The sequence below is a fragment of the Streptomyces sp. NPDC096136 genome (assembly GCF_044763325.1).
Lineage (GTDB): Bacteria > Actinomycetota > Actinomycetes > Streptomycetales > Streptomycetaceae > Streptomyces.
On the sequence record NZ_JBIWFZ010000020.1, the window covers coordinates 108,924 to 156,531 of the forward strand.

The 47,608-nt window shown below is 74.7% G+C and carries 39 protein-coding genes (1 of these 39 running past the window's edge); 28 read left to right on the forward strand and 11 right to left on the reverse strand.

Features of this window, described 5'->3' with window-relative positions:
* Positions 1–1,385, forward strand: the 3' portion of a protein-coding gene (locus ACIRBY_RS30925; protein WP_403906761.1) for a hypothetical protein. 187 nt of this gene lie to the left of the window's left edge; the window shows 1,385 of its 1,572 coding nt (coding positions 188–1,572); its start codon lies beyond the left edge, outside the window; the stop codon is at positions 1,383–1,385.
* Between the two features lie 59 nt (positions 1,386–1,444).
* On the opposite strand, the gene ACIRBY_RS30930 is transcribed toward ACIRBY_RS30925, so the two are convergent.
* A complete protein-coding gene (locus tag ACIRBY_RS30930; RefSeq protein ID WP_403906763.1) occupies positions 1,445–2,380 on the reverse strand; it encodes an ion transporter in 936 nt (311 codons plus the stop codon).
* A gap of 204 nt (positions 2,381–2,584) precedes the next feature.
* Between ACIRBY_RS30930 and ACIRBY_RS30935 the strand changes: the two genes are divergently transcribed.
* Positions 2,585–3,781: a sensor histidine kinase gene (locus ACIRBY_RS30935; RefSeq protein ID WP_403906766.1), complete on the forward strand. Its 1,197-nt coding sequence runs from the start codon at positions 2,585–2,587 to the stop codon at positions 3,779–3,781.
* Positions 3,778–4,461, forward strand: coding sequence for a response regulator (locus ACIRBY_RS30940; RefSeq protein ID WP_403906769.1), 684 nt, complete (start codon positions 3,778–3,780; stop codon positions 4,459–4,461). Before ACIRBY_RS30935 ends, ACIRBY_RS30940 begins: the two co-directional genes overlap by 4 nt.
* A 57-nt stretch (positions 4,462–4,518) precedes the next feature.
* Here the strand turns inward: ACIRBY_RS30940 and ACIRBY_RS30945 are convergent, their stop codons facing one another.
* Entirely contained in the window at positions 4,519–5,118 is a 600-nt protein-coding gene (locus ACIRBY_RS30945) for a DinB family protein (protein ID WP_403906772.1), read from the reverse strand.
* Between the two features lie 192 nt (positions 5,119–5,310).
* Positions 5,311–5,715 carry a DUF5997 family protein gene (locus tag ACIRBY_RS30950; protein ID WP_403906775.1) on the reverse strand — a complete coding sequence of 135 codons (405 nt, stop codon included), beginning with the start codon at positions 5,713–5,715 and terminating at the stop codon, positions 5,311–5,313.
* A 57-nt stretch (positions 5,716–5,772) separates the two neighbouring features.
* Here ACIRBY_RS30950 and ACIRBY_RS30955 point away from each other — a divergent pair, with 57 nt between their 5' ends.
* Complete coding sequence (locus tag ACIRBY_RS30955; RefSeq protein ID WP_403906777.1) at positions 5,773–6,543, forward strand: LysR substrate-binding domain-containing protein; 771 nt, start codon at positions 5,773–5,775, stop codon at positions 6,541–6,543.
* A 38-nt stretch (positions 6,544–6,581) separates the two neighbouring features.
* Here ACIRBY_RS30955 and ACIRBY_RS30960 read toward each other — a convergent pair whose 3' ends face one another.
* Positions 6,582–7,235 carry a hypothetical protein gene (locus tag ACIRBY_RS30960; protein ID WP_403906779.1) on the reverse strand — a complete coding sequence of 218 codons (654 nt, stop codon included), beginning with the start codon at positions 7,233–7,235 and terminating at the stop codon, positions 6,582–6,584.
* A gap of 165 nt (positions 7,236–7,400) precedes the next feature.
* Between ACIRBY_RS30960 and ACIRBY_RS30965 the strand changes: the two genes are divergently transcribed.
* On the forward strand, positions 7,401–8,801 hold the full coding sequence (locus ACIRBY_RS30965; protein WP_403906782.1) for an NADP-dependent succinic semialdehyde dehydrogenase: 1,401 nt from the start codon (positions 7,401–7,403) through the stop codon (positions 8,799–8,801).
* 3 nt (positions 8,802–8,804) lie between these two features.
* On the opposite strand, the gene ACIRBY_RS30970 is transcribed toward ACIRBY_RS30965, so the two are convergent.
* The 3 genes from ACIRBY_RS30970 to ACIRBY_RS30980 form a co-directional block, all read right to left on the reverse strand.
* Positions 8,805–9,398, reverse strand: a complete 594-nt coding sequence (locus ACIRBY_RS30970) for a TetR/AcrR family transcriptional regulator (RefSeq protein WP_403906785.1) — start codon at positions 9,396–9,398, stop codon at positions 8,805–8,807.
* 70 nt (positions 9,399–9,468) lie between these two features.
* Positions 9,469–11,472 carry a discoidin domain-containing protein gene (locus ACIRBY_RS30975; RefSeq protein ID WP_403906872.1) on the reverse strand — a complete coding sequence of 668 codons (2,004 nt, stop codon included), beginning with the start codon at positions 11,470–11,472 and terminating at the stop codon, positions 9,469–9,471.
* 275 nt (positions 11,473–11,747) lie between these two features.
* Positions 11,748–13,187, reverse strand: coding sequence for a hypothetical protein (locus tag ACIRBY_RS30980; protein WP_403906788.1), 1,440 nt, complete (start codon positions 13,185–13,187; stop codon positions 11,748–11,750).
* Positions 13,188–13,305: 118 nt separating this feature from the next.
* Here ACIRBY_RS30980 and ACIRBY_RS30985 point away from each other — a divergent pair, with 118 nt between their 5' ends.
* A complete protein-coding gene (locus ACIRBY_RS30985; protein WP_403906791.1) occupies positions 13,306–13,494 on the forward strand; it encodes a hypothetical protein in 189 nt (62 codons plus the stop codon).
* Between the two features lie 53 nt (positions 13,495–13,547).
* Positions 13,548–13,793 carry a hypothetical protein gene (locus tag ACIRBY_RS30990; RefSeq protein ID WP_403906793.1) on the forward strand — a complete coding sequence of 82 codons (246 nt, stop codon included), beginning with the start codon at positions 13,548–13,550 and terminating at the stop codon, positions 13,791–13,793.
* A gap of 15 nt (positions 13,794–13,808) precedes the next feature.
* Here ACIRBY_RS30990 and ACIRBY_RS30995 read toward each other — a convergent pair whose 3' ends face one another.
* Together ACIRBY_RS30995 and ACIRBY_RS31000 are read right to left on the reverse strand one after the other, a co-directional pair.
* The gene (locus ACIRBY_RS30995) at positions 13,809–14,264 is read right to left on the reverse strand and encodes a GNAT family N-acetyltransferase (protein WP_403906796.1); all 456 of its coding nucleotides are present in this window, start codon (positions 14,262–14,264) and stop codon (positions 13,809–13,811) included.
* Between the two features lie 182 nt (positions 14,265–14,446).
* A complete protein-coding gene (locus ACIRBY_RS31000; RefSeq protein ID WP_403906874.1) occupies positions 14,447–17,929 on the reverse strand; it encodes a M28 family peptidase in 3,483 nt (1,160 codons plus the stop codon).
* A 171-nt stretch (positions 17,930–18,100) separates the two neighbouring features.
* Between ACIRBY_RS31000 and ACIRBY_RS31005 the strand changes: the two genes are divergently transcribed.
* The 12 genes from ACIRBY_RS31005 (at position 18,101) to ACIRBY_RS31060 (ending at position 35,083) form a co-directional block, all read left to right on the forward strand.
* Positions 18,101–19,060, forward strand: a complete 960-nt coding sequence (locus ACIRBY_RS31005; protein WP_403906798.1) for a LysR family transcriptional regulator — start codon at positions 18,101–18,103, stop codon at positions 19,058–19,060.
* Between the two features lie 149 nt (positions 19,061–19,209).
* Positions 19,210–20,655 (forward strand): glyceraldehyde-3-phosphate dehydrogenase, encoded by a 1,446-nt coding sequence (locus tag ACIRBY_RS31010; RefSeq protein WP_403906800.1) that lies wholly within the window; start codon positions 19,210–19,212, stop codon positions 20,653–20,655.
* A 100-nt stretch (positions 20,656–20,755) separates the two neighbouring features.
* Positions 20,756–21,115: a zinc ribbon domain-containing protein YjdM gene (locus ACIRBY_RS31015; protein WP_403906801.1), complete on the forward strand. Its 360-nt coding sequence runs from the start codon at positions 20,756–20,758 to the stop codon at positions 21,113–21,115.
* Positions 21,116–21,511: 396 nt separating this feature from the next.
* On the forward strand, positions 21,512–21,694 hold the full coding sequence (locus ACIRBY_RS31020) for a thiazolylpeptide-type bacteriocin (protein WP_403906804.1): 183 nt from the start codon (positions 21,512–21,514) through the stop codon (positions 21,692–21,694).
* Positions 21,695–21,747: 53 nt separating this feature from the next.
* A complete protein-coding gene (locus ACIRBY_RS31025; RefSeq protein WP_403906807.1) occupies positions 21,748–21,930 on the forward strand; it encodes a thiazolylpeptide-type bacteriocin in 183 nt (60 codons plus the stop codon).
* Positions 21,931–22,020: 90 nt separating this feature from the next.
* Entirely contained in the window at positions 22,021–24,726 is a 2,706-nt protein-coding gene (locus ACIRBY_RS31030; protein WP_403906810.1) for a lantibiotic dehydratase, read from the forward strand.
* Between the two features lie 38 nt (positions 24,727–24,764).
* The gene (locus tag ACIRBY_RS31035; protein ID WP_403906812.1) at positions 24,765–25,901 is read left to right on the forward strand and encodes a lantibiotic dehydratase C-terminal domain-containing protein; all 1,137 of its coding nucleotides are present in this window, start codon (positions 24,765–24,767) and stop codon (positions 25,899–25,901) included.
* Complete coding sequence (locus tag ACIRBY_RS31040; RefSeq protein ID WP_403906814.1) at positions 25,898–27,727, forward strand: hypothetical protein; 1,830 nt, start codon at positions 25,898–25,900, stop codon at positions 27,725–27,727. The genes ACIRBY_RS31035 and ACIRBY_RS31040 overlap by 4 nt, the downstream gene beginning before the upstream one ends.
* The gene (locus ACIRBY_RS31045; RefSeq protein ID WP_403906817.1) at positions 27,724–29,634 is read left to right on the forward strand and encodes a TOMM precursor leader peptide-binding protein; all 1,911 of its coding nucleotides are present in this window, start codon (positions 27,724–27,726) and stop codon (positions 29,632–29,634) included. The genes ACIRBY_RS31040 and ACIRBY_RS31045 overlap by 4 nt, the downstream gene beginning before the upstream one ends.
* A gap of 29 nt (positions 29,635–29,663) precedes the next feature.
* Positions 29,664–31,343, forward strand: a complete 1,680-nt coding sequence (locus tag ACIRBY_RS31050) for a thiopeptide-type bacteriocin biosynthesis protein (RefSeq protein WP_403906819.1) — start codon at positions 29,664–29,666, stop codon at positions 31,341–31,343.
* A gap of 208 nt (positions 31,344–31,551) precedes the next feature.
* Positions 31,552–32,859 carry a DUF1152 domain-containing protein gene (locus tag ACIRBY_RS31055; protein WP_403906822.1) on the forward strand — a complete coding sequence of 436 codons (1,308 nt, stop codon included), beginning with the start codon at positions 31,552–31,554 and terminating at the stop codon, positions 32,857–32,859.
* Between the two features lie 19 nt (positions 32,860–32,878).
* On the forward strand, positions 32,879–35,083 hold the full coding sequence (locus ACIRBY_RS31060) for an FUSC family protein (RefSeq protein ID WP_403906824.1): 2,205 nt from the start codon (positions 32,879–32,881) through the stop codon (positions 35,081–35,083).
* Here the strand turns inward: ACIRBY_RS31060 and ACIRBY_RS31065 are convergent.
* The gene (locus ACIRBY_RS31065; protein ID WP_403906827.1) at positions 35,055–36,053 is read right to left on the reverse strand and encodes an FAD binding domain-containing protein; all 999 of its coding nucleotides are present in this window, start codon (positions 36,051–36,053) and stop codon (positions 35,055–35,057) included. The genes ACIRBY_RS31060 and ACIRBY_RS31065 overlap by 29 nt on opposite strands.
* Positions 36,050–38,611 (reverse strand): molybdopterin-dependent oxidoreductase, encoded by a 2,562-nt coding sequence (locus ACIRBY_RS31070; RefSeq protein ID WP_403906830.1) that lies wholly within the window; start codon positions 38,609–38,611, stop codon positions 36,050–36,052. Before ACIRBY_RS31070 ends, ACIRBY_RS31065 begins: the two co-directional genes overlap by 4 nt.
* Before the next feature lie 255 nt (positions 38,612–38,866).
* Between ACIRBY_RS31070 and ACIRBY_RS31075 the strand changes: the two genes are divergently transcribed.
* The 9 genes from ACIRBY_RS31075 to metK form a co-directional block, all read left to right on the forward strand.
* Positions 38,867–40,309: an MFS transporter gene (locus ACIRBY_RS31075; protein WP_403906833.1), complete on the forward strand. Its 1,443-nt coding sequence runs from the start codon at positions 38,867–38,869 to the stop codon at positions 40,307–40,309.
* A gap of 101 nt (positions 40,310–40,410) precedes the next feature.
* Positions 40,411–41,601: a trans-sulfuration enzyme family protein gene (locus ACIRBY_RS31080; RefSeq protein ID WP_403906836.1), complete on the forward strand. Its 1,191-nt coding sequence runs from the start codon at positions 40,411–40,413 to the stop codon at positions 41,599–41,601.
* Between the two features lie 65 nt (positions 41,602–41,666).
* Positions 41,667–42,173, forward strand: coding sequence for a MaoC family dehydratase (locus ACIRBY_RS31085; RefSeq protein WP_403906838.1), 507 nt, complete (start codon positions 41,667–41,669; stop codon positions 42,171–42,173).
* 71 nt (positions 42,174–42,244) lie between these two features.
* Positions 42,245–43,084, forward strand: coding sequence for a class I SAM-dependent methyltransferase (locus ACIRBY_RS31090; RefSeq protein ID WP_403906841.1), 840 nt, complete (start codon positions 42,245–42,247; stop codon positions 43,082–43,084).
* Positions 43,081–44,127: a class I SAM-dependent methyltransferase gene (locus ACIRBY_RS31095; protein ID WP_403906844.1), complete on the forward strand. Its 1,047-nt coding sequence runs from the start codon at positions 43,081–43,083 to the stop codon at positions 44,125–44,127. The genes ACIRBY_RS31090 and ACIRBY_RS31095 overlap by 4 nt, the downstream gene beginning before the upstream one ends.
* Positions 44,128–44,191: 64 nt before the next feature.
* A complete protein-coding gene (locus ACIRBY_RS31100; protein ID WP_042816542.1) occupies positions 44,192–45,085 on the forward strand; it encodes a diiron oxygenase in 894 nt (297 codons plus the stop codon).
* A 34-nt stretch (positions 45,086–45,119) separates the two neighbouring features.
* A complete protein-coding gene (locus ACIRBY_RS31105; RefSeq protein ID WP_403906846.1) occupies positions 45,120–45,986 on the forward strand; it encodes a hypothetical protein in 867 nt (288 codons plus the stop codon).
* Between the two features lies 1 nt (position 45,987).
* Positions 45,988–46,752, forward strand: a complete 765-nt coding sequence (gene acpS / locus ACIRBY_RS31110; RefSeq protein WP_403906849.1) for a holo-ACP synthase — start codon at positions 45,988–45,990, stop codon at positions 46,750–46,752.
* Positions 46,749–47,608, forward strand: an 860-nt coding sequence (metK, locus tag ACIRBY_RS31115; protein ID WP_403906852.1) for a methionine adenosyltransferase, incomplete at its 3' end; no start/stop codon positions are given. The genes acpS and metK, both read left to right, overlap by 4 nt.

Consider the following 47,608-nt stretch of genomic DNA (forward strand, 5'->3'; position numbering starts at 1 on the left):
CCTTCCTCGCGCCCAACGGCCGCAGCGGCATGCACGCGGACGCCGGCGGCAGCGCCGCCTCCCCCTGGTCCGGACCGCTGGGCCGCGACCCGCAGGTCACCAGCGAGAAGATCGCCGCACTCGGCGGGGAGTGCGCCACCGCCACCTTCGACTCGGGCGGCCGCCTCGTCACCGTCTGCGGCACCTTCTCCGGCTTCAAGGTCAAGCTCCTGGAGCCCCGCACCCTCGCCACGCTCGCGGAACACCAGCTCCCGCAGCGTTCCTCGACGGTCGAGGCGATCACCTCGCTCGACTTCTCGAAGATCTTCAAGGACACCTCGGGCGGCGCCTACTTCTACCTCGACAACGAGGACCGCGCGGTGCTGGCCGACTCCCGCCAGCACGTCCTGCGCCTGGCCCACTCCCAGAACCCCGACGGCAGCTGGAAGTTCACCGTCGAGAACGACTGGGACCTCACCGGCCAGGTCCCGCACGACTGCGTCGGCTGGACCAACCTGTGGCCCAGCGGCGCCTGTGACCCCGTCACCTCGGTCATGCCCGACTGGAACGGCCTCATCTGGTGGGTCACCCGCCAGGGCCGCGTCGGCACGGTGGACCCGCAGACCTCGCGGATCCGCTCCGTCCGGCTGAACGGCGAGGAGATCCAGAACTCCTTCTCGGTCGCCGAGGACGGCGTCTCCATCGTCTCCGACCACGCCCTCTACAGCTTCCGCGCCACCGCCGACGGCACCCCCGAGGTCCAGTGGCGCCAGACGTACGACCGCGGGACCGGGACCAAGCCCGGCTCCGTGAACCAGGGTTCGGGCACCACCCCGGACCTCTTCGGCGACGGCTACGTCGCCATCACCGACAACGCCGACGACCGGATGAACGTCCTGGTCTACCGCAGGGGCGCCGACGTCCCCGCCGACCGGCGGCCGGTCTGCAAGGTGCCCGTCTTCGGCTCCGGCGCCTCGACCACCGACAACTCCCTGATCACCTGGGGCAACAGCATCGTCGTCGAGAACAACTACGGCTACGAGAACGTCACCTCGCTGCTGCTGGGCAAGTCGGTCGTCGGCGGGGTCAGCCGCATCGACGTCCGCGCGGACGGCAGCGGCTGCGACACGGTGTGGGAGAGCGCGATCCGCTCGCCCTCCGTCGTCCCCAAGCTCTCCACCGGCAACGGGCTGCTCTACTTCTACGAGAAGGAGCCCAACGCCTGGGGCATCGACGCCTGGTACCTCACCGCCGTGGACTTCCGCACCGGTGAGCGCCGCTGGCGGCAGCTGACGGGCACCGGCCCGCTGTACGACAACAACTGGGCGCCGATCACCCTCGGACCCGACGGAACGGCGTACGTCGGCGTGTTCAACGGCATCGTCGCGGTCCGCGACGGCGGCTGACGCGGACACCGGCCGGGCCCCCGCCCGAGGAGGGGCGGGGGCCCGGGGCGCCTCGCCCGCTATACGGCGGACTCCAGCCGACGCCCGGGCCCGCGCTCCCGCGGGTCCCGCGGCCCGGGCGCGGCCGGGGGAGCGGACCGGACGAGGTCGAGGCTGGCCTCCAGGTCGTCCAGGGCCAGGCGGGCCGCCGCGATCCGGTCCCGGACCTCGTCGGCGGCGTCCGTGTCCCGCTGCGCCCGCTCGCGCGCCCTGGCGTCGGCCTCCTCCATCTCCCGGGCCTCGTCGAGGGAGTTGAGGACCACCCCGATCAGGACGTTGACCAGCACGAACGAGGCGAGCAGCGCGTACGAGGCGTAGTAGACGATGCTGAACCGGGAGATCTCCAGCCCGGCCCGCACGGCGTCCGTCAGCCCGTCCAGGGTGGTCAGCAGGAACAGGGTGAGCCCGGCCCGGCCGATCGAGCCGTAGTGCTGCGGGTCTGAGCGGGCGAAGCAGACCCAGCCGACCATCGCGTACACGTACACCACCAGAGCGCCGACGAACAGGAAGCTCGCCGTGCCCGGCAGGCTGCGCCCCACCGCGAGCAGCAGGATGCGCAGGTGGGGGAGGAAGCGGGCGGTGCGCAGCACGCGGGCCAGGCGCAGCAGCCGCAGCACGGTGGTGTTCGAGCGCAGGAACGGCAGGAAGGCCGAGGCCACGATCAGCAGGTCGAAGATGTTCCAGGGGTCCCGGAAGAATGCTTTCGGCCGATCGGCGTAGGAGCCCAGGCGCAGCACCATCTCCAGGGTGAACAGGACGAGGCAGCCGTCCTCCGCCAGTTGCAGCAGCCGGCCCTGCGACGCGGCCAGGCCGCTGTACGTCTCCGCCCCCATCAGTCCCGCGTTGATCAGGATCACGATGAACACGCCCATGCCGAACGAGGGGGCCTCGGTGATCCCCCGGCAGTGGGCTGCAAGTCTCCTGCGGCCGGAGCCGGCCTGCGTGGTGTCCGTCATCTCGCTCCTCGTACTCGTGCTCGCGCGTACCGCCCGGACCGGCGTCCGGCGGACCGGCGCGCGGCGCGGGCGCACGCGCCGGTCCGTCCTTCTAACGCCCCACGGCCGAACGGGTTTCAGCTGCTCCGGCCCGCTGCGGACCCGCCCCGGGGCGTAAGCCCGCGGGCCGATGCCCGTACGGAGCGCGGTGGTTACGGTCGGGGCATGAACACGACAGCGCTGCGAGCGCCCCACGGAACGGACACGGGAGGGTGGGCGCGTACCGCCCTCCTCGACGGGGGCGGAGCCGTCCTCCACCTCCTCACCGCAGGACTGCTCCTCGGTTCCGGCCCCCAGAGCACCGGGCCGGTGGCGGCGGCCGTGCTCCTGCTCGCGCTGAGCCTGCTGGCCGGGCTGCTCCGGCGCCGGCCCCTGGCGGCGCTGGCCCTGACCGTCCTCGCCGGCACGCTCGTCGCCTTCGGGTCCGTGGGGCCGCACGGACCGGACCGGCTGCTCGGCTACCTCCCGGTGGACCTCGTCCTCGGCCTCGTCGTGGCCGCCCGCCCCCGCCGGCAGGCGATCGCCGCCGGCCTCGCCGTCGCGGTGGTGCAGGTCCTGGCCGTCGGGCTGCTCGCGCCCGGTTCCACCCTCGTCGGCGCGCTGCTCGTCTCGGTCCTGGCCCTGGTCACCTGCTGCATGGCCGGCCTGCTGGTGCGCCAGCGGCGCGTCCACGCCGGGGAGCTGCGGGCCAAGGCGGTGTCCGAGGCGGTGACCGCCGAACGCCTGCGCATCGCCCGCGAGCTGCACGACATGGTCGCCCACAGCATCGGGGTCATCGCCATCCAGGCGGGGGTGGGCAGCCGGGTCATCGGGACCCGGCCCGAGGAGGCGCGCAGCGCGCTCGGCGCCATCGAGAGCACCAGCCGGGAGACCCTCGCGGGCCTGCGCCGGACCCTGGTCGCCCTGCGCCGGGCCGAGCCGCAGGAGGGCGTGGGCCCCGCCCCGACGGGGCCCGCGCCCGGAGTCGCCGACCTCGACGCGCTGGCGGCCTCCCTCACCGGCTCGGGCGTCGCCGTGGACGTGTGCCGGACCGGCGAGCCGCGCCGGCTGCCCCCGGACATCGACCTGGCCGTCCACCGCATCGTGCAGGAGGCCCTCACCAACGTCGTCCGCCACGCGGGCGGCCGCGCCCGGGCCCGCGTGACCGTGGACTTCGGGGAGGAGGAGCTGCGCGTGGAGGTCGTCGACGACGGCGCGGGAGCGGCGGTGCGCCCCGGACGGCCCGGCTTCGGGATCACCGGCATGTACGAGCGGGTCAGCCTGCTCCACGGCCGCTTCAGCGCCGGACCCCGCCCCGGGGGCGGTTTCCGGGTCGCGGCGGAACTCCCGCTGCCCGTCGCCGACCCGCAGGAGGCGTCATGACCCCGGCGGCGGTGCGCGTCCTGCTCGTCGACGACCAGCCGCTGGTCCGCTCCGGGCTGCGGGTGCTCATCGGCGAGACCGCCGACCTGGAGGTGGTGGCCGAGGCCGGAACGGGCGAGGAGGCCGTCGAACGGGCCGCCGCGCACGGACCCGACGTGGTGGTGATGGACATCCGGATGCCCGGCATGGACGGCATCGAGGCCACCCGCCGGATCACCGGCGGACCGGCCGCGCCCCGGGTGCTGGTGCTGACCACCTTCGACGAGGACGAACACGTCTACGGGGCGCTGCGCGCGGGCGCGAGCGGCTTCGCGGTCAAGGACATGGCCCTGGAGGACATCCTCGCGGCGATCCGCGTGGTCGCCGCCGGGGACGCGCTGATCGCCCCGGGCGTCACCCGCCGCCTGATCGCGGACTTCGTCCGCGGCCCCGGCCCCGGTGCGGAGCGCGCGCCGGGGCGGGCCCCGCGGGCGGGGGCCGGCATCACCGAGCGGGAGCGCGAGGTGCTCACGCTGGTCGGCAGGGGCCGGTCGAACCAGGAGATCGCCGAGGAGCTGTTCATCTCCGTCGCCACCGCCAAGGCCCATGTGGCGAGGCTGTTCGGCAAGCTGGGCGCCCGCGACCGCGTCCAGCTGGTGATCACGGCGTACGAGATGGGCCTGGTCTCCCCGTCCGGCTGAACGGGCCGACCGGGCCCCGGCCGGCGGGGCCCGGGCTCAGGGCGGAGGGGTCCGGGCTCAGGGCGCGGAGCCGTCGGCGCGGCCGGCCTCCCGGGCCGCCCGCTCCACCCGGTCGCGGTGCTCCCGCCACCAGGCCGTGTCCCCGGGGGGTGTGCACGCGCCGTCGACGCGCAGCCCCGTGGCGGCGTCGACGAGTTCGCGGACGATGTCGGCGTGCCCGGCGTGCCGGCCGGTCTCGGCGATCATGTGCACCAGGCTCCGGTGCAGGGTGGTCTCGCTCCGGGCCCCCCACGCGACCCGGCCGACGGAGTCGAGGTCCAGCGACTCGATCGTCCGGTCCGAGTGGGCCCACACGGTGCGGTACAGCTCCGTGATCCGCTCACGCGGCTCCTCCGGGGTGGCCCACAGGTCCGCGTTGGGCTCGGCGGCTCCCGTGATCCACAGGCCCGGCGCCTCGAAGGGCCTGCCGAAGGTCGCGCCGAAGTAGAGGGCCTCGGCGCTGGTCAGGTGCTTGACCAGGCCCAGCAGGTTGGTGCCGCTGGGGGTCAGGGGGCGGCGCACGTCGTACTCGCCGAGCCCTTCGAGCTTCCACAGGAGGGCGTCGCGGGCGTCCTGGAGGTACACCCGCAGGTCTTCTTTGGGATCAGGTCCGGTCATGGGGCGAGTCTGCCGCGCGGAGGCCCGCCGGCCATCCGGTTTTCCGGCCGCCCCGGCCCGGAGGGCGGCGCAGGGCCCGACCGGCCGCTCCCGCCGCCCCGCGTCCAGGCCGGTCGGCGGGCCCGGGGAAGCGGAGACGGCCGGGCCGGGTCCCTCAGGACCCGGCCCGGCCGTCGTACGTGCGGGAGGAGCTCAGGAACGCTTCTGCGCGTCCTTGTCCGCCTTCTCCGCCCGCTTCTCCTTGATGCGCACGGCCTCCTTGCGGACCTCGGCCTGGGTGGCGCGCTCCTTCTGCAGCCACTCCGGGTTGTCCTGCTTCAGGGCCTCGATCTGCTCGGTGGTGAGCGCCTCGGTGATCCCGCCGCGCGCGAGGCCGGCGATGGAGACGCCCAGCTTCGAGGCGACCACCGGGCGCGGGTGCGGCCCGTTGCGCCGCAGCTCCACCAGCCAGGCGGGCGGCTCGGCCTGGAGTGCGTTCAGCTCGGTGCGCGAGACCACGCCCTCCTGGAACTCTGCGGGGGTGGCCTCGAGGTACACACCCAGCTTCTTCGCCGCGGTCGCGGGCTTCATCGTCTGGGTGCTCTGGTGCGACGTCATGCTCCAAGGGTATCGAGCATGTGCGCGGGCTCCGACCACGCCCGGTAACCTTGCGGGGTGACAGGCTCGGATGCATCCCCTTCGTTCCGGCTCGCCTACGTCCCGGGGGTCACACCCACCAAGTGGGTGCGGATCTGGAACGAGCGGCTGCCCGACATCCCGCTGACCCTGGTCGGCGTGACCGCCGGCGAGGCGTTCGCCGCGCTGCGCGGCGGTGACGCCGACGCCGGTTTCGTCCGGCTGCCCGTGGACGGCGCGGACCTCAGCGCGATCCCGCTCTACACCGAGACCACCGTGGTCGTGGTCCCCAAGGACCACGTCGTGGCCGCCGTGGACGAGGTGTCGACCGAGGACCTGGCCGACGAGATCGTGCTGCACCCCCTGGACGACGTCCTGGGCTGGGAGACCCCGCCCGGCAAGCCCGCGTTCGAACGGCCCGCCACCACGGCCGACGCGATCGAGCTGGTGGCGGCCGGCATCGGCGTGCTCGTCGTCCCGCAGTCCCTCGCCCGCCTGCACCACCGCAAGGACCTGACCTACCGGACGGTGACGGACGCGCCCGCCTCCCGGGTCGCGCTGTCCTGGCCGGAGGACAAGACCACCGACATGGTCGAGGACTTCATCGGGATCGTCCGGGGCCGGACGGTGAACAGCTCGCGCGGCCGTCAGGCCACGCCGCCGCAGGCCAAGCAGGAGCGCAAGGCCGCCCCGGCGAAGAAGACGGGCGGCAAGCCCCGGACGGCCGGGAAGCCGGCGGCGAAGTCCGGCGGCAAGCCCACTCGCGGCGGCGCGGCCCCCAAACGCGGCAAGCCCCGCCGCCGCCCGTAGCCCCGACCCGGCCCGCCCGCCACGGTCGGCCCGTCCGCTCAGTTCGGCGCGTCCGGCTCCGGTGGCTGCTCCGGCTCCGGTGGCCGGTCCGGGGCGTCGGGCGGGGGACGGACCGGCTCCCGGGGGGACGCCGGGTCGCGGAGGGTGACCAGGCGGTAGGCCGGGGCGCGCTTCGGGCGGCGCTCGCCACCGCGCAGCCCCCGGGCCTGCTGGACGGCCGCGTCCACGAGCGCGGCCACCAGCGGGTTCGCCCGGCGCAGCCGCAGCAGCTGGTCGGAGCGCAGGCCGATGATCGCGGCGGCCGTGCCGGCGTGCGCGCCCCGGGCCACGGACTGCAGGAACAGCCGCAGGCCCAGCGCGCCGATCCGCCCCCGCGCCGGCCCCCGGTGCGCCGCCGACAGGGCCGTCGCCGCCGCGAGCGCGGCCTCGAAGGCGGGGTCCTGGGCCCGCCACCCGGCGAGCAGCGCCTCCGGGATCCCGGCCGCCGCGGCGCAGCCCGCCGGGCCCAGCCCCATCGCGGCCGCGTGCACGGCGCGGGCGCGCCGGTCGTCGTTCTCCGCCTGCAGATCGGGGTGCGGGTCGAGCGCGGCGGCCAGGGCCCGGTCGACCTCCTCGGCGGCGGTCAGGCCCGCCACCAGGTCCCGGGCCCACTCCCGGCCGCGCTCCGGCTCGTCCTGTGCCCGCTCGTCCACGGTCCGTGCGCCTCCCGCCCGGCTCCTCCGGGTCTCCTGGTCCCATTGTGCGGCCGCGGCGGAGCCCGTGCGGAAACGTCCCGGCGCGCGGCCGGTCCTCGCGTTGCGCGGCCGGGAGCGGGCGGGCAGGGTCGGTGGGGCGATCCCCCGCAGGAAGGTCGGACCATGCCCATCGCCACCGTCAACCCCACGACAGGCCAGACCCTGCGCACCTTCGACGCGCTCGACGCCGACGGCATCGAGCGCTGCCTGGACGAGGCCGCGCGCACGGCCGCCTCCTACCGGCGGACCACCTTCGCCGAGCGCTCCGCGCTGCTGAACCGCGCGGCCGACCTCCTGGAGGCCGAGGCCGAGGACGTCGCCCGCACCATGACCATCGAGATGGGCAAGCCGCTGGCCGCCGCCCGCGCCGAGGCGGCCAAGTGCGTCAAGGCGATGCGCTGGTACGCCGCCCACGCCGAGGGCCTCCTCGCCGACGAGCACCCCGCCGACTCCGACGTCCGCGACGCGGGGGCCTCGGCCGTCCGGGTGCGCTACCGGCCCATCGGGGTGGTGCTCGCCGTCATGCCGTGGAACTTCCCGCTCTGGCAGGTCGTGCGGTTCGCGGCGCCCGCCCTCATGGCAGGGAACGTGGGCCTGCTGAAGCACTCCTCCAACGTCCCCCAGACGGCTCTCTACCTGGGCGACCTCTTCGAGCGGGCCGGCTTCCCGCGGGGCTGTTTCCAGACCCTGCTGATCGGGTCGGGCCCCGTCGAGGGCATCCTGCGCGACCCCAGGGTCGCCGCCGCCACCCTGACCGGCAGCGAACCGGCCGGGCGGGCGGTGGCCTCGGTCGCCGGGGACGAGGTCAAGAAGACCGTCCTGGAGCTCGGCGGCAGCGACCCGTACGTCGTGATGCCCTCCGCCGACATCGCCCGCGCCGCGAAGACGGCCGTGACCGCGCGGGTGCAGAACAACGGCCAGTCCTGCATCGCCGCCAAGCGGTTCATCGTGCACACGGACGTCTACGAGGAGTTCGCCCGGCTCTTCACCGAGGGCATGGCGGGGCTGACGGTCGGCGACCCGATGCACGAGTCCACGGACGTCGGCCCGCTCGCCACCGAGAGCGGCCGCGCGGACGTGGAGGAGCTGGTCGACGACGCCGTCCGCCAGGGGGCCACGGTCCTGTGCGGGGGCCGGCGCCCGCCCGGGCACCCGGACGGCTGGTTCTACGAGCCCACCGTGCTGGCCGACGTCACCCCGGCGATGCGGATCGACCTGGAGGAGACCTTCGGACCCGTCGCCACCCTCTACCGGGTGGGCAGCCTCGACGAGGCCGTGGAGCGGGCCAACCACACGCCGTTCGGACTGAGTTCGAACGTCTGGACCCGGGACGGCGCCGAACTGGAGCGGTTCGTCCACGAGCTGGAGGCCGGCGGCATCTTCGTCAACGGGATGACGGCCTCCCACCCCGCCCTGCCCTTCGGCGGCGTCAAGCGGTCCGGCTACGGGCGGGAGCTGTCCGGGCACGGCATCCGGGAGTTCTGCAACATCACCACCGTGTGGCAGGCGGCGGATCCGGCCTGAGCGTCACGCCTCCATGAGGCCCTGGACATGGTCGGTGATCATGTCCAGGATCTCCGCGGCCGCCTTCTCGTCGCCGAGGACCAGCAGGGCGAGGGTCAGCCCGTCCGTCATCGCGGCCAGATAGCTGGCCAGGACGCCGACCGGGACCCGGGGCCGCAGGCCGGTGTCGCGGCCCAGCTGCCGGATCAGCTCCTCGTAGGTGTCGCGGTACAGGGCGTACTGGCGGCGCGCCAGGTGCTCGAACCCCGGCTGGCGCAGGGCGTACTGGGTGAGCTCGTACGTCAGCATGTGCTCGCCGGGCTGGGCGCACACGTGGTCCCAGTACGCCTGGAAGCCGGCCCGGATCGTCTCGCGCAGGGTCGGCTTCGGGCGGATCGCCTCCTTGACCACCGTGATGTAGTGCGCGGTGATCGTCTCGATGACGGCTTCGAGCAGGGCCTGCTTGGAGTCGAAGCAGTAGTGGAAGACGCTGAGCGACACCCCGGCCTCGGCGGCGATCGACCGGGTCGTGGTGCGGGCGACGCCGTCGCGGGTCATGGCGCGGATCGCGGCCTCGGTCAGCTGGGTCCGCCGCTCCGCCGACGGCATCCGGGCCATGGAACCGGGAACCCCTCTCGTGTCACGAGGCCGGAGCGGGGGCCGGCCGGTCCGGCCGGCCCCCGCCGCCTCAGCTGCTGAAGACGCCGACCTCGTGCAGGGAGTAGCCCCACTGGGTGGCGCGCTGGACCCCCTGGACGCGGAGGTAGCGTGCCGTCACGCCGTCGAACCGGGCCGTGTCCAGGCCGCCGTCGCTGTCGGTCGTGGACCAGGCCGTCTGCCAGTCCGAGCCGTCCGTGGACGTCTCGATCCGGTACGCCTTCCCGTACGCGCGCTCCCAGTCCAGGGTGACGCGCCCGATGCGGTGCGCGGAGCCCAGGTCGATGCGCAGCCACTGGTTGTCGTTCCACTCGCTGGCCCAGCGGGTGCCGGAGTCGCCGTCCACGGCCCGGGCGGGGGAGTAGTCGACGAAGGGGTTCCACCACTCCGAGGTGGACGCCGAGGCGGACGCGCCGGTGGCGAGGTTGACGCTGCCCTGGTGCTTCTCGGACGCGCCCCAGGTGGTGAGGTAGGACTCGGCGCCCTTGAACAGGTCGTCGACCACGTCCTGGCCGCCGACCAGCCGGATGTCCTCGATCCAGTCGGGGACCAGCCCGTAGTGGGCGGCGCCGTCGGTGTTGAGGTCCCAGGTGCGCTGCCCGGCGGTCTGCCGGTCGATGACCGAGCCGCCGTCGGTGCTGCGGAAGGGGTACTTCACCGGGTTCGGGGTGTTCGCGCCCCGGGGGCCGGGCCAGCCGCCGACGCCGTTCATGTCGGTGCCGTAGCCGTAGCCGACGTGGTACTTGTCGCGGAGCGCGTCCGTGCGCTTGGCCTCCGCGCTGAACGCCTCGGAGCCGCTCATGTACTGGGCGGCGAAACCGCCGAGCTTGTAGAGGCGCTCGGTCCAGCCGAGGTCCATCCAGCTGTGCGAGGAGATCACGCCCGGGTACGACTCCGACTCCAGGATGTCGAAGGCGCGGCCCGCGGCCTTGACGCTCATGTGGTCGACCTCGAGCATCATCTTGCGCTTCATCATGCCGCGCACGGCGTACTCGCCGAGTTCGGTGAGCCCGCGGGTGTTGCACTGGGCGCCGGCGGCGTACGTGGGCACCGCCACCCCCGCCGGGAGCTCCTTCTGCGCCGCGGGAGCGGGGGCCAGGCCGATCGGGTTGTCCTTCTGAGGGCCGGTGCACTGCTCGGTCTTCCAGAAGGTTCCGGTCGACAGGAACTGGCCGACGTTGATCGCGGTGCCGAGGGCGCCCTCGTCGAACCGCACGCCGCACAGGGCGTTGTCGAACTTGTGGCACAGGAACATGCTGCGCACGCCCAGCTTGTACAGCTCGTCCAGGCCCCGGTCGATGTCCTCCTTGGAGCACTGCGCGACGTCGAGGATCTGCTTGCAGCCGAAGGGCTCGGAGGTCTCCACGCCCATGACGACGGCCAGCTTGCCCTGCTTGATGACCTCGCGGGCCTGGTCGGAGCTGGTGACGATGCGGAACCAGCCCTTTCCGGGGCCGCCGTACATCTTGTCGATGAACGCCTGCATGTCGTACGTCTTCTGGGCCTCGAGGCGGATGGCGGTCATCTCGTCGCAGCCGCGGTCCTTGAAGAAGTAGACCGAGCAGATCACCCCGTTGGTGACGAGGTCGTTGACGAGGACCCGCTGGCCGCCGCGCCAGGCCCGCTCGACCCAGGCGTAGTAGTTCTGCTGGTGCGTCAGCGAGTCGTGGGCGGGCCAGTCCTTGAAGGTGGGCCAGCCGTTGGGGTCGTGCTTGCCGTCCCCGCCCTTGGTGATGAAGTCGAAGACGGCGAGGGTGCCGTCGGGGTAGTGCTCGGGGCAGTCCTTGAGGGCGTCGGCGACGCCCATCTCGGAGAAGGGCTTGCCGCAGATCAGCCGGCCGCCGAAGCCCTCGTTGGACATCAGGTGGTCGTGGGCGTCGACGAAGCCGCGGACCCTGCCCTGGGCGTCGGTGCCCTTGAAGGGCTCACCGGTCACGTTGACGTCGGAGTCGGGCTGGGGCCGGGCCGTGGGGTTCCACCAGCCGGGATCGGCCGCGGAGTCGGCGAGGGAGGCGGGCGCGGGCCCGAGCACCATCGCGAACGCGGCGATCAGGAGCGAGAGGAGCGCGAAGGGACGCCGGCGCCGGCGGCGCGGGCGTGGGGGAGGGTGAGGGGTCAAGGTGATCACTCATGCCTTCGGTCGGCGGCGAGCGCGGTCGAATCAAGGCATGAGTTGTCATGCCCCGCACAACAGAGGGCACGAGAATCGCTACTGGCGCGTAAGGAGTCAAGGGTCCGGGACGCTTGACCTGATGGACCGTCGGATCCGGCGCGCCGGGACGGGCCCTCGGGCGCGGGCCGCCGCCCGGGTCAGGGAGCGGTGCCCGGGCCCGTCATCGGGGTCACCCCGGTGCGGTGCTCCACCAGCGCCTCCGCCCTCTCGCGGAGTTCCGCGAGGGGCTTCTGCGTCACGGAGCCGCGCACCAGGCTGAGCCCGTACCTGCCGCGGTCCCGCTGCTCCTTCGGGCTGCTGGTGGGGGTGAACGGCTTGTTCTCGTCGGGCGGGCCCAGCCTTACGGCGACGTACGGGGCGGACGGGTCCGTCGTGTGCCAGAGCGTGATGCGCTGCCGGCCGCGGGTCATGTTGAGGATCTCGTTGCTGTTCGCGACATTGCCCTGATACCGGTAGTACGGCGATTCCGGCCCCGGCGGGGACTGGTCCTTCTTCTCCTTCCGGAGCGTCGACGACTGCTTTCGCAGGGTCACGTAGTCGTTGTTGATGGCCATCCTGTCCTTCCGGGCCACCCACGCCTCGGTTTCGATCCTGATCGTCTCGAACGGGGTCTCGGCCGGTCTGTCGATCACGGCGACCTCGTCCTGCGCCCAGTCCTCGCCCGGATTCAAGGGCCTGCCCGACGGCTGGATGAATTCGTCCGAGCGGATCACCCTCCGCCGGGCGGAGTCCTCCGGCTTCGCGCTGACGGGCTTGCCGTAGACCCAGTAGATGCTGCCCAGGACGTACACGGGTATCTGGCCGGAGTTCTTCACCTGGAAATGGAACGGGACGAAGAGCTTCGTCCGCTCCTCGTTGAGGCTCGGTGTGCCGAAGGCCGTTGTGATCTCGATCAGCGGAGCCGTCGTCGAGGGGACGTAGACATGGGTGTAGGCGAGGTTGGCGAACGCCAGCAGGGTGGAGATCACCACCCCGATCGCGATCCGCCGGGGATTGGGCAGGCCCTTCCACGCCCGGCCGTGGATGAGCACCGACAGGGTCCAGAGGGACCACGGGACGAGGGCGCACCACAGCAACAGCCAATGCGTGTACCGCCCGCCGTGGAGCTGTATGAAGAGCAGGACGGCGCTGGCGCTGAGGGAAGCCGCGGCTCCGATCAGGATGACCGTCCCCGAATACCTGATCTCCCGCTTGCCCCAGTAGTCGAACGTGGCCGCCGCGGCCACCACTTCGGTCACGGCCATGAGGAGGAAGATGAACCCGGTCATGCGCCCGAGGTAGGTCAGGGCCGTGAAGGTGTCCGACATGCCGATCCTGACGAACACGTATGCGGTTGCCAGGAGGCCGGTCGCCATGAGGAGGCCGTGGACCCGTCTGCGGCACGGGTGGTCCGGCCACGCGGTGCCGTCCCCGCCGTGCCAGCGGATGTCGTGTGCGAAGGGGATGCCGGAACGGTGCAAGAGCCTCTGCAGTCCCTTGGCGCTGCGGACCCTTCCGGCGGGCCTGTCGTCGATGGTGACCTTCCGCCACCCGAACGCATCCGGCGCTCCCACGGCTACCACGGGTGTGTTCGCCATGGCACCAGTCTGCTTCCGTGCCCGGGTGAGCGCGCCCCGAGGGGACAGCGGGTGCGGTCCGGCCGGGGGCGGGGTGAGACTGGTGGTGACCCCTCCCTCGTTCTCCCTGGAGGTTCCCATGCGCAGAAGGGTTCTCGGGCTCATCGCCGCCGTCGTCCTCGCCGTTCTCGGCGCCGGGGTCCATGCCGCTCAGGCCGACGTGGACACGGCCACGTGCAAGGCCACAGGGGGAAAGGTCCAGTACGACTCCTCGACCGGATTGTGGACCTGTGTCGGAGGCGAACGGGACGGGGAGGCCGTCGTCTGACGCGGCACCGGTGCGGGCGCGCGGGGTGCGGCCGGGCCGCCTATCGTCGAGGTATGAGCGAGACCGTGGTCGTGTACGAGTACGACCGGCCGGGCGGCGAGGGGTCCGTCCTGCGCGTACACGCGGCTCCCGCCGCCCCTGGCCGCAGCTCCGTACGCGGCCCCCGGACGCTCTGCGGCCGGGACACCTTCGCCATGGAGACGGCCCCCCGGCAGCCCTCCGGGGACCCGGGTGCGCCCTGGTACCCGCAGGAGTACGCGGACCGGGTCTGTCCGGCCTGCGCGGACGCCGCCGGGTAGGGCGGGCACAGGGGGTCAGCGGCCGGGGGCCATGTCGTACGTGACCCACATGGTGCGAGTGGCCACCTGGTCGTACTTGGACCGCGCCCGGTGGTTGTCGTCGGCGGTGATCCACCGGACGACGCTCCAGCCGCGCTCCGCCGCGAGCTCGCGCAGGGCGCCGAGCAGCAGGTCGGCGGCGCCGCAGCCGCGGTGTTCGGGGGCGACGAACAGGTCGTCCAGGAAACAGCCGGTCGTCGCGGACAGCGGGCGGGCGAAGGGGCGGTAGTGGGCGAGGCCGACCAGCCGGCCCTCGGTGTCCTCGGCCACCAGGGCGCCGACCTCGTGCGCGGGGTCGTTGATCCAGGCCCAGACGGTCCCCGCGGCCTCCTCGGTCTGCTCCACCCGGTAGAAGTCGGCGTACCCCCGGTACAGGGCGCGCCACTGGGCGAAGTCCCCGGGCTGGGCGGTGCGGACCACGATGTCGGACATGTCTGGGATCTCCTGGGGTCGGGGCTCGGGGAACCGATCATGCCGGAGCGCCCGGCGGCCCGTGATGCGCCGCCGTGTCCAAAGCCGGGCCGCCGTCCTGACGCCGTGGACAGGGGTGGACGCGGCGGAGCCCGGTCCGGCGGGTCGCCGGACCGGGCCCCTGGAGGATGCCGCGGGGTCGGTCAGCTCACCCGGAGGGTGACGTCGTCGACCACGAAGGAGGTCTGGAGGGACTGGTCCTCCACCCCCTGGAACCGCAGGGTGACGGTCTGCCCGGCGAACGGGGAGACGTCGTAGCTCTTGAGCACGTAGCCGGATCCCGCGTCCGCGTTGGACAGGGTCTCCAGGGTCTGGCCGCCCACCGAGACGGTGAACGTGTCGTAGACGGTGCTCTCGGTCTCGTCGGTGTCGATGTGCAGGTAGAAGGAGAGGCGGGCCGAGGAGCAGCCGGCCGGGAGGGTCAGCGACTGCGCGGCGCTGTCGGTGCGCGGGGAGCCCCAGCCGTTGAGCCACGCCATGTAGGCGCCGGCGTGCGGGGTCTCGCCGGCCTGGTTGGTGATGACCCCGGAGGTGGCGCTCCAGGGGGCGGCGCCGTTCTCGAAGCCGCCGTTGGCCACGACCTCGGCCGGGGTGCAGCTGCCGCCGCCCCCGCCGATGGTCAGCGTGTACGTGGTGCCGTGGGTGGTGGAGCCGGTGCCGGTCACGGTCAGGGTCGCCGTGCCGGGGGCGGTGCCGGCGGCCACCTGGACGGTGAGGGTGGAGGACTGGCCGGACTGTACGGAGGACGGGCTGAGGGTGGCGGTGACGCCGGCCGGGGCGCCCGAGACCGTCAGGGCGACGTTCTGGGGGCTGCCGCTGACGGTGGCGGTGTTCACCGTCGAGGTGACGCTGCCGCCCGGCGCGGCGGTGCCCGCGGCGGGGGAGGTGGAGAGGGAGAAGTCGGAGGCCGGGGCGGTGCCGCCGACGGCCTGCTTCCAGATGGCGTAGGCGACCCCGTCGGCGCTGCGGTCCAGGACCGTGGCGCTGATGTTGGCCGGGGTGTCGCAGGAGCTGTGGTAGCAGGAGTCGTACGCCGCGTTCGCGGTGCCGCCCCACTTCGCGGCCTGCGCGGAGGTCTTGCGGGCGCTGGCGCCGGCCGCGTAGCCGGAGGTGGGGATGCCGGCCTGCTGGAAGGAGTAGTCGTCACTGCGGCCCTGGCCCTCGGTGTTCTCCTCGGGCGCGAGGTTCAGCGAGGTCCAGTACGCCTTGAGGGGGGCGGCCGTGGTGGAGTTGACGTTGTTGATGAAGTAGCCGCCGTTGGGCGAGCCGACCATGTCGAAGTTGTAGTAGCCCTTGATGGCGGCGCGCTGGGCGCTGCTCAGCTGCCCCACGTAGAACTTCGAGCCGTTGAGGCCCTGCTCCTCGTCGGTCCACCAGGCGAACCGCACGTGCTTGGTCATGGCGGGGTTCTTCTGGGCCAGGACCAGCGCGTTCTCCAGCAGGGTCGCGGAGCCGGAGCCGTTGTCGTTGATGCCCGGGCCGGCGGAGACGCCGTCGAGGTGGGCGCCGAACATCACGGTCTGGTCGTCGGGGCCGCCCGGCCAGTCGGCGATCAGATTGTTCGACGGGTAGGTGCAGGAGGTGCAGGCCTGCTCGGTGACGGTGTAGCCGGCCGCCTGGAGCTTGCCCTTGATGTAGGCGAGGGACTGGGTGTGGCCGCCGCTGCCGGCGCGGCGGTTGCCGCCGTTCTGCGTGGCGATGGTGCCCAGCTGGTTCAGGTGGGCCTGGACGTTGGCCGCGCTGATGTCCGGCGGGGTGGTGGGGTCGGGCTGGCCGCCGCCGACGGTCAGGGCGTAGTCGGCGGTGTGCGCGAGGGCGGCGCCCTGGCCCTTGACGGTGACCGTGGCCGGCCCGGGAGCCGTGGTGGAGCTCGCGGACAGGGTCAGGGTGGAGGACTGGCCGGACTGCACGGTGGCCGGGTTGAAGGCGGCGGTGACCCCGGAGGGCAGTCCGCTCGCGGTGAGGGTGACCTGCTGGGCCTGGCCGGTGGTGGTGCTGGTGGCCACGGTGGTGGTCACCGAGGCGCCCTGCTGCACGCTGCCCGACGCCGGGTTGAGGGTGAGCGAGAAGTCGCCCTGGCCGCTGGGGGCGCAGGCGGGGTCGCCGGACTGGGCCGGCACGCTGATCGCGTCCCAGGCGGCCTTGGTCTTGTTGAACAGGTCGCAGGAGGCGTCGAGGGCTTTCGCGGAACTCAGCGTCGCCGTCCGGTACTTCTTGTAGGACATGCTGCTGGTCTTGAGCAGCATGGCGCCGTAGAAGATCTTGCCGGCGTTCTGCACGCCCACGCCGGTGACCGTGGACTGGTTGCAGGTGCTGCTGGCCGGCTTGCCGCCGCCGGGGTTGCTGCCCTCGGCCAGCAGGTAGAACCAGTGGTTCAGGGGGCCCGCGGCCGCGTGCACCTCGGTGCCCGGTATCGCGGAGCTGTAGCAGGACGGGTCGTTGTTGACCGCCGAGGGGTTGTACATGTTCCGGATCGGGCCCCGGCCCTGGAGGTTGATCATCTCGCCGACGGTGTAGTCGGGGGTGTCGTACGGGGCGGGCTCGTTGGCGTACGCCTCGGTCAGCGCGCCGAAGATGTCGCCGGTGCCCTCGCCGAGCCCGGCTTCCTGGCCGCTGGTGCCGCCGGGGGTGTTGGTGTCGATGGCGTGCCCGTACTCGTGGCCCACCACGTCGATGCCGGCGATCCACTCGTTGGCACTGTTGTGGCCGATGGTGACGGAGCTGCCGTCCCAGTACGCGTTGAGGTCGCCCAGGCCCACCTTGCCCGGGAAGCTGCGGCCGTTGCCGTCGACGCCGTTGCGGCCGAGCCACTGGCGCAGCATGTCCCACTGCTTCTGCGCGGCGAACATGAGGTCCGTGCACCCGGTCTCCTTGGAGGTCGGGTTGCCGGTGCCCCAGGAGTCCGAGGACTTCGAGAAGACGGTGCCGCTGCTGTAGTCCGCGCAGCTCAGGCCCGGGCGGTTCGGGTCGCGCAGGGAGTAGGTGCCGCCGGAGGCGGTGGTGTCGACCGTCAGCGGGTTGGGGCCGTTCCACTTGCTGCTGCCGCTGCCCGCGACGACCTCGTCCCAGCGGTCGACGACCCTGCCGGTGCGGGCGTCCACGAAGACGTGCAGCCGGCTGGGCGCCGACTTCGTCGACCCGGTCAGGACCGTCTCCCAGGCCAGGACCGGCTTGTCGGCCTTGAGCCGGACGACCAGACGGCTGCTCTCCACCCGTTCCACCCGGGCCAGTTCGGCCCGGGCCGAGGACTCGGCCGCCCTGGCGGTGACGGTCGGGGTGGTCGCGACGTCGATCACGGTCGAGGAGGCCGACTGGAGGGCGCGGACCTTGCCCTCCCCGTCCGCGAGGACGACCGCGTCGCCGCCGACGACCGGCAGGCCGCGGTAGCTGCGCTCGTACGCGACGGAGAACAGGTCCTGCACCCAGGGGGTGACCAGGCGGCGGTCGTACTGCTGTTGCGGCTGGTTGACCAGGCCGTCGAGGCCGCTGCGGACGGCCGCGTCCGCGGCGGCCACGGCCCGGTCGGCCCGCGAGGGCCGGGGCGGTACGGGATCCGGCTGCTGCGCGGCCGACGCGGTGCCGGCCAGCGCTCCGGCGAGGCTCGCGGTCAGCGCGAAGGCCGCCACGGACGCCGTCCATCTGGTGGGCTGCACGAGTCCACTCCGATCGTGTGTGTGGGGGGTGTCTGGCTTGCGCCGTCGCCGAGTATGAGCGTGGACATGGCGAGATTGGGACATCCCTGCGGGCATAAGGCCCGGGTTATGGTGCGGCGCGGTGACGCTGCGTAAGCTGCCGGGATGCAGCTGGAGTTGAGGCACCTGCAAGCCGTCTGCCGGATAGCGGAAGCAGGCAGTCTGGGCGCGGCCGCGCGCCGGCTCGGGGTCTCCCAGCCGGCGCTCTCCGCCCAGCTGCGCAGGATCGAGCGGGTCACCGGCGGCGAACTCTTCGTCCGCGGCCGCAGCGGGGTGGAGCCCACCCCGCTGGGCCACTTCGTCCTCGCCAAGGCCCGCCGGGTGCTCGGCGAGATGGACGCCCTGGGGGCCGAGGCCCGCGCCCTGTCGGCGGACGCGCCCCTGCGGCTCGGCTGCATCCTGCTGGTCCTCCTGGACGGACTGCTCGCCCGCACCGACCTGGCCCTGGCCGGGCGGGAGGTGGCGGTGGACCTGGAGACCTCGGTGACGGCCCTCGTACGGATGCTCGGCGCCGGCCGGTACGACGCCATCGTCTACGGCGAGGTCAACGACTACGAGGTCCCCCTGCCCGGCGGCGTCCAGGCCCGCACCGTCGTGCCCCGGGAGCCGTTCTGCATCCGGATGTCCGCGCGCCACCCCCTGGCCGGCCGCACCCGGCTCGACCTGGCCGACCTGGCCGGCGAGCAGTGGATGACCCTCGTCCAGGACGACGACGGCGGCCCCGAGGCCCTGATCGAGGCCTGCGCCAGGGCGGGCTTCACCCCCTCGCTGCGCTACCGGATCACCGACCGCAAGATGCAGCACGACCTGATCGCGGCGGGCCGGGCGGTCTCGCTCAGCCAGCCCACCGCCCCCGCCGTACCGGGCACGGTCATGCGGCCCCTGGCCGGCACCCCCGTCACCGGCCGGATCCGGCTGGCCTGGAACCGGGCGTCGGTCTCCGCGCACCAGGCGGAGCTGCTCCACCGGGCGGCAGTGGAGGCCTACCTGGCGAACGTGGACAACAACGCCTTCCACCGGACATGGTGGGACGCCCACCCGGAAGCCCATCCGACCCTCGGCTGACCTCCGCCGCCGCCCCGCCCCCGCACCCCCGCCGCGCGCTCACGCGCTGTGCGCCCCTGGTCGCGGGCGGTTTCCCCGCCACCCCCGCAGAGGATGCCGGGCGCGGTCGGGTTAGCATATGAGCGCCGCCTAGCTCGAAAGATAACTCTGTGACTGTCAACGAGGACTCGTTCAGCAACTGGAAGACCCGCGAGGAGATCGCGGAGTCGATGATCCCGATCATCGGGAAGCTGCACCGCGAGCGGGATGTAACGATCCTGCTGCACAGCCGCTCCCTGGTGAACAAGTCGGTGGTCAGCATCCTCAAGACCCACCGGTTCGCCCGGCAGATCGACGGCGAGGAGCTCTCGGTCACCGAGACCATGCCGTTCCTGCAGGCCCTCGCCGCGCTCGATCTCGGTCCGTCGCAGATCGACATCGGCATGCTCGCCGCGAACTACAACAGCGACGACCGCGGCCTGTCCGTGGCCGACTTCACCGCCGAGGCCCTCGCCGGCGCCACCGGCGAGAACAAGCTGGAGGGCTCCTCCGGCCGCGACGTCGTCCTCTACGGCTTCGGCCGCATCGGCCGCCTCGTCGCCCGCCTGCTCATCGAGAAGGCCGGCTCCGGCAACGGCCTGCGCCTGCGCGCCATCGTCGTCCGCGGTGGCGGCGAGGCGGACCTGGTCAAGCGCGCCTCGCTGCTGCGCCGCGACTCGATCCACGGCCAGTTCCAGGGCACGATCACGGTCGACGAGGCGAACAGCACGATCATCGCCAACGGCAACGCGATCCGCGTGATCTACGCGAACGACCCCTCCGAGGTCGACTACACGGCGTACGGCATCAAGGACGCCATCCTCATCGACAACACCGGCAAGTGGCGCGACCGCGAGGGCCTCTCCAAGCACCTGCGCCCCGGTATCGACAAGGTCGTCCTGACCGCCCCGGGCAAGGGCGACGTCCCGAACATCGTGCACGGCGTCAACCACGACACGATCAAGCCGGACGAGCAGATCCTCTCCTGCGCCTCCTGCACCACCAACGCGATCGTCCCGCCGCTCAAGGCCATGGACGACGAGTACGGCGTGCTGCGCGGCCACGTGGAGACCGTCCACTCGTTCACCAACGACCAGAACCTCCTGGACAACTACCACAAGGCCGACCGCCGCGGCCGCTCCGCGCCGCTGAACATGGTCATCACCGAGACCGGCGCCGCCTCCGCCGTCGCGAAGGCGCTGCCCGACCTCAAGGCGCCGATCACCGGCAGCTCGATCCGCGTCCCCGTCCCGGACGTCTCGATCGCCATCCTCAGCCTGCGCCTGGGCCGCGAGACCACCCGCGACGAGGTCCTCGAGTACCTCCGCGGCGTCTCCCTGCACTCGCCGCTGAAGCGCCAGATCGACTTCACCACCGCCCCCGACGCCGTCTCCATGGACTTCGTCGGCTCGCGCCACGCCTCGATCGTGGACGCCGGCGCCACCAAGGTCGACGGTGACAACGCGATCCTGTACCTCTGGTACGACAACGAGTTCGGCTACTCCTGCCAGGTCATCCGTGTGGTCCAGCACGTGTCCGGCGTCGAGTACCCGACCTACCCGGTCCCGGTCGCCTGACCGTCCCCCGGGAGAGCGTGCGCTCCGGTGCCCCGTCGACTTCGGTCGGCGGGGCACCGCTGTGATTCATCCGCTTTCATCCGCTTCCTAGGATGGTCACATGACCGACACCGCACTTCCCCCCTGCCCCGAATGCTCCGGCGCGTACGCCTACGAGATGGGCACCCTCCTCGTCTGCCCCGAATGCGGGCACGAGTGGTCGCTCGCGGTCGGCGAGACCGACGGCGGCGCCCCGCGGGAGCGGGTGGTCAAGGACGCGGTCGGCAACGTGCTCGCCGACGGCGACACCGTGACCGTCGTCAAGGGGCTGAAGGTCAAGGGGCACCCGACCGGCATCAAGGCCGGCACCAAGGTGCGCAACATCCGCCTCGTCGACGGAGTCGACGGCCACGACATCGATTGCCGGATCGAAGGCTTCGGCTCCATGCAGCTGAAGTCCGGCGTGGTGAGGAAAGGCTGATTCCTGACTGACATCCCGCTCACTTCCGCCCCCGTCCACCCCTGGTGGACGGGGGCTTTTCCATACCCGGACCGGCCATCGGCAGAAAGGATCAGGCCGTCGTGGCCCGATCATGCGGAACGCCGTCCCGGAGGGGCGGGATTTCCCGTGCATTCGAGCCAGACCCCGCACGGCTTCGGAACCGCGGCCGGATCTCCGCTCTAGCGGCCCGCCGCGCCCCTGGGTGATCCTGAGGCCCGGGTCGGCCGCACCAGTGGCCGGATGGGATCGATATCCGGCCGGACCGAAACCCGAGGAAATCCGTCATTCCCTTCCGCCGCCCGCGCCGTTGCGCAGGCCTGCGGAATTCCGCCCCGTGCACCTTTCGGCTTTCGCTTCCACCTGAGGGAGACACACATGTCCGACACCGCGCGCACCCCCGAATTCGGCTTCGAGGACCTCGACCTGGACCTCGGCGACCTGACCGTCACCGCGATGCGGGACACCGTCGCGCTGCCCGAGGGCGGCGCCTCGTGGGGCTCCTGCTCCTGCCAGGGCTCCTCCTCCTGCGCCAAGCCGCAGGACTCGTTCGTCGACTGACGCCCCGGACCGCGGACACCCGGACCATCGGCCTTCCACCAGAGGAGACATCCATGACGCCCGCCAACCACACGCCCGGATTCGACCTCGAGGACCTCGACCTGGACCTCGGCGACCTGACCGTCACCGCGATGCGGGACACCGTCGCGCTGCCCGAGGGCGGCGCGTCCTGGGGCTCGTGCTCGTGCCAGGGCTCGTCGTCCTGCGCGCAGCCGACCCACCCGACCCCCGCGTAACCACGCACCGCCCACGACGCAGACCCGCTTCCCGCCGCGCCCCGAGCGCGGCGGGAGGCCCGCGCCACCACCCACAGGACGGGGACCAGCATGCAGCAGCCGCACGGCACGCCGGCCGAGGCCGGAGCCGACGCCCACGGGGTGTGGTCCGCGCCGTACGCGCTGGTCCGCGCCACCGTGCTGACCCACCCCGCCCAGACGGCCGACGCCGCCGGCTTCCGCGCCCTGCTCGCCCGGCTCCACGGGATCGACCGGCAGCTGACGCGGACCGCCGCACCCCTCTGCGACGACCTGTACGCCAGCCGCGGCGGCCACCCCGACACGCTCCACCGCGACGTGGTCCTGCCGCTGCGCCGCGCCCTGCACAACGGACGCGAACCCCGCCCCGCCCTGCTGGAACGCCTCGGCGACCTCCCGCAGCGCCTTCCGCGGCTCGCCTCCTGGCTCGACCTGCGCGCCCGCCGCACCGCCCTCCTCGCCGAACTCGCCCCCGCCGCCGAACGGGCCCTGGCCGCCGAACGGGCCGCCCTGGCCGCCCTGTGCCGCGAGCCGGCCCTCGCCAAGGCCGTCGCCCTCACCAGCGCCGACCTGCTGCGGGCCGTGGAACGGGCGGGCACCGGAGCCCGGGACCGCAGGGCCCGCAAGGAGGAGCCCGCCGTCCTGCGCTACGCCCTGCGGGCCAGCACCAAGACCAGCCCGCTCTCCTGGTTCACGGCGGTCGGCTGGGGGCCCCTGCCCCAGGCCGCCGGCCGCACCGTCCCCGCCTGGGGCCGGGCGCCCCTGTTCGAGGGCCCGCTGCACGCGGTCGTCCGGCCCAGCCGCACCCTGACCACCGCCCTCAGCCTCGCCCTCCTCGACGCCCCGCACCGCCGGGCCGCCCTGCCCCACCGCATCACCAGCACCCCCCGGACCGCCGCCGGGCGGGTGGCGTACTCCCGTGACCGGACCGTCTTCGCCGGGGGCCGCTACCTCGTGGCCGGCGAGGACGAGGCCGAACTGCCCGCCACCGGCCCGCTGGGCCTGGTCACCGAGCGGGCCGGGCACCCCGTACCGCCCGAGGAGCTCACCGGGCTGCTGGCCGCCGCCCTGGCGGGCGGGGCCGGCGACGGCCGGGCCGCCGCGGCCCGCTTCCTCGGCCGGCTCACGGAGGCGGGCCTGCTGGTGCCCGTCGACCCGGTCCCGCCCCAGGACCCCGACCCGCTGGGCCGCCTCGCGGACTGGCTGCGCTCCCTCGACGGCGCCACCCCCGAGGACCGGGCCGAGGACGCCGCCCAGGCCGACCGCCTCGCCGAACTCGCCCGGACGACCACCTCCTTCGCCGACGCCCCCGCCGCGGACCGGCCCGCCCTGCTGGCCGGCCTCTCCCACCGCTGGGGCGAGGCGCTGGCCGCCGCCGGACGCCCCGTCCCGAGCGTGTCCGCACCCCTCAACGCGGTCTCCGAGGACGTCGTCGCCCCGCGGCCCCTCGACCTCGGCGGCTTCCTCGACGCCGGCGACCACGAGACGCTCGGCGAGGTCACGGCTCTGGCGGAGCTCTTCGACCTCGGCCACCTCCTGCGCCGGGTCGTCCGCGACCGCTTCGTCGCCCGCTACGGCCCCGGCGGCCGCTGCCCGAACCCGTGGGAGTTCGGCGCCGACATCGCCGACGCCTGGGAGACCGCCGGACGCCTCGCCGCCCTCGACCCCGCCGGCCCCCTCCCCACCGGGACCGGCGCCCTGGCCCGCCTGCGCGCCGGGGCCGCGGCGGCCGTCCGGGACGCCCTGGACGCGGACCCGGCCGGAGCCGCCGAGGCCGTCCTGCCCCCGGACCTCCTCAAGGGCCTCGGCGACCGGCTGCCCGACTGGGCCCTCGCCCGCCCGCTCAGCTACGCCTACTTCCTCCAGCGCGACCCCCTCACCCGGCGGCTGTGCGTCAACCAGGTCTACGGCGGCTGGGGCCGCTTCACCAGCCGCTTCCTGGACAGCCTGGACCCGCGCGCCACCACCGGGGTGTCCCGGCAGATCCGGCGCGCCCTGGGCCCCGGAGCACGCGCCGCCCAGGTCCGCCCCGTCGGCGGGTTCAACGCCAACCTCCACCCCCTCCTCGTCCCGGACGAGATCGGCCCCGACCGCCGCTGGGCCTCCCTCGGCGAGGCGGACCTGGAACTCGTCCACGACGAGGCCGACGACCAGGTGCGCATCCGGCTGCGGAGCACCGGCGAACTCCTCGACGTGCTCTACCCCGGCTTCCTCGCCCCCGTCCTGCTGCCGCGCCGCCTCGGCGCCCACCTCGCCGACCAGCCCCACGGCGTGGTCGACTTCGGCCCGCTCGTCCCCCGCGGCGCCCTCCCCGCGCCGGGCGGCGGCCGGGTCGTGCACACGCCCCGGCTGCGCCACCGCGACGTGGTGCTCCGCCGCCGCCGCTGGCTGCTGCCTCCCGACGTGCTGGAGCGGCTGCGCGCCGACCTCGCCGCCGGCGGCGAGGTCCCGGCGGAGGCCGCCGCCCACTGGCGCGCCGCCCTGGACCTCCCCGAGCAGCTCTTCCTGCACCCGGCCGGCACCGCCCCCACCGGGCGGGCCGCCGACGACTTCCTGACCCGCCTCGGCCGCCCCAAACCGCACCTCCTGGACCTGGGCAACGCCCTGCACCTGCGCTGCCTGCCCAAATGGCTCTCCCGCCACGGCGGCGGCGCCGTCCTGGAGGAGGCCCTGCCCGCCCCCGGCGGCCAGGACGCCCCGGCCCGCGCGGTCGAACTCGTCCTGGAGGTCTACCGGACCGGACGGCGGCGACGAGGCGATGAGGCGATGAGGCGATGAAACGACCCCGGACGACGAAGGAAGGGAGTACGGAGCGGATGCGTCCCGACGACCACGCCGTCGACGTGGTGGCCTACCACCACCACCCCGACAAGGCCCCCCTGCTGCGCGGGGCGCTGCTGCCCCTGGCCGAGGAGGCCGCCGCCGGCGGACTGGCCGCCCATGTGGAACGGCACTGGCTGCGCGGCCCCCACCTGCGGCTGCGGCTCCAGGGCCCGGCACGGCAGGTGACGGAGGCGGCCGGGTCCGCCGCGTCCGTGCTCCGCGACTGGCTCCGCGCGCACCCCTCGCGCTCGGACCTCACCGCGGCGCAGCTGCTGGAGCGGGCCGCCGAAGCCGGGCGCGCCGAACTCGTGCCCCCGCCCTACGGGCCGATCGAGCCCGACAACACGGTCCGCACCGAGGCCGCGGACCGCTCCTCCGTACGCGGCCTGCTCGGCGCCGACGGCACACAGCTGCGCGAGGACCTGCTGCGGGACGGACTCGGCGCACTGCGGGCCGGCGCCGGCTTCCTCGGCGAACACGGCGACGGCGCGCAGGCCCGGATCCGGCTCGCGGTGACCGCCCTCGCCGCGCACGCCTGCGCCCACCCCGGCGGCCTCGCCGGCGGCCACTGGTCGTACGTCTCCCACCTGGAGGACTTCCTCGTCCACGAGGACCCGGACGGCCGGCTGCGGGAGCGCTTCGAACGCCACGGCGAACGCGCGGACGGGGCGGTCACCGCCCTCGTCGGGCGGATCGCCGACGGCGGCGCGCTCGGCTGGGAGCGGGCCTGGGCGGACTTCTCCGCGGGAGCCGGGCGGCTGGCGCGCGCCCGCTTCGACGCGGGCGCCGACCTGCACGGCTCCGCCCCGGCGTACGCGGCGCGGGCCCTCTCCACCGGCGACCCCGCCGCGGCCGAGCGCTGGAACCACGACCGCCGCACCCGCTACAGCGAGTTCCACCGGCTGCTGAGCCGCGCCGACCCGCACGGGGCCATGTTCGACGACCCCGAGTACCTGGTGTACCGGGCCTGCACCAACGCCCTGTACCGGCTCCTCGCCATCTGCGACGTCCGCCCGCTGGAGCGCTACCTGGCGGCGCACCTGGTCGTCCGCACCGTGCCGGGCCTGACCGGCAGCGACTGGCGCACGGAGATCGGCGCGGCCGTCGACGCGGTGGAGGGACGGGCATGACCACCCTCGCGCGCCCGGCCACCGTACGCAGGCTCCGGCCCGGGGTGGCCGTGACCCCGCTGCGCGCCGGCCTGCACCTGCGGGGCCGCGCCGGGAGCGTCACGCTGGAGGGCAGCACGGCGCTCCCCGCCCTCTGGAAGCTGCTGGAGGAGCCGCTGCGCAGCGGCGGACTCGAAGCCCTGCTCGACGGCATGGCGCCCGGGTCGGCGGTGCGCGGGGCGGTGGGCGTCCTCCTCGGCCGGCTGGAGGAGCACGGCCTGCTCGTGACGGAGGACCGGCCCCCCCACCCGGAGCCCCGGGACCGGGAGCCCCCGGACCGGGAGTCCCCGGACCGGGAGTCCCCGGACCGGGAGTCCCCGGACCGGGAGCCCCCGGACCGGGAGCCCCCGGGCGCGGAGCCCCCGCAGTGGGAGCCCGTCGCCCGGTGGCTCGGGGACAGCGCCGCACGCCCCGCCGCAGCGGCCGCCGCGCTCGCCGCCGCCCGCGCCGAGGTACGGGCCGGCGACCCCGGCGCACCCCTGGCCCGCGCCGCCGGACGGGCCCTGGCGCAGGGCGGACTGCCCGTCGCCTACACCGCCGACCCGCACCTCCCCCCGGGCCGGGTCCTGCTCCGGGTCCACGGCGCCGGACCGGACCGGGCGGTCGCGGCCGGACGCTCCGGCGGGGGCGGCTACGCCACCGCACCCGGCAGCCCGGCCCAGGCGCGGTCCGACGCGCGGGCCCTGGAGGCCCGGCTCGGCCCGGCCGGGGACGGCGCTCCCGCCGCGCTCCTGCCGCTGCTGGCCGGCACGGCGGCGCACCGGCTGCTGTGCGCGGCCGCCGGGCTGCCGGACCCGGCGGCCGAGGGCGGGGACGAGCGGCTGCTGACCGGTCTGCCCGCCGTGCTCCTCGCCGACGCCCGCCCGCTGCGCGCCGACTACCGCACCTGGCTCGGCCCCGAGCGGCTCGACACGGACCGGAACACCGGCCTCGCCCCCGCGCGGACCCTCGACGAGGCGCTGCGCCGGCTGGACGCCCTCGGCGACGGGCGCTGCGGAGTCCTGCCCGGGCCGGAACCGGCCGGCCTGAGCCAGCTGCCGGTGCCGCTCGCCTCCTGCGCCCTCCCGGGCGGGCGGTCGCCCGGGAGGCGGCTCACCGGGGGCGCCCCGCGGCTGGACCTGGCCCGCCTGGAGCTGTTCTGCCGGGCCGCCGAACTGCTGTTGGGCGAAGAAGGGGCCACCCTCGGGGCGAACCCCGGGCACGCCCGGGGACGGGCCCTGCGCGCGGCGGCCGCCCGCCTGGCCGCGGGGCCGGCCGTGCCGGAGGGGCAGTGGTCGGCGCATCCGCAGGCCCGCCACTGGTTCACGACGCTGACCGGGCGCCTCGGCGTGGCGGCCCGGCCGGAGGTCCGGCGCGCGGCCCCGGGCGGGCAGGCGTACCACGCGGTCGTCCGCCGGGCGGGAACGCCCGGAGCCGCGCCGCTCGGTGAGGCCGTGGAGGCGACCCCGGGCGATGCGGCGGCCTTCGCCGCCCTGGCCGCCGTCTCCGCCGTCTCCGCCGGCCCGGCCGGGGCGGACGCCGTGCGCGTCCCGCCCTCGGGCGGGGCCGTCGCCCCCCTGGCCACCGCCGGAGCGCGGATCGCCGTCTGGGAGGACCCCGGCTGGACCAACGGCTGGATGGCGGACGTGGCCCGGCGCGAGGAGCGGCTCCAGAGCGCGCTCCGCCGGCTGACCGGAGCCGCCCTCACGGCTGATTCCCCGGCCTCCGCTCCCGCCGGCGCGCTCGCCTCCCGTCTGCGGGCCTTCGGCTTCACCGTCCTGCACACCGCCCCCGAGGAGGTCCGATGAACGTCCCCGGCCCCCTGGGCACCCTGCCCGTACCGGTGCTCGACCCCGAGGCCGCACTGGCCGCCACGGCCGGCGGGGCAGTGGTCCTGCTGACCCGGTGGACCCTGGGGCTCGCCGAGGAACTGAGCCGCCACGCCCTCTCCCACCCCGTCGCCCTGGTCCCCGTACGCTTCGACGGCCCGCTGGCCGTGGTCGGGCCGCTGCTGGCGCCGGGCGCGGCGGCCTGCCTGTGCTGCACCGAACAGCAGCGGCTGGCCACGGCGGGCGGCCGGGTGCCCTGGCGGAGTCCGGGGCTCGAACTGGCCGGCGTCCCCTCCCCGGCCCTGGCCGCCTCGCTCGGCGCCCTGGTGCGGGACCTGCTGGACGGAGCGGCCGAGGACGGGACCGAGGACGCCGGGGCGGCCGTCGTCCACATCGTCCACCAGGGGCGCGGCACCTGGTCCACCCACCGCCCGCGCCCCCTCGGCGGCTGCGCCGTCTGCCGCCCCCTGCCCGCCGACTCCGCCACCGCGCCGGCCCCGCTGCCCTCCGCCCCCCGCCCGCTGCCCGACCCGTACGTCCTGCGCCTGCCCAACCCCCGCACCGCCGGCCCCGAGCGCCTGCGGCAGGCGCTGTACGACGAGCGGTTCGGGCCCGTGCGCAGCCTCTACCGCTCCGAGGACTCCGCCTTCTCCCTGACCAGCGCACTCGTCACCGACGGCCGGGCCGTCGACGACGGCGGGTACGGCCGCGCCCGCGACTTCGCCGACAGCGAGCGCATCGCCCTCTTCGAGGCCGTCGAACGCTACGCGGGCATGCGGCCCACCGGCCGGCGCACCGACCTGCGCGCCCCCTTCGCCGCCCTGGGCCCCGACCGCGCCCTGGACCCCGAGCGGCTCGGCCTGCCCGACCCCGCCCACCACGGGCACCCGGCCTCGCCGACCGTCCCCTACGCACCGGACCTGGAACTGGACTGGGTGCGCGGCTGGTCGCTGACCCGGGGGCGCCCGGTCCTCGTCCCCGAACACGCCGCCTACTGGGACGTGCCCGGCGCCGGACGGCCGCGCGTGGTCTACGAGTCCTCCAACGGCTGCGGCCTGGGCAACAGCCCCGAAGAGGCCGCGCTCTACGGCCTGTTCGAGATCGCGGAACGCGACGCCTTCCTGATGGCCTGGTACGCCGCGACCCCGCTGCGCCGCGTCGAACCGCCCCCGGACGACCCGGACACCGCCCTGCTCGCGGACCGCGCCGCCGTGGCCGGCTACCGGCTCCGGCTGCTCGACGCGACCAACGACTTCGGGATCCCGGCGGTCGTGGCCGTCTGCCGCTACGAGGGCCCCCACCCCGACGCGCCCCGGATGTTCCTCGCGGCGGGCGCCCACCACGACCCGCGCGCCGCGATCCGCTCCGCCGTGGCGGAGGTGGTCACCAACGTGCTGGAGTCGCCCGGGCGTTCGCTCGCCGAGGACGGCCCGCGCGACCCGGAGCGGCTGCGGCCGATGCTGGACCGGCCCGAACTGGTGGTGGGCCTCGACGACCACGTGGGGCTCAACTCCCTGCCCGAGGCGGGCCCCCGCCTGGAGTTCCTCTTCGCCGACACCCCGTGCGTCCCGGCCGCGCGGGCCTGGCCGGGGGCGCCGCAACCCGTCGCGGACCTCGGCGACCTGCTCGCCGCCACCGTCGGCCGGCTGGAGCGCGCCGGCCTGGAGGTCGTCACCGTCGACCAGAGCGAGCCGGGACTGCGCGACCGGCTCGGCCTGCACTGCGTGAAGGTGATCGTCCCCGGCGCGCTGCCCATGACGTTCGGGCACGTCAACCGCCGCACCCGCGGGCTGCCCCGGCTGCTGGAGGTGCCCCACCTGCTGGGCCGCGCCCCCCGGCCGCTGCGCCACGAGGACCTCGCGCTCCATCCGCACCCCTTCCCCTGACCCGCCTCCCCTCCCCTCTAGGACCGCAGATGACCACGACCGACCTCTGGCACAGCCACCACGTCTTCCTGCACTCCGGGACCGAGGACACCGACGCCTTCCTGCTCCACGGAGCGGCCCCGCTCCTCGACGGCCTGGTGGCGGCCGGGGAGGCCGACCGCTGGTTCTTCATCCGGTACGCGGACGACGGCCCCCAGGTACGCGTCCGGGTGCGCGGACTGAGCGGGCCCGCCGCCGGGCGGCTCCCGGGCGAACTCGCCCGTGCCGCGCGGGAGGTGCCCTCCGTGCCCGGCCCCTGGCCCTCCCGCCACGGCGAGGTCCGCGCCGTCCCCTACGTGCCCGAGACCGGCCGGTACGGCGGCCCGCGGGCCCTGCCCGTCGCCGAGGAGGTCTTCGCGGACTCCTCCCGGGCGGTGCTCGGGGCCCTGCGGGAACTCGCCGCCGGGGGCGGGGCGTCGGCCCGCCTGGCGCTGGCGGCGGACCTGGTCCACACGACGGTGCACGCGCTCGGCATGGACCGGCTCACCGCGGCCCGCTGGCTGCGCGGGCACGCGGCGGGCTGGCGCTGGGTCACCGAGGTGCCGCTGCTGCCCGGCGCCTCCGTGCACGCCCGCGTCAACTCCGTGTACGCCGCACAGCGTTCCGGCCTGGAGCGGCGGGCGCACGCCCTGCGGGAGCGGCTCGCGCAGGGCACCGCGGCGCCCTGGCTGGGAGCGTGGGAGCAGCGGGTCCGCGAGGCCGACGGCCTGCTCCGCGCGGGGGAGGGGCGGGAGGCGGCGCCGGACGCGACGGCCTGGATCTGGGGCTCGCAGCTCCACATGCTGCTCAACCGGCTCGGGGTGACCCCCGACGAGGAGCGGGCGGTGTGCCGCCTGGCCGCCCGCACCCTGCTGGAGACCGGAGCGACGGCGGACTTCTTCGCGCCCGGCCACACCGCTCCCGACCTCCAGTACCTGGAGCGCAGCAAGTTCCAGATCGGCCGGGGCGAGGACACGGCGCTGCGCACCCTGCCGCCCGGGCCGCCCCGGTACGCCCCGGCCGTGCCCGAGGTCCCGCTGCCCGCCGGCCCGCTGCCCGAAGTCCCGCTCGGCGCCGCCCTCGCCGCACGGGCCTCGGTGCGCGGGGCGCTCGGCGGGCCGCTGGACGCCGCCGGCCTGGGCGCGCTGCTGTGGCACGCGATGGCCGGCCGGGACGGGCGCGGGCGGCTGCTGCCCGAGGGCCCGGCCGAGGCCACGGCCCACCGCTCCTACCCGAGCGCGGGCGCCCTGTACACGGCCCGGGTGCGGCTGCTGGTGCTCGACGTCGAGGGCGTCCCGGCGGGCACCTACGACTGCGTGCCCGAGCGCCGCACGCTGCGGCCCGTCGGCCCGGCCCCGGCCGCGGAGGAGATCGCCGCGCTGTCGACCTACCTGTCGCGGCCCCCGACCGACCCGCACTGGATCGGCATCGACGGCGTGCCGGTGGTCCTCGCCCTGTACGCGGACCTGGGCCTGCTGCGCCGCCGCTACGGTCTGCGCGCCCTGCGGCTGGCCCTGCTGGAGACGGGCCACCTGGCGCAGACCCTGCTGCTCACCGGCGCGGCCCTCGGCCTGGCCGGGACCCCGCTGGGCGGTTTCCACGACGACCTGGCCCATGAACTGCTCGGCCTGGACGACCTGGAGCAGCCCCTGCAGTACCTGCTGCCGTTGGGCCGCCGCCCCGCCGGGTGACGGGTTGGTGCGAAGGCACGGACCGGCCGGTGCTTTCCGCGGAGATCTCAGGCCAGCAGGTCTCCCCCGTCCCGCCCCGATAGCTTCGCCACGACCGGAACGCGGTGGAGGGGGTCGAGACGGGAGCGGTGGCGTCCGTACTGGCGGCGGCGGTGCTGTGGGGGACGGTGGGACCCGCCCAGATCTGGGCGGACACGGGGTGCACCCCGTGGCGCTCGGGGCCTGCCGGATGCTGCCGGCCGGGCTGGTGCTCAGCCTGCTGACGGTGCGTCCGTCCGGGCTGCGCACGCTCCGCCGCCCCGGGGTGGGACGCCGGCTCGGGGTGGGCGTGCTGGTCACGGCGGCCTTCCAGGTGTGCTTCCTCCAGGCCGTCGAGCGCGGCGGGGCGGCCCCCGCGACGGCCGTCGCCTTCGGGACCGTGCCCGTGGCCGGCGGTCTGTGCGCCCGGGTGCTCTCCGGTGAGCGGCCGACCCCCCGCGGGCTGTGGGGGAGCGCCTGCGCCGTGGCCCCGTACCGGGACCCCGCCGCGCCACCGACTCCACCGGCACCGAACCGGTCGCGTCCGGCGTCGCCCTGGTCACCCCGGCCACCGCGCCGGTCGCCCCGGCCGGCTCCCTGCTCCCGCGGCCGGCCCGCGACCTGCGGCCGCGCCTGGGCCTGCTCGACCCGTACGGGCGCGCGCGGCCTGGCCCGCCAGATCGCGGCCGCCGCCCGCTGGTGCCGGGCCGACCGGATCGACCTCGTGGACGTGGGCGGCGACATCGTCGCCCGCGGGGACGAGCCCACCCTGCGCAGCCCGCTCGGCGACGCCCTCGCCGCCCGCGCCGCCAGCGGCCTGCCCACCACGGTCCACGTCGCCGGGCCGGGCCTGGACAACGAGGTGCCCCTGCCCGACCTGCTCCCCAGGCTCGGCGAGCCCGCCTTCGCCCTCGACGCCGCGCACACCGAGGCCGTCTCCGGCGTCTTCGACTGGCACCCCTCCGAGGCGAGCGCCCTGCTGGTCGCGGCCGCCCGCGGGGTGCGCGGGGTCTGCGGCACCCGGGACGCGCCCCGGCCCGTCCTCCTCGACGACACGGCCCGCCAGGTCCACCGGCTCACCCTGGACCGCGTCCTCGCGCTCGGCCCGCTCGCCCGGGCCCTGGTTGACTGCGCCTCCCTGGAGGAGGCCGAGGACGCCTCCCGCGCGGTGTGCGGCTTCTCGGAGATCGCCCGCGAGCGCCACCGCGCCGCCCACCCCGAGCAGCCCCCCCGGAACCCGGCCGGCCGCGCACCGCCCGGCCCGGCACACCGCCTCCCTCACGGACCGCTTCGCCGCCTGGGAGCGGAACGCCCTGGCGCAGGGGATCGCGTACGCCACCACCCGCCGGATCACCGAGGACCTGGACCTGACCGGCCCGCAGGCCCGGACCCTGCTGACCGGTCTGCGCGCGGCCGGTCCCGTGCGCCACGTCCCCCCGCCGTGGCGGCTGGCCGCGCGCTGACCGGTCCGTGGTGCCGAGGAGCGGGAGGAGGGTGATGCTGGGGGGATGGGTGGAGTGCCCAGACGGTGGGTACCGGCGGCCTACGCGGCCTCGGGGGTCCGGGCGGTGCGGGTGGCGCTGGTCGGCGCCGCCGGGTTCTACCTGTTCCTCTACGGCTTCGGCTCCTCCGTGGCCGCCACGTACGCGCTGTTCTCCGCGGTGGCCCTCGCCGGGCTCTCGCGGATCCCCGGCACGGGGCCGCAGCGGGCCGCCACGGTGCTGCGGCTGGTCCCGGTGTGCTGGCTGCTGGTCGTGGTGGGCACCTTCCTGTCGGTGCGCACCTGGAGCGCGGTCGCCGGGATGCTCGTCATCGGCTTCGCGCTGACCTTCGCCGCCGTGGGCGGGCCGGGGCCGGCCGGCGCCGGGCCGGGGCTGCAACTGCTGTACATCCTCCCGTCCTTCCCGCCCTACGATCCGGACTCGCTCGGCCTGCGGCTGATCGGCACCACGGTCGGACTCGCGCTGCTCGTCCTGGCCGAGCGGTACCTCTTCCCCGAGCCCGCGACCCCGTCCTACCGGGAGCTGGCGGCCCGGGCCGCCGACACCGCCGCGCGGTGCGCGCGGGAGCTGGCCGGCCCCCCGCACATGCTCTCCTCCGCCGCGGCCCGGCGGGCCCGCGAGGACAGCGCCGCACTGCGGCCGCTGAACGTGCCCGAGGCCGACCGGCCGGCGGGCCCGGGGGTGCACGACCGGGCCCTGACGCACACGGGCCTGGCCGCACGGGCCCTGCTGGGCCGGCTGGCGGCGCTCGCCGACCCGCCGGACGGTGCCGGGGACGTCCTGCGCGGGGTGAGCCGGCTCGCCGCACGCACCGCCGGCGACCTGCGGCCGCGGACCGGCTCCGGCCCCGGCACCGGCTCCGGCCCCGATCCCGGCACCGGCACCGGCTCCGGCCCCGATCCCGGGTCCGGGGCCGGCTCCGGGTCCGGAGACGCGTACGAGGACCTCGCCGCGGCCCGCGCCCGGCTGGCGGCCGCCCCCGCCGGGCCCGCCGCCCCCGCCGTGCTGCGGCGGGACGCGGCCGTGCTGGAGGTGGCGGACGTCGCGCTGACCCTGTCCACGGCCGCCGCGCTCGCCGTACGGGGCCGCGCCGCGGCGGACCGGGTGCAGCCGGGGCGGTTCTGGTACGCGCGGACGCCCGCGCCGCTGCTGTGGTGGCACCGGATCCAGGGGCACGCCGGGCGCCGGTCGGTGTTCTTCCAGAACGCGGTGCGCATCGGACTCGCGCTGGCGGCCGCCCGGCTGGTCGCCGGGCTGGACACCCTGCCGCACGGGTTCTGGGCGATGCTGGCGACGCTCTCCCTGACCCGGACCACCGTCGGCGACACCTGGAGCACCATCCGGGTGGCCCTGGCCGGGACCTTCGCCGGCGCCCTCTTCACCGCGGTCGTGCTCACCCTGGTCGGCCCGCACACGGCCGTGTTCGCCGTCCTGCTGCCGGTGTGGATGCTCTTCGCGTTCACGGTGGGGCCGGTGAAGGGGGTGGGATGGGCACAGGGGCTGTTCACGGTCCTCGTGGCGATGGTGTTCGCGCAGCTGGCGCCGGCGACCTGGAAGCTGGCCGGGGTGCGGATGCTGGACGTGCTGATCGGGAGCCTGATCGGCGGCGTGTTCGGACTGCTGGCCTGGCCGCGGGGCGCGCACGACGAGCTGGGGCGGGCGGCGGCGGGCCTGCTGCGCCGGGCCGCCGAGATCGTGGTCGCGACCAGCGCCGCGGTCGCCGCGGGCGGGGCGCGGCAGGACGCGGCGTCCGGGCGGGGCTACCGGTCGCTGCGGCACGCGCTGATCATGGCGGAGTCCGCGTTCGCGCAGTACCAGAGCGAGCCGACCCGCTTCGGCGCGGCCGCCCCGCGCCCTCCCGGGCCCGACTGGCAGGCGGCCCTGATGGCCGGGCACCACACCCTGTGGGGCTCGGACCGGCTGACGGCCCCGCCCGAGGGGGCCCCGCCGGCCGCCGCCCCCGTGCTGGGCCCGGAGCAGGGCGAGGGGCTGAGCGGGCTCGGGGACCGGGTGGCCGGGCGGATGCTGCTGGTGTCGGCGCACCTGGACCCGGGCGGGGACACCCCGCCGGTGCCGGCGCCGCTGCGGGACCCGGCGTACCGGGGGTTCGCGGCGGAGCCGCCCGGGGCGCCCCGCCGCTACTACGCGGCGGTCTCCTGGCTGGACTCCCTGATGACCGACCTGGAACGGGTCACGGCCCCGGAGGGGGAGGCGCGGTGACGGGCCCGCCGGGGCGCGGCGCCCGGCCCGCTGCGCGTTCCAGGGCCTCCAGGACGGTGTCGCGGAACAGGGTGGTCTTGTAGCCGGTGTGCGGCAGCGGGCGGCAGCGGCCCAGCACGGTCGACGCCGCTTCGGCGAGGATCCCGGCGGTGGCCTCCCGGCCGGTCAGGGCGTCCTCCACCTCCGGCAGCCGCAGCGGGACCCGGGCCACCCCGCCCGCCGCGACGGCCGCGCGGGTGATGGTGGAACCCGTGAGCACGAGCCGGGCGACGGCCTCGACCAGGGGCCACTCGGCGCGGGCCCGGCTGATGGCCCGGTGGCAGGCGGCGCGCTCGCCGGGCAGCGGAGCGGGCAGCCGCACCGAGGTGAGGACGCGGCCGGGCGGGAGCAGGTGGTCGGCGTCGTGGAGCCGGCTGCCGTCCCCGTACAGCGCGGCGACGGGGCGCGGGGATTCGCCGTGCACCTCGGCCTCGGCGTCGTAGACGAGCAGGGCCACCGCGAGGGTGGAGGGGTGCGGGGCGATGCAGGGGCCCTCCCCGGCGACCACTGCGTAGCGGTGGTCGCCCTCGAGGGCGGGGCAGCCGGTGCCGCCCTTCTGGAGGCAGCCGACGTGCGGGTTGCGGTAGTACCAGCAGCGGTTGCGCTGGAGCAGGTTGCCGCCCAGGGTGCCGGCGGCGCGGACCTGCGGGGTGGCCGTGCTCCCCGCGGCGAGCGCCAGGGCCGGCCAGCCGTCGCGCACCACCGGGTCGCCGGCCAGTTCGGCGAGGGTGGTCAGGGCGCCGACGCGCAGCCCCCCGCCGGGCAGCGCGGTGCGGCCCCGCAGGTGGGAGACCCCGGACAGGTCGGTGAACGGGCCGGGGGAGAGGCCGGTGCGCTGCCGGGCGGTGGTGTCGGTGCCGCCGGCGCGCAGCTCGCCGCCGCGCGCCAGGACGGCGGCCGCCAGGTCGGTGAGGGCGGGCTCGGTGCTCACGCGCGCAGTCCTTCCAGGAGCCGGTCGGGGCGGATGGGCAGGTCGTACGGGCGCCATCCGGTGGCGTCGTGCACGGCGTTGGCCAGGGCGGCCGCGGTGGGCAGGGTCGCGACCTCGCCGAGGCCCACCCCGCCGCCGGGGACGTGCTCGAAGCCCTCCTGGTGGAAGTGGACGGTGATCTCGGGGGTGTCGCCGATGCCGGGGATCCGGTAGTCCTCCAGGTTCTCGGTCAGCACCCGGCCGGTGACCGGATCGGTGCGCCGTTCCTCGTACAGGGCGTAGCCGACGCCCTGGACGACCGCGCCCTCGCACTGGTTGCGGGCCAGCCGGTCCTCGTGGATCCGGCCGGCGGAGATGCCGTTCCACACGCGCAGCGCCCGCGTCCTGCCCAGCCGGGTGTCCACCTCGACCTCGGCGACCTGGACCGCGCCGGTGAAGCCGCGGCCGACCGCCAGTCCGCCCAGGGTGAAGGGGAGGGCGAAGCCGCGGTGGTCGCGGGGGCGCCGGCCGGTGACGCGGGTGCCGTGGGCGGAGTCCAGCCGGGAGGCGACGTCGCCGCCGCCGAGCGCGGCGCGCAGCCGGTCGGCGGCGTCGCGGGCGGCGGGGACCAGGGAGGGGGTGGTGCGGCTGCCGCCGGAGACCGGTCCGTGCACGGACCCGCTCAGGCCGATCTCGACACGGACCCGGCCCACCGCGATGCCGAGTCCGTCGGCGACGGCCCGCCGCAGCACGCTGCGGGCGCCGGTGCCCATGTCCTGGACGGCGCAGCGGGCGACGACCAGCCCGTCCTCGACGGTGAGTTCGACCTCGGTGGCGGGGTCGACGAAGTAGAGCCAGTTGGCGGCGGCGACGCCGACGCCGCGCCGGTAGCGGCCCGTGCCGCCGCGCCGGGTCCCGCTCCAGACGGGCAGTGCGGCCGCCCAGTCGTACAGGGCGCGGCGCTTGGAGTTGCCGTCCCAGCGGCGGCGCAGGTCGATGGGGTCCCGGCCGAGCCGGTGGGCCATCTCGTCGACGGCCTGCTCCAGCGCCCAGCACAGCGGCGGGCCGCCCGGGCCGCGGAAGGGGGCGCCCGGCGGCCGGTTGGTGACGGTGTCGAAGTCGCGGAGCCGGCGCGGGGAGCGGCCGTACACGAACCGGGCCAGGGCGGCCACGGAGCCGCCGATGGCGACCCCGCCGTCGCTGTCGGCGTCGATGGCCAGCGCGGAGAGGTCCCCGGCCGCGTCGGCGGCCATCGCCAGCCGGATCCGGGTGGCGGGGCGGTAGCCGCCGTCGGTGAGTTCCTCGTCGCGGTCGAGCGCCACGCGGACGGGGGCTCCGTACAGCCGTGACAGTTCGACGGCGGCGACGACGTCGGTGGTCAGCCCCATCTTGGAACCGAAGCCGCCGCCCACGTGCGGGGCGCCGGCGACCACCCGCTCGGGCGGCAGGCCCCAGCGTTCGGCCGCGAGTCGTGCCACGCGCTGGACGGACTGGGTGGACACCTCCAGCCGGAGGGCGCCGTCGGTCCAGTGGGCCAGGGCGGCGTGGGGTTCGAGCGGGGTGTGGCTCTGGGCGGCGGTGGTGTACAGCCCCTCGACCACCCGCTCGGGGGCCTGGGCGCGGGCCTTGAGGATCCTGCGCACGGCCTCGCCGCCGCGTTTGTTCATGCTCACCGGGCCCCGCCGGTTGCCCTCCCACCTGGCGGGCAGCCCGAGGCCGCCCTCGCCGGCGTTGGGCGCCCGCTTGCGCTCCGCCCTGTCGGCGTAGACCAGCGGGCCCCCGCCGGTCCGGGCCCGTCGTACGTCGAGCGCCGCCGGCCGTACCTCGTAGTCCACGACCACCTTCGCGGCGGCGGCCCGCGCCTGCGCACGGGTCGGCGCGGCGACGGCGGCCACGGGCTGGCCGACGTAGCGGACCACCCCGTCGGGCGGCAGCAGCCGCACCAGCGGGAGGTCCCCGGCGTCGAGGGAGCGGACGAGGGCGTGCGCGTGCGGGGAGCGCACGAGCGCCCCCTCCAGCAGCCCCTCGGGGCGCAGGTCGGTGGTGTAGAGGGCCGTGCCGCCCGTCTTCTCCGGGGCCTCCGCGCGCGGGGGCGCGGCCGAGGGGTCCGGCTCCCCGTCGTACGCGCCCGCGCAGGCGGCGTCCACCGCGGCGAGGATCCCCTCGTAGGCGCCGCACCGGCAGAGGTGGCCCGCCAGGGCCTCGGCGATCCGCTCCCGCCCGGGCGGGGTGCGCCCGTGCCCGGCCCGCCACCGGTCGTGGAACGCCGCCGCCTCGACGACGAACCCCGGGGTGCAGTAGCCGCACTGGAGGGCGTCCCGGCCGGCGAAGGCGCGGGCCACCGGGTGGCCGGCCAGGCCCTCCGCCGTGGTCACCCGCCGTCCCGCCAGCAGGGCTGCGGGGGTCAGGCAGGAGACCCGGGGCTCGCCGTCCACCTGGACGGTGCAGGCCCCGCACACCCCGCCGGCGCAGACCAGCTTGGTGCCGGTGAGGCCGATCCGGTCCCGCAGCACCTCCACGGCCGCCGGGTCGTCGTCCACGTCCGCCGTGTGCGGGACACCGTTGACCTCGAACTCCATGGGGCGCGCTCCTCAGGGCCGGGAGGCGACCGGCGGGTGCGCGCGCTCACCTTCACCTTCCTTGATATCCCGCCCGCGGGGCCGGTGCCGCGCGCCCGCGCCCGGGGTACGGCCGGGCGGGTGACGGGGCGCCGGCCCCCGGCTTCGAGTCCCGCTCGAGCGTCCGACCGCAGGCTTACATACCCCCCATGGGTATGCTAACTTGCATCGCGAAGGTACCCCCTGGGGGTATACGACAGAGGAAGGGCCAGGGCAATGTCAACCGTCAATCCCCGGCGCTGGTGGGCACTTGGCGTGCTTGCCGCCGCTCAGTTCATGGTCATCATGGACACCTCGATCATCGGGGTGGCGCTCCCCGAGATGCAGAAGGACCTGGGCTTCTCCCAGGGCGAGCTCCAGTGGGTCTTCAACGCCTACGTCATCGTCTTCGGCGGATTACTCCTGCTCGGCGGGCGGCTCTCCGACCTGTTCGGCGCGCGCAGGATCTTCGCCACCGGCTGGGTCGTCATGATCGTGGGCTCGGTGCTCGCCGCGGCGGCGCAGAGCGCCTCGGTGGAGATCGCCGGCCGGGCCGTCCAGGGAGTCGGCGGCGCGCTGATCGCGCCCTCGGCCATGACCCTCCTGATGATGCTCTTCGGGCACGACCCGAAGGAACTCGGCAAGGCGATGGCCCTCTACGGTGCCGCCGCGCCCGCCGGCGGCACCGCCGGCGTCTTCCTCGGCGGCGTGTTCACCGAGTGGGTGAGCTGGCCGTGGTGCTTCGTCATCTACGTCCCCATCGGCGTGGCCACCCTCGCCATGACGAAGCTGCTGCCCGCCGTCCAGTCCCGGCGCGGCTCCGTGGACGTCCTCGGCGCCATCGCCGTCACCGCCGGGCTCGCCCTCGCCGTCTTCGCCGTCGTCCGCGCCCCCGAGGTCGGCTGGGGCTCCACCGCCACCGTGCTGGAACTGATCGGCGCCGCCGTCCTCCTCGTCCTCTTCTTCGTGATCCAGAAGGCCGTCCGCGAGCCGCTCATGCCGCTCGGCGTGTGGCGGATCCCGCGCCTGGGCTCCGGCAACCTCGCCATGACCCTGCTCGGCGCCGCCTGGATCCCGATGTGGTACTTCCTCAACCTGTACCTCCAGCAGGTGCTCGGCTACGGCGCCTTCGCCTCCGGTGCGGCCCTGCTCCCGATGACCGTCCTGCTGATGATCTTCATGACGGCCATCACCGCGCGCCTCATGGGCCGCTTCGGGGCGAAGCCGCTGATCGTCGGCGGCCTGTTCGCCCTCGCCCTCGGCCTCGTCTGGCTCTCCGCCGTCGAGCCGACCGGCACCTTCCTGGTCGACGTCCTGCCCGCCTCGCTCGTCGCCGCGCTCGGCATGGCGCTCGCCTACATCCCGGCGATGATCGCCTCGATGTCCGGCGCCCCGCAGGAGCAGGCCGGCCTGGCCTCCGGCATCGTCAACACCACCTACAACGTGGGCTCCGCCCTCGGTCTGGCCGCGCTGACCGCCCTGGCCACCACCCAGGGCGCCGGCGAGCTGGGCAACCTGCCCGCCCTCACCGACGGGTTCAGCTCCGCCTTCATCGCCGCCGCAGCCATCGCGGCCGCCGGCGCGCTGATCACGCTCGTCGCCATGAAGGGCGACAAGGCCGCCGCCGCGGCCCCGGCCGCGGACGCCCCGGCGTCGCGCAACCAGACGGCAGGGGTCTGACGTACGGGGCCACCCCGCGCTCGCCCCAGGGGTCGCCCGACGTCCTCCCCGGACGTCGGGCGGCCCCTTTTTCCGTACCCGCACGAGAAAGGCAGACCCCGATGAAGGACATCCGCACCCGGGCCGTGCACGTGGCCCACGAACTCGAAGTCCCCGCGAGCCGACCGCTGTCCGTGCCGCTCGTCCAGTCCTCCGCCTTCGCCTTCGACTCGGCCGACGCACTGGCGCGGGCCATGGCCGGGCCCGACGGGGACTACGTCTACAGCCGCCGCGGCAACCCCACCGTGCGCGCCCTGGAGCGCACCCTCGCCGGCCTGGAGGGCGGGGCCTCGGCCATCGCCTTCGCCTCCGGGATGGGCGCCATCAGCGGGGTGCTGCTCGCCCTGCTGCGCCCCGGCGACCGGGTCGTGGCGCAGCGCTGCCTCTACGGGGGCACCTACGCGGCGCTGAGCGACCTGGCGGAGCGCTACGGGATCACGGTCGACCACATCGGCGGCGACGACGTGCGGGAGTTCGAGGCGCTCGTGGGCCCGCGCACCCGGCTGCTCGTCCTGGAGACCATCGCCAACCCCACCGGCCAGGTGCCCGACCTGCCCGGCCTGCTGGCGGCGGCACGGCGCCTGGGCGTGCTCAGCGCCGTGGACAACTCCCTGGCCTCGCCCGTCCTGTGCCGGCCCGTCGAGCACGGCGCCGACATCGTGCTCCACTCCACCACCAAGTACCTCGCCGGGCACTCCGACGTCCTGGGCGGCGCGGCCGTCTTCGCGGACGACGCCCTGCGCCGGGAGGTCTGGCCGCGCACGGTCGAACTCGGGGCCAGCGCCGACCCCTTCGCGGTCTGGCTGACCCTGCGCGGGATCGCCACGCTGCCGCTGCGGATGCGCGAGCACTGCGCCAACGCGGGGCTGCTCGCGGAGCGGCTGGCGGCCCATCCCGCGGTGGCGGCCGTCCACTGGCCGTGGCTGGGAACGCACCCCTCGTACGCCATGGCCCGCACGGTGCTCTCGGGTGGAGGCGGGCTGCTCTCCTTCGAGCTGCACGGCGGCCGGGAGGCGGGCCGCGCCTTCGTCGAGGGCGTCCGCCTGGCACGGCTCGCGCTGTCCCTGGGCGGGGTGGAGACGCTGGTCACGCACCCTGCCAGCACCTCCCACCGGGAGTTGGACGGGGCCGCGCTGGCGCGCGCCGGGATCGGTCCGGGCCTGGTGCGCATGTCGGTCGGGATCGAGGACCCGGAGGACCTCTGGCAGGACGCCGAACAGGCGCTGCGGTCTTCTTTTGGGTTGACAAAATAAGCGCCTGATTCGTAGATTGGTTCACGCCAGAGAAAACCACTCCTCTACGTCAAGGGGGGCGCGTGATGCGCTATTTCGAGGACTTCAGGACCGGCGACGTCCACGAGCTGGGGACCATCACCGTCACGACGGAGGAGGTACTGGAGTTCGGCAGGCGCTTCGACCCGCAGCCCTTCCACACCGACCCGGAGCTCGCCGGACAGGGCCCGTTCGGAGGCCTCATCGCCAGCGGCTGGCACAGCGCCTCGATGTTCATGCGCCGCTACGTCGACGGACTGCTCGCCTACAGCGCCTGTACCGGCTCGCCGGGCGTCGACGAGATCCGCTACCTGCGGCCCGTCCGTCCCGGCGACGTGCTCACGGCGCGCGTCGAGGTCCTCGGCTCGCGCCCCTCGCCGTTCAACCCGGCCACCGGGGTCGTCCAGCCCAAGTGCACGCTGTCCGACGCCGACGGGAACGTCGTCTTCAGCATGGTGCTGCACAGCATCTTCCGGCGCCGGCCCGCCGAATGCGCCGCCGCGCACCCCTGCGCCGCGGAGGACCCGGTCGTCCGCGTCGACTCCCTGGCCTGACCCGGCCGGCGAGGGCCGCCCCGCCCCGCGCCCGCCCCACCCCCGTCCGCCGAAGTGAAGGGAGTCCTCCCGTGGAGGCCGTATCCCGCACCGCCCAGTGGACCGCCGCAGCGCGGGCCCTGGAAACCGACCGCGAGGACCGGCTGTTCGCCGATCCGTACGCGCGCACCGTCGCCGACACCATCGGCTTCGAACTCCTGGAGCGCTACGCCGGAGCCGGCACCGTGCCGTTCCTCGCGATCCGCACCACCTACCTGGACCGGCAGATCGTCCGGACCGTCCAGGAGCACGGCATCCGCCAGGTCGTGTTCCTCGCCGCCGGCATGGACACCCGCTTCTACCGGCTGCCCTGGCCCGACGGCGTGAGCGTCTACGAACTCGACCGCCCCGCCCTCCTGGAGGCCAAGGCCGAGATGCTGGCCGGCGAACCGCAGCCGGCCGGACGCACCCGCGTCGCCGTCCCCGTGGACCTCACCCAGGACTGGACGGGCCCCCTGAAGGAGGCCGGCTGGCGCTCCGACGAGCCCGTGCTGTGGGTCGTCGAGGGCCTCCTGTTCTTCCTCCCCGAGGCCGCCGTCCGCAACCTGATCTCCACCCTGGCCGGACACTCCGCACCCGGCTCGGTCCTGCTCGGCGACGTCATCAGCAGGTCGGCACTGGAGAACCCGCTCTCCCGCCCCTTCCTGAAGTGCCTGGAAGAGGACGGCAACCCCTGGCTGTTCGGCACCGAGACCCCCGAGCAGCTCCTCGCCGAATGCGGCTGGGACGTCCGCGAGGTCCGCCAGCCCGGCGAGGACGGCGCCGACTTCGGCCGCTGGCCCTACCCCGTCCCCGCGCGCAGCGTCCCGCGCGTCCCGCGGTCCTTCCTGTTCACCTGCGACCTCCCGACCACCGAGGTGAGAGCGGCATGAGCGCCACCCACGAGTTCCACCAGCGGGTCATCGGCGACGCCGGCGCCGCCGTACGCGGCCTCACCGTCGCCCTCGGCGAACGCCTCGGCCTCTACCGCGCCCTGGCCGAGGCGGGCCCGCTGACCCCGGCCGCCCTCGCCGAGCGCACCGGGATCGACACCCGCTACGCCGAGGAGTGGCTCCACGCCCAGCTCAGCGCCGGGTACGTCGAGCGCCACCCGAGCGCCGGCACCTACACCCTGCCCGCCGACCACGTCCCGGTGCTGGCCGACCCGAACGCCATCACCTTCGCCGCCGGATTCTTCACCGCCCTCAAGGCCCTCTACGGCACCGAGGACCTCCTCGTCGACGCCTACCGCAGCGGCGACGGCGTCGGCTGGGCCGAGCACGACGCGGCGCTCGACACCGGCATGGGCAGCTTCTTCCAGCCCACCTACGAGCACCGCCTCGTCCCCGACTGGCTGCCCTCCCTCACCGGCGTCACCGGGAAGCTGGCCGCCGGCGGCACCGTCGCGGACGTCGGCTGCGGCGTCGGCCACACCACCCTGCTCATCGCGAAGGCCTTCCCGCAGGCGACCGTCCACGGCTTCGACTACTCCGAGGAGGCCATCGCCATCGCCCGCCGGCTCGCCGACGAGGCCGGACTCTCGGACCGCGTCGTCTTCGACGTGGCCTCCGCCGACGACTACCCCGGCAGCGGCTACGACCTGGTCACCTTCTTCAACGCCCTGCACGACATGGGCGACCCGGTCTCCGCCGCCCGGCACGTCCACAAGTCCCTCGACGCCGAGGGCACCTGGATGCTCGTCGAGTCCAACGTGTCGCCCGAGGACATCGACACCCAGACCCCGGCCGCCCGCATGTTCATGGCACTCTCCGCCGTGATGTGCCTGCCCGTCGCCGTCGCCCAGCACGGCCCGCACGCACTCGGCAACCACTCCGGCGAGAAGGCCTTCCGCGCCATCGCAGAGGAAGCCGGCTTCACCCGCTGGCGCCGCGCGACCGAGACCCCGGTCAACGCCGTCTACGAGGTCCGCCCGTAGCGCCCGGCACCGTCGGCCCCGGGGCCCGCACGCCCCCGCCTTCACCACCACCCGAGGAGTCACCATGGGCGTCAGCGCCCCCCTGCCGGTCAACGACCGGTTCCTGGAAGTCCTGGAGCGCCTGAGCTCCCGCTCCATCGAGGAGTACTACAACCCGTACCAGCAGTTCGACTGGCCCGAGAAGCTCGACGAGGGCCGCATGTGGATGACCCCCGAGCTGCTCACCGTCTACGGGACCCCCTTCTACGACGAGCTCGGCGAGGAGACCCTCCAGCGCCTCTCGAAGTGGGAGAGCATCAACTTCTACAGCCTCAACGTGCACGGCATCCGCGAGCTGCTCATCGAGGTCGTCGGCCGCATCCACATGCCCGGCTTCGAGGTGCCCTCGGACTTCTTCCACCACTTCATCGGTGAGGAGAACGAGCACATGTGGTTCTTCGCCGAGTTCTGCCGCCGCTACGGCGACAAGATCTACGGCTCCACGGCCCTGCGCGCCGACTCCGCCTGGGAGCCGGAGGTGGAGAACTTCCTCGTCTTCTCCCGGATCCTGTTCTTCGAGGAGCTGGTCGACCACTACAACACGCGGATGGCGCGCGACGAGTCGCTGTGCCACACCATCCGCGAGGTCAACCGCATCCACCACCAGGACGAGTCCCGCCACATCGCCTTCGGCCGCGAGCTGGTCTCCCTCCTCTTCACCCGCATGAAGGAGGCCGTCCCCGCCGCCCGCGTCGCCGAGGTGGAGGCCTACCTCAAGCGCTACGTCGTCTACAGCGTCAACTCCCTCTACAACCCCCACGTGTACCGCGACGCCGGCATCGCCGACCCGGTCGGCCTGCGCAACGCCCTCGTCGCCGACGAGCGGCGCCGCCCCCACGAGCGCAAGGCCATCCGCAAGCCGCTCGGCTTCTTCCTGAAGACCGGGATCTTCACGGACGACGTCCTGCCCGTCGTCTGAGAGGGCCCACCGCCGTCCGAGAGGTGACACCCCCATGAGCGTCACGACCGTCCAGACCACCACCACCCCAGACACCCGGGGCCTGCCGTCGCTGGGCCCCGAGGGCACCGCCCTGCTGCGGCTCCTCGACGACACCTTCGAGAGCTGGGGGGTGCACGCGGGGGCCCGTCCGATGACCATGCCCCCGCTGCTGCCGGCCGCCGACCTGGCCCGGCTCGACTACTACGACAACTTCCCCCACCAGGCCGTCGTCGCCGCCCCGCTGAACCTGGACGTCCGGGAGACCAGCGAGTTCTGTACCGACACCGGCTGCTTCCCCTGCGACGCGCTGGAGCCGGCCGCCCTCGGCCTGCCCTCGGCGTCCTGCTACGCGGTCTACATCGACCACCAGGGCCGCCCGGCCGCCGACGACGAACTCGTCACCGTGGTCGGCTGGTGCTTCCGCAAGGAGCAGCACTACGAGGGGCTGCGCCGCCAGCTCGGCTTCCGCATGCGGGAGGTCGTCGCCATCGGCACCCGGGAGCACGCCGAGGAGCACCTCGCCCGCTTCACCCGGCGCATCAACGCCTTCGCCGAGGCCCTGGACCTGCCGCTGAGGAGGGAGGCCGCCTGCGACCCCTTCTTCGACAAGGGCAGCTCCAAGGCGGTCCTCCAGCGCCTGACCCCGGTCAAGCACGAGTTCCTCTTCGAGGACCTCGCGATCGCCTCGGTCAACACCCACCGCAACTTCTTCGGCGACCGCTGCGACATCCCCCTCGCCTCCGGCGCGGGACCGGCCTTCACCAGCTGCGTCGCCTTCGGCCTGGAGCGCTGGCTGTCCGCGCTCACCCGCCGCCACGGCAGCTGGGCCGCGGCGACCGCAGCCGTCCTGAGCGCGAACGCGGCGGGGCCGGCGATCTGACGTGCAGACCCGACCCGTCGCCCCGCCGGCGGGCGGCCTGGGCTGGGCGAACCTCGGCATGGACATCGTGTCCGTCAACCGTGTCCGCCGGCTGCTCGCCGCATACGGCGAGGACTTCTTCCAGCGCATGCTCACCCCCGGCGAACTCGCCGACTGCCACACCTCCGCCCGGCTCGACGTCCTGAGCCTGTGCGGAAGGATCGCGGCCAAGGAAGCGGCCTTCAAGACCCTCCGCGTCGGAGCCGTGGTCCTGCCCTGGCGGGACATCGTCGTCCGGCGCTCCGACGGCGGCTGGCCCCTCGTGGAACTGCGCGGGGCCGCCGCCGGCATGGCCGCCCACTCCGGCATCGCCGGCATCACCGTGACCATCAGCCACGACGTGGACTACGCGGTGGCGGTCGCCGCCCCGCTCCTGGAGTCCGACCCTCCGGGACCGTCCGCACCGCCCGGACCCCCGGACCCGGCCGCCGGGTCCGCCGGCACCCCCGTTCCCGTACACCGCACTTCAAGGAGAGACACCATGTCCGAAGGCCTGCAGCTCGTGAAGAACTGGCTCCTCGCCCGCCACGAGGAGCTGGACGACATCGCCGGCGACCTCGACCTCATCGAGAACCGGCTGATCGACTCCCTGTCCTTCGTCGAGTTCGTCTTCCTGCTCGAACAGCACAGCGGCCGCGCGATCCAGATGGAGACCCTCGAGGTCGACGAGATCCGCACCCTCGACGCGATCGCCACCCACTTCTTCGCCGCCGAGGTGAAGGCATGAGCAAGCGGCTCTTCACCTCCGAGTCGGTGACCGAGGGCCATCCCGACAAGATCGCCGACCGGATCAGCGACACCGTCCTCGACGCCCTCCTGCGCGAGGACCCCAGCTCGCGCGTGGCCGTGGAGACCCTCATCACCACCGGCCAGGTCCACATCGCCGGCGAGGTCACCACCACCGCGTACGCGCCGATCGCCGAACTCGTCCGGGGAGCCATCCTCGACATCGGCTACGACTCCTCGAAGAAGGGCTTCGACGGCGCCTCCTGCGGCGTCTCGGTGTCCATCGGCGCCCAGTCCCCGGACATCGCCCAGGGCGTGGACACCGCCTACGAGTCCCGGGTCGAGGGGGAGGACGACGAGCTCGACCGCCAGGGCGCGGGCGACCAGGGGCTGATGTTCGGCTACGCCTGCGACGAGACCCCCGAGCTGATGCCGCTGCCGATCCACCTCGCGCACCGGCTCTCGCGCCGCCTCACCCAGGTCCGCAAGGAGGGCGCGGTCCCGTACCTGCGCCCGGACGGCAAGACCCAGGTGACCATCGAGTACGACGGCGACAAGGCCGTGCGCCTGGACACGGTCGTCGTCTCCACGCAGCACGCCGCGGACATCGACCTGGAGTCGCTGCTCACGCCGGACGTCCGCGAGCACGTGGTCGAGTACGTCCTGAAGCAGCTGGCCGAGGACGGGATCAAGCTGGACACCGCCGGCTACCGGCTGCTGGTCAACCCGACGGGCCGCTTCGAGATCGGCGGTCCGATGGGCGACGCGGGCCTGACCGGCCGCAAGATCATCATCGACACGTACGGCGGCATGGCCCGCCACGGCGGCGGCGCCTTCTCGGGCAAGGACCCGTCGAA

Excerpts from the sequence above, each read along its gene's own strand:
- ACIRBY_RS30975 (WP_403906872.1), bottom strand. The coding sequence starts at position 11,472 with ATGGTGCTCGGGCCCGCGCCCGCCTCCCTCGCCGACTCCGCGGCCGAT.
- ACIRBY_RS30970 (WP_403906785.1), bottom strand. The coding sequence starts at position 9,398 with ATGGCCCGGATGCCGTCGGCGGAGCGGCGGACCCAGCTGACCGAGGCC.
- ACIRBY_RS31095 (WP_403906844.1), top strand. The coding sequence starts at position 43,081 with ATGAGCGCCACCCACGAGTTCCACCAGCGGGTCATCGGCGACGCCGGC.
- ACIRBY_RS31075 (WP_403906833.1), top strand. The coding sequence starts at position 38,867 with ATGTCAACCGTCAATCCCCGGCGCTGGTGGGCACTTGGCGTGCTTGCC.
- ACIRBY_RS30950 (WP_403906775.1), bottom strand. The coding sequence starts at position 5,715 with ATGACGTCGCACCAGAGCACCCAGACGATGAAGCCCGCGACCGCGGCG.
- ACIRBY_RS31105 (WP_403906846.1), top strand. The coding sequence starts at position 45,120 with ATGAGCGTCACGACCGTCCAGACCACCACCACCCCAGACACCCGGGGC.
- ACIRBY_RS31030 (WP_403906810.1), top strand. The coding sequence starts at position 22,021 with ATGCAGCAGCCGCACGGCACGCCGGCCGAGGCCGGAGCCGACGCCCAC.
- ACIRBY_RS31045 (WP_403906817.1), top strand. The coding sequence starts at position 27,724 with ATGAACGTCCCCGGCCCCCTGGGCACCCTGCCCGTACCGGTGCTCGAC.
- ACIRBY_RS30990 (WP_403906793.1), top strand. The coding sequence starts at position 13,548 with ATGAGCGAGACCGTGGTCGTGTACGAGTACGACCGGCCGGGCGGCGAG.
- ACIRBY_RS31005 (WP_403906798.1), top strand. The coding sequence starts at position 18,101 with ATGCAGCTGGAGTTGAGGCACCTGCAAGCCGTCTGCCGGATAGCGGAA.
- ACIRBY_RS31100 (WP_042816542.1), top strand. The coding sequence starts at position 44,192 with ATGGGCGTCAGCGCCCCCCTGCCGGTCAACGACCGGTTCCTGGAAGTC.
- ACIRBY_RS31015 (WP_403906801.1), top strand. The coding sequence starts at position 20,756 with ATGACCGACACCGCACTTCCCCCCTGCCCCGAATGCTCCGGCGCGTAC.
- ACIRBY_RS30985 (WP_403906791.1), top strand. The coding sequence starts at position 13,306 with ATGCGCAGAAGGGTTCTCGGGCTCATCGCCGCCGTCGTCCTCGCCGTT.
- ACIRBY_RS30995 (WP_403906796.1), bottom strand. The coding sequence starts at position 14,264 with ATGTCCGACATCGTGGTCCGCACCGCCCAGCCCGGGGACTTCGCCCAG.
- ACIRBY_RS30965 (WP_403906782.1), top strand. The coding sequence starts at position 7,401 with ATGCCCATCGCCACCGTCAACCCCACGACAGGCCAGACCCTGCGCACC.
- ACIRBY_RS30930 (WP_403906763.1), bottom strand. The coding sequence starts at position 2,380 with ATGACGGACACCACGCAGGCCGGCTCCGGCCGCAGGAGACTTGCAGCC.
- ACIRBY_RS31070 (WP_403906830.1), bottom strand. The coding sequence starts at position 38,611 with ATGGAGTTCGAGGTCAACGGTGTCCCGCACACGGCGGACGTGGACGAC.
- ACIRBY_RS31085 (WP_403906838.1), top strand. The coding sequence starts at position 41,667 with ATGCGCTATTTCGAGGACTTCAGGACCGGCGACGTCCACGAGCTGGGG.
- ACIRBY_RS30945 (WP_403906772.1), bottom strand. The coding sequence starts at position 5,118 with ATGACCGGACCTGATCCCAAAGAAGACCTGCGGGTGTACCTCCAGGAC.
- ACIRBY_RS30940 (WP_403906769.1), top strand. The coding sequence starts at position 3,778 with ATGACCCCGGCGGCGGTGCGCGTCCTGCTCGTCGACGACCAGCCGCTG.
- ACIRBY_RS30980 (WP_403906788.1), bottom strand. The coding sequence starts at position 13,187 with ATGGCGAACACACCCGTGGTAGCCGTGGGAGCGCCGGATGCGTTCGGG.
- ACIRBY_RS31035 (WP_403906812.1), top strand. The coding sequence starts at position 24,765 with ATGCGTCCCGACGACCACGCCGTCGACGTGGTGGCCTACCACCACCAC.
- ACIRBY_RS31040 (WP_403906814.1), top strand. The coding sequence starts at position 25,898 with ATGACCACCCTCGCGCGCCCGGCCACCGTACGCAGGCTCCGGCCCGGG.
- ACIRBY_RS31025 (WP_403906807.1), top strand. The coding sequence starts at position 21,748 with ATGACGCCCGCCAACCACACGCCCGGATTCGACCTCGAGGACCTCGAC.
- ACIRBY_RS30935 (WP_403906766.1), top strand. The coding sequence starts at position 2,585 with ATGAACACGACAGCGCTGCGAGCGCCCCACGGAACGGACACGGGAGGG.
- ACIRBY_RS31050 (WP_403906819.1), top strand. The coding sequence starts at position 29,664 with ATGACCACGACCGACCTCTGGCACAGCCACCACGTCTTCCTGCACTCC.
- ACIRBY_RS31020 (WP_403906804.1), top strand. The coding sequence starts at position 21,512 with ATGTCCGACACCGCGCGCACCCCCGAATTCGGCTTCGAGGACCTCGAC.
- ACIRBY_RS31080 (WP_403906836.1), top strand. The coding sequence starts at position 40,411 with ATGAAGGACATCCGCACCCGGGCCGTGCACGTGGCCCACGAACTCGAA.